We start from the raw sequence: 57,671 nt of genomic DNA, 5'->3' as shown, positions 1-57,671 counted from the left end.
GACATCGTCAATTGGTTTGGCTGTCGCTGTGATGTTTATCTTTAAGTTTGTCGGCGCGAATCTGTTCCGTATTTACCTCAACATTACTGAAGGCAAAGAAGACAAACCAAAATCAGACAAAGAACAAAAACTGGAAGAGGAAGTAGCATAATGAGCGAAGTTAAAGCAAAGAAACCAATGGTTACTGATATTTTCGTTGAAGGTGCTAAGAAAGGCTGGGTTATTGCGACTACCTCTACGGTACCGAATGTTCTGATGGCGTTTGTGATCATCAAGGCATTGCAGATAACGGGTGCGCTGGATTTGATGGGCAGTGTATTTGCTCCAATTATGGCGGTATTTGGTTTACCTGGCGAAGCGGCAGCGGTATTGATCGGTGCGTGGATGTCGATGGGTGGCGCGGTGGGCGTGGTTATCACGCTGTTTGACCAAGGTATTCTGAACGGCAACCATATAGCTATCTTGGCGCCAGCTATCTACTTGATGGGCTCTCAGGTGCAATACATGGGCCGTATTATGGGACCAATTGGTACTGAAGGTCGCTACATCCCGGTGATGATCGCGATTTCGGTATTGAATGCGTTAGGTGCAATGTTCTTGATGAACATTATTTTGTAACGTGACTTTGAACGGTTAGCTGCGAACAGCTTTCAGACGTTACAAAAAAGGAAACCCCGTTTGGCTTTCACCAAACGGGGTCTATTCTTTTCGTAGCCATCCTGCTACTGCGCGTTACTTATCTTTCAATAGGTAACTGGTGCTCCCTGCATCGTTCCTTGACGTGGCTAAATCCTTTAACCTATCCAATTCATCGCCGTCCTAGCGGTGTCCTTGCAAACTCATCATCCTGATAAGCGACTCTATCCTAGAGCATAACTTCCTTGCTGATAACTCATCCTAAGCCATCAAATCTTCATCCTGAAGATACCTAATCCGTTAGGCTTTTTCCTGTTCCTGCCAACTCCCTGTCGACATGTGTATTAAACACTGCAGAGGCTTTGCTCACAATCCACCCTAAGAAATAAATGTACCCACTGATCGAAAGAAATATGCGTGGATTCATACAAAACAAGGGCTTGGGTTTGTATTTTAGGAATTTTCTGCGAAGCTTGATTGTGATCTCTTACGTTCGGTGTGAGAGATCTCTTACAAGTACTCGGGTGCGATTTTCATTTTATCTCGGCGGGTGTTGTCGAACAGATAACAAAGAACACTGAGTAAACACAAAATAATAGGGAAATATGATGGTTACAGCACTTTACGCAGCCTTGCTGACGATCGTAATGATTTGGTTAGCAATAGAGGTGATCAAGCAAAGGCGAATCAATCTTGTTGCTCATGCTGATGGCGGTGTCGAGTCGTTACAGATAGCACGTTCGGCACAAAGTAATGCTATGGATTACATCCCAATCACCGTTATTTTGATGGGATTGTTAGAGATGAATGGCGCCGGTGTGTGGCTGATTCATGTCATTGGTGTGGCGTTTATTCTGGGGCGTGTGATTCATGCGAAAGGGATCTTAGCGAAGAACTTCAAAGGTCGAAAAGTGGGTATGGTGTTAACGCTTATCTGCATGATCTCTTTGATTGTCCTAAACTTAGCTTACCTACCTTTTGATAAAATGTTCTAGGGAGCATTATGGCGTTGCGTCTTCCTCCTGCTTGGGCGATTGTCCTCGCAGGCTTGATACTCAACATCATGGCGATTGTCATGTCGAGCTTGGTGCTCGATAAAATTGAAGCTGAGAAAGCGGAGTACAACGATCGCAAATACGGTAATGTGTACTCAATACAGCTTGCTTGGAATACGATTGAAACCCTAGAGCGCAAGCGTGAAGCGATTTTGATTCACCTTGATAAACTAGAAACGGTGCAGCCGACCACGGTTCTCGACGAAGCACTGCGTGGGCAACTTAGGCGTTGGGTGAGTAGCGAAGTGCCAAGTATCTCTTTGGCTCACTTACCGAAACTGATGATGCTGATAAACAGTGCACAAGAAGCGCAACGAACTCGAATCGATGATTACTATTTGGATAACCTGACCTTGGTTGAGTTAATCCAAAGGCTTGATGAGAAAATGGCTTTCTATAAGAACATCGCCCTGTTTCTTCAAGTATTTGGCTTGGCGCTTATCTTAGCTCGCGACCTCGCTAGAAGACCTTAATCTTTAACCTTAATGCCTCCATTTACTTATCGACTTGTATCGTTAGCGAGACTCATTTGGCAGGTTAGGGTGCTGTTGGCCTTGGTACTTTGGTAACTGTTCTTTTAGCCCCTTAAACGTGCTCAGTGCACTGCCTATCGATAACTTGTTCATCAACCAATTTGGCAAGATGCCCCCTGCGTTCGCATACGCGGTGTAGGTGATGTAGGTATTGCCATTAGTCAGCGGTTGCAGTGTCCAAAGTGCGTCCACATCGTAGATTCGAATGTACCCCGACTCTTTCGCCAAATAGTTCGACGCATCCTTTATCGACAAAACAAACTGCCCACCCTCGATGCTGTATTTTGAGTAGGTCACCATGTCTCGATCTCTGGCAGGCCACGGTGCTTTGAATTGGGTATAGACGATGTTTTCATCTTCAGATATCTGCATCAACACACGGCTTTGCGATACATTATCTATCCAGTTTGGCACGTTCTCACTGTCTTCCAATAACAGTAAAAAACCGGAGTAAGTGGTGGGCGTTTGCATCTGTGCTCGTATTTCGACCAAGCCTTCGCTGTGTGGCCTTTTATCAATCATGATGCCATCTTCACTTTTGACGAACTGCCATGGGTTGGCATAAGTCAGTGTCGATAGGGCGCAGAGGCCGAGTACCAAAATCTTAGGTAATGTCATTATTCTTCCATAAAAAGAAAAGCTTATCTGCTAGGAGTATAGAATAGAAATGGACTTAGTAGGTGTTGCCAATCGCTTTGGGTTGGCCTCTTTGGGGAAAATCCCAATGAAAACGGAAGCGTTCGGTCGCTTCCGTTTTATTCTTGGACAATGGATAAGCGCTGTAGGCTAGAGCTTATAGGCTTCTACGGTTTTGATGGTTGTCCAGTTGCTGTTGGCGTCTTGGATGAACTCTTGTGTATTCTCCAGCCAGCGTTTCTGAACCGATTTGTCTAAGTTCAGATACAACTTTCCATCTTCCACCTTCCAAGCGAGAGGGTCGGTTTCAAACTTCTTACCCATGGCTACTCCAAACGCGCAGTAACCGCCATATTGAGGGGCATAGGCTTCTGGATTGGCTCGAAATTCATCTCTGTTTTCACTGCTCGCAAAGTTATAGATCGCATTCTTATAGGTCGCTGTGAACTCAGATGTGCCTTTTACTGGACCTTCATTGGCAAAGTAAGCGACAGGATCATAGCCTTTAATTGCGAGGTTATTGCTGTCGACACTCATATCAAGGTCTGCTGCCATTAACGAAAAGCTGGTGCCTAGTAACGCGGCCATTAGAGTGATTTTTTGACTGGTCGATTTCATGTGTGACATATCAAGTTCCTTGTCAGTGTTGGTTATCTTGTTTGAAATAATTTAGCCCACTCGTCCGGTCTATAGAGGGACAAAAGAACTAAAAACTAAGCGAATCGTTCGGAGGATGCATGGATCTGCTTTCACAACTAATGGAACACTTCTCGATACGCATTGGCGTTTTCTATTCTGGAAACCTGTGTGGAGTATCGTCATTTAACGCGCAACAAGGTAAAGAGGGCCACCTTCATGTATTGAGCGCGGGGGAGTTGAGCTTGTCTAGCGCTCACACGGAACACAGGCATTTGTCGCAGCCTTGCATTGTTTATTTGCCGAAATGGCGTCACTGGCCGCGATGTCTCGTACTCAGTTTATTGAAGCATTCAAGCGCGAGGTGGGCGAAACTCCGGGTGATTATGTCCAAAAGTGGCGTGTGTCTGTGGCTCAGTCTTTGCTGTTACAAAACAAGCCCATCAATTGGGTGGCGGACGAAGTGGGGTACAACAGTTATTCTGGATTCTCGCGTGCTTTTCAGCATGTCGCGGGAATGTCGCCACGTTTATGGCTAAAGCAAAATGTGTCGTAAAGCGCTGGCCATCCCTACCTGCAATATGGCTATTGGCATCAGGCTGGCCTATGTTTTAGCGGAAATTGAGCGTAGTTTGTTCATTTCTCGAATGACGGTGTAAAAAGGTGGACTTTATTAGCTCGTTGTAACATCCTGCCCGTCCTATTTTATCAGACATCAATGAGACGAAGTGCCTGCTGAGCATTATTCAGCCTCCCGTATCTCATTAAAGTATTAAGGAGTTCAACTTGAACCTATTTGTAAGAGACCTTACCGTTATCGATTCTTCATACATCTGTGAACACAGAGGGGTCGTAGGAGATAGTTGGATTTTAGATGTCACCATGTCTGGTGAACTTAATGAAATGAGCATGGTGCTGGATTTTAGTAAGGTCAAAAAGCAGATCAAACAGTTGGTTGATCAACATGTTGACCACCGCTTACTGCTGCCAATGAAAAACTCTGCAATCGTGCATCAAGCAAGCAAAGCCGGTTACTCTAAGGTAGATGTGTTGCGCGGTGACAAGAGCCTGCACCTGCACTGCCCTGATGAAGCTTACTGTCTGATTGACGCTGAAGCGATCACCATCGAGAGTGTGACCGCTCATGTTTATGATATTCTTCGCGACAACCTTCCAAGTAACGTCACAGGGTTAGAGATTACCCTTCGCCATGAAAACATTAATGGTGCGTTCTACCACTATACTCACGGTTTGAAAAAGCATGATGGTAACTGCCAGCGCATCGCGCATGGTCACCGTTCTCCAGTAGAAATCGTGGTCGATGGTCAGCGTGACGGGCAACGTGAACAAGCATTTGCTCAGCGTTGGGAAGACATTTATTTAGGTTCTAAAGAAGACCAAGTTTCAGTTTCATCACTTAACCTGAGTGAAAACGCGAACAGTGTTAATGATGAAAGTCACTATGGCTTCCGCTACACCGCGCCACAAGGCGAATTTGAGCTAGCGATTGCTAAGAGTGAGACGGAAATTTTACCGACAGATACCACGGTGGAATTACTTGCTGGCTATATCGCGGATCAAGTTGAACCGAGCCTAGCAGAGAACCAATCACTACAAATCGTCGCTTATGAAGGTGTTGGCAAGGGCGCAATGGCGTTCCGATAACACTTCAACGAGTGACACAGTCTCATTACTGACATGATGAAATAAAGGCAAGATAATCCGTTATCTTGCCTTTACTTTTTGTGACTCTTTAAAACTGATTTAGCTGATGATGTTAGGCACAAACACTAACGAAGCAGCACGCGTCGCAGTGGTGTTTTTTCGATTCCAACAACCAACCCGAAGCTCAACAATACGGTGCCAAAAAATACCGTAACGTCTTTTGTCAATTCCGTAATGCCTAAGACTCCACAGACATTGAACAGCACGATAATGATCAGCAAATGGCAAACGTAGATGCCTAACATACGATTCGAGATCGCGCGAACCCACGCATAGTCGCCGATGTTTGGATTAGCCAAAAGCCACATAAATACGCCCATTCCCCATAGTGCCGTACCAAACAAGAAATCATTCATGTTGAATCCGACGTCGAACGTGGTGAGCCACGCCGCCTCAGCAAAGTGAATCAACATGCCTAACGCTAATAACGCCAGCGCTTTAGTGGATGACACCTTCCATTGATTCTGACGAATGAGGAAACCTAAGGTCACCATTAACGTGCTAAAGAACGGGCCGTTACGAGTAAAGAAAGGTGCGCAGAGTTCGGTCAAGTTCGCGTAGCTGCCCGCTAAAACACCATAGACGTAAAGTACAATGGCCGTTGGTAATAGCAGTTTTTCGAGTTTCATTTCGACTATCAAAGCGATGATCAAAACGGCACAAACCAGAGCGGGAATAAACCATAAATGAACCAATCCACCCTCTAAGAAAGAGTTGAGCGGGGTGTTCATTAAAAAGCCCCAATAGTCTTGGCGTTCGCCTAAGTAACCGAACTCTTCCACCTTCGCGAGGTTGAATGGCATGACTAGGCAAATGATGCTCCAAACCACCCAAACCTTGAGGAGTGGTTTCGAGTAGTTGACCACGGTTGTCCAAGGTAAGGCAGTGAGCTTAGGTTGAATCAGATAACCTGAGATAAGGAAGAAAAGAGGCACAGCGAAGCGAGCGGCTTGGTTAAGCACATAGCCAATCCAAGGCACTTCATCGATTTGCCAATAAGTAAGTGCCACTTGGCCATGTAAGCCAATGATCGCCAAGATAGCAATCACTCGACCCAACTCAATACTGGCGATGTGTTGTGAAGGCGTATGTTGAACGGAAGACATATCAGATCTCTAAGAAAATTTTCGTAGAATCTAACAGCCTTTTTATTGAATCAGTTAGCGCTAAATCAAGGGTTGCGACCTTTGTTTTAAGGCTTGTATTGATTATTTGAAGCCTGTCGCAGCTATATTAAATCCATTGCAGTAAGTACAAAAATACCGAGAGTACAAGTGATAAGAGAAACAACAGTAGTAAGCGCGATGATGTTAGCCGCCAGTGTTGAGTTTCCTCCCATCGCACGAGCCATAACGTAGCTTGCCGCTGCTGTTGGTGCTGCGCTCATCAAGAAGATAAGCCCGAGATCGAGCCCTTCAAATCCTAAGTACCCAGCCGCCAGTGTAATCAGTAACGGTGAGGCAATTAACTTGTAGCTAGAGGCGAACCACGTCGATAACTTTTCTTGTTTGAGCGAGCTGATGTCCAGCGACCCACCGGTACACAGCAGTGCCAAAGGTAACGTCATGTTGGCAAAGTACTGACCAGCATCAGTGACCATTTTTGGGATAGGAATCGAAAGCGCATAGAAGACGACCGCTAAGAAAATAGCGATGATCAATGGGTTCTTGGTAATCGACTTAGCGATCACTTTAATCGCTTTCGCACCAGTGTCTTCGCCTTTGGGTGTCAGTGCAATCACGGCTTGAATGTTATACAACACGGTTAGAGATGCGACATAGATAGCCGCCAATGCCACGCCTTGGTTGCCATAGATATTAGCCACATAGGCGAGGCCGATGATCGCGGTATTGGCGCGGAATCCACCTTGGACAATCACACCTTGATCTTTCGAACCTTTAAATACTAATTTGGTTGAGAAAATCGTGAACAAGAAAAAGACAAAGTTAGCGATGACGCCAAACGCAACTAACGCGCTACTGGCTGAAAAGTTGTGATTCGATTGAACAATACTCAGAAATAGCATCGCGGGCAGGGTGACTTGAAATACCACCTTAGATGCGACATCAATGAAATTGTCATTGATTAAGCCGATTCGCTTGAGCATCACACCAAGAAACAGCATTAAACAGATAGGGCCTGTTACCGACGCCGAAAACGAAAACTGTTCCCAAAGTGTGTTCATTCTCTTTCCCTAGTTATTAAACTCAATAATCGGTTAACTCAAATTCCTTTGAATACTGTCGCATTTTTCCACAGTTCTTTGATAAGACAAAATGAATACCTAGGGTTAAGTAAAAAATCTTGAAAAAAAGAACGAACGTGCTAAAAATAATGTATCAGATTTATTATTGGTGAATAATGAGTAAGGGAAAGATAACCAAAGAGTATATTTTGAGCCATGCATTCGCGCTTGCAAGTGAGAATGGGCTTGAGAGTTTGACGATTGGCGAGTTAGCCAAGCAGTGTGGCATGTCTAAGAGTGGCTTGTTTGCACACTTCAACTCTAAAGAAAACCTGCAACTCTCTGTACTCGAGTATTCCAACGCCATATTCACCGAAAGAGTCATCATTCCCGCAAGAGAGCTGGGAGATGGTGATATTGAAGCGAAATTGAAACAGCTGCTCGACAATTGGTTGGGCTGGAACCATTCATTCCAAGGCAGTTGCATGTTTATTGATGCATGGAAAGATGCGGGCAGTGAAAGGTCTGTGATTCAGAAAGCACTGCAGAAAACCATTTCAGTGTGGATTGACTACTTGACGATTCAGGTAGCAAAAGCGGTTGAGAGCAAACAGTTCAGAGCCGATTTAGACCCGAAACAGGCAACCTTCGAGTTATACGGTCTTTATTTGAGTGCGAACTTGTTCTACTCGTTACGAGGCCAACAAGCGAGCCACACCCATTTTTGGAGTGGTGTACAGCGCTTAATCGCTAGCTGGAAAGAGGTTTAGCTCGCAAAGCATCTGAGTTTTGTTTAACTAAGGCTTATAAGAAATTTTAAGAGAAGTGGCGGCAAGCAGCCATAAAAAGCGCTATCGCCATTTTTTACACTAACAAATAGCACGGTCGTTCGATTTTCAGGGCCGAGCTCGATCCGCCAATGATGATGGCGATACAAGGACCGGTCATGAGTGACAAAATCTACTTTAATACATCGAACAAATTCAGCTTCAAGCGCAGCTTAATTGGCGCAACAACCAATCTTCATTACATCCTAGCGCCGAGTCATGCGAAGAAAACAGCACGTAAGTTGCTGCTCACTCCAATGCGTACTGAGCAGAAAAATGCTGATCCCCAAGGGCTTATCAAGAGTGAAATCAAAGGTCGTGATGGCGTTTTAAAAACCTATTCTTTGGGTACGGGGCCTGTTTGGGTGCTGACTCATGGTTGGTCTGGCACCGCGAGTCAGTTTTTCCCTCTGATGGAACATATCGCCGCTAAAGGTTTTACGGCTCTGGCTTATGATCACCCTGCTCATGGTGGCAGTGATGGTGTACATGGTCATATTCCTGCGTTTGTGAACGGCCTTGAAGCGATTCTCGATTCGGTGGGTGAGGTAGCAGGTTTGGTCGGTCACAGTATGGGCACGGCTTCTGCGTTGGAATGTAAGCACGTTAAATTGGAAAACAAGCCATTATTGCTGATTGCACCTGTACTGGATTATCTAGAAAACCTATTTGGCAGCGTTGCGCGTTCTGGCTACTCAATGAAACTGTTCGAGGCGGTAGTTGGAGAAGTCGAAGAGCAGTTTAACTACCCGATTCAGTCTGTTGATCCCTATGGAAAGCTAGCGCTTCGTGAGTCTCAGACGATCATCGTTCATGATGAGCAAGACAAGTTTACTAAGTTTGATGTGTCTCAGCGTGCGGCTAATGAAATGGGTCGCGTTACTTTAATTGCGACTCAAGGACAGGGCCACGGGCGAGTAATGAAGTGCCCACAAGTGTTCGAGAGCTTTGATAACTTAATTGGCTAAGCACAACGAGCGCAAGTCAGTAGGACGCCAGTAAAAAGATCGTAGCTCAAAGCTAAGAAAACAAACATTAAAAAGGCCAACCAGACATTATCTGGTTGGCCTTGCTTTTAGGTGCTTAGTTGGTGTTTAGCTCAATCCTATTTTTAGTTAGCACAGCTTGCTAGGCCGATCTCTTTCCACACGCCCCATTGGCCTGTCGTTGTTGGATCTTCACCGGTTGTCCACCATTTCGCTTCCCAAACCTTACCGCCTTGAGTCACTTGGTCGCCACCAGTGTAAACTGCGCCTGAATCCCAAGCGTTAGTACACGTACCGCCGCCTGTGGTTTTCTTAAGAACTTTCACTGAAGTAGCTGCTACCGATGTCTCTGTGCCATCGCTGACTGTTACAGAGAAGTTCAGCGTTGTATCTTTCGTGTATTCCGCTGCGACAAAGCTCACTGAAGAACCTTGAACCGTTGCATCAATACCAGCAGGTACATCCCATGTGAAGGTCAATGTGTCTTGGTCTGCATCGCTTGAAGCCGAAGCATCAACCACGACTACATCACCCGCATTAACTTCAGCCGGAGCCGTAACCACTGCTACTGGTGCTGTGTTTACTGGGCCTGTATCTTTAGGGCTTACTGTTACAACAACGGTGTCAGTAGAAGTAGCACCTTCGTTGTCCGTTACCGTTAGGCTGAAGGTTAGTGTTTCTTGCTGAGCGACTTCAACAACATCGAAGATCGCAACCGCAGCATTAGCGTTCGCCAGTGTTACTGCTGTACCGCCGACTTGAGACCAAGCGTAGCTCGCGATTGTACCGTCGCTGTCTTTTGAAGCGCTGCCATCTAGAGAAACAGAAGCTGGGCCTTCAACCGATTGGTCTGTACCTGCAGCTGCCGTTGGTTTGCGGTTGACAGGATCAGTTGTACCGCCCGCTAGGCCTTCATGCATTGCATTCAGGATGTCGCCGTTATCTGCATCAATTTCCCAAGAGAATAGACCCGCAAGGCCAAGGCTACGAACGTACGCGCCTTTTGCTTTTACAGAGCGATCATCATCAAATGTGATTAGCTGACCTGAAGTGCGGTTCCAAACGTAAGGCGCTTCTGCCATTTCGTCATAGCCATATTCGAAGCCGTTGATGCCTTGGTTATTCGCGCCAAGCATGTTTGCTTTAATGCCTTTGTAATCAATAACGCCATCTTCCCATACGCCTTGCGCAGAGCTGCCTTTCAGTTTGCCGTTACCAACGCCTGTCATAGGGTCGCTCGGATCGGTGAGTGATGATGGTAATACGCCTTCCCAACCACGACCGTACATCGCTGTACCAACCACAAGCTTGTTCGCTGGAACACCTTGCTCAAGCAACAGTTGGATGCCGTTGTCTGTGGTGTAAGCTGGGCCTGTGTATTGTTCGCCATTTTCATCAAGGCCTGTGCCATCACATTGACCAGGACGCATGAAGTTACCGCAGTTTAGTGCTGTTTGGTGACCTAACACGTTGTTCCAACCGCCGTAGAAGTCGTAAGTCATTGCGAAGATGTAATCCATGTATTGGATAGCATCGCCGTAGTTCACGTCTTCAATCTTATCGTGACCAACACCGATCGCAGAAGTGAGCTCGTAAGTGCGACCGTTTTCCGCTTCTAGCTCATCTAGCATCACGCGAAGTTCTGCCATCAGTGCAATGTAAGCTGGGCCGTCATTTACAGGATCACCAAGGTCTGGAGCAGCACCGCCACCACCAGGGAATTCCCAATCGATATCCACACCGTCGTAGAATTTCCATGTGTTAAGGAATTTCTTAATAGACGCTACAAAGGTGTCACGGTTGGCTTTAGTTGTGAAATCAAAGAACGGGTCAGACAGCGTCCAGCCACCAATCGATGGGATGATCTTCAAATCAGGATTACGCTGTTTGAGCGCCATCATCATTGCGTAGTTACCCTTGATCGGTGAGCTGTATTCGTGTCCCGCTTGAGGGAAGCTTTTCTGGAAAGCCGCCCAAGGGTCATGAATCACCACTTCGTAATCGTTAACACCCTGACAAGCTGTCATGAGTGCGTTGTAGCTGTTACCGCCTACTGATTTAACTGATTCGTTCGGACCACAAATTGGGATGAAGCCATAAAGGATATGGGTTAAGTTGTCAGCGGGTAGGTTATCAACGGTGTAATCACGGCCGTAAATACCCCACTCTACAAAGTAAGTACCGACTACCGTATTTGGATCTGTGTTGTATGACTTGTTGTTCGGATCCACATTCATCGCAAGTGGCGCTAAGTGTGAGCCATCGGTATCAGCGATCGTGATTTGAGCAGGTGCGCTCTTGCTACAACCTGTTTCATCACACGCTTCGATTTCCATCTCAAATAAGCCGCCTTGGCCATATTCGAATGAAGCTGTGGTTTGTCTGCCAGTGATTGGGCCTGTGGAGACTTTAACGCCATCAAAGTAGATGTTGTACGTGTTTCCTGACGTTCCGCTCCATTGGTTGAACTTGACGTCGACCTTTGCTTTATCGTGATATTTCACCATCTGGTTGTAGCCAGAGGTGGTTTCCATCGCGAGTTCAATTTTGGAAAATTGCAGGTTGTTGGAACCGTACATGTCGATGCTAGGTGCTGTTGGAGCAGCTAATGCTGTACCAGATAGCGCTAGAGCAATGCTCGCAGCACAGGTATTTATACGAATCATACTTTTTCTCTCATTCCTTGAAGGTTACGAGAACCAAATGGCCCCATAAAACGGCTCCAGTCAGTTTTGAAGGAGCTTCCCAGTCAGTATTCGAGAGAGTTTTAATTTCATAACTGAAAATAAATCCGTTTTCGATGGACAACTAAAAAATTGTATCTTGTTACAATTCTGTTGCTTAATGAATGAGAGGCTGAGTCCATGTTTTATAAAATAAAACATCCTTCAGTAGGAAAATCTCACAAGTGAAAATTCACGACATGAAGTTATGAAAAGGTGCGACAAACTATAAGAAAATACTGTGGATTGAAGCTGAATCACAAAGTGAAGTATGTTGAGCGAGCGGGGTCGATCGACGGGTAAACTTGAAGACGAATGCTTATGGCAGTATGGATAAGAGGGTTATCTTTTGAATTGCTCAGCTAGGGAAGCACGTCGTTGTTGCATGACACTATGGGTATCACCAATTGCAGTATCTTCGTAGCCTTCTTTAACAAATTGCTGAGACGGTACGCTTGGCTCTAGTCGCTTCAAGCGAGGTGAATCATAGGTGCCGCTGATGGTGTAAACGGTGGTTCCAGATCCTGTGTTGATCGTGACAATCTTACCGTCAAAATCGAATGAGGTAGTGATAAGACGATGATTCATCATCACACCTTTGTCTGAAAGTGTCAGGATATCGGTGTTGTAAGGTGGCGCCGCAATCTCTATCCATGTGCCATAGACGTTGCTTGGACTGACCGATTGCTGGTGGGCTTGGTAAGCAAAATAGCCGGCGGTGAGGGCAACCATAAAGCCAGCTAATAGGAAGCCGTAGAGTAACGAGTTGGCAAATAGATCTCTGCTTTTAGTCGGCTTTTTTGCCATTATCTCTTCATTTTTCGACTGATATTGTTTTAGATTCTATTAATTAAAACCTTAGTTTGCAAAAATTGTTCTAAGAGTTAGAAGCAGGATCGAATGTTCTAATAAATGTGGTTGCGTTAGTGGTTTTTAGCCTTGCTCCTCAGTATTTACGCTATCAATGAAAGCGAACTCCAGAAATGCTTAAGCTATGCGTATTTATTTCTTGTAGGAAAGTCTCGAATTGGTTAAAACAATTATCACCTAAATTTACGCATAGGCTTACTCGGTGAGCTCAATAATTGCAATTTGAAGATAACAAGGAAGTACAATGATTAAAGAAAACACATACTTTGAAGGTGGCGTTAAGTCGTTAGCGTTTAACCAGTCTGGTGCTGATGTGAGTGTTGGTGTAATGGCGGCTGGTGAGTACACGTTCGGTACTGCGGCTCCAGAAAAGATGACCGTTGTTAAAGGTGCTTTGATTGTAAAGCGTGTTGGTGATGATGACTGGACGACATACCAATCTGGTGAGTCTTTTGACGTTGCGGGTGACTCTTCATTCGACCTACAGGTAAAAGAAGCGACAGCTTACCTATGTGAGTATTTGTAATCAGATCTAAATTTGTTCAATCAGGGCATCGTTTGTCTCTGATTGAATAGAAAAAAACCACGCTCTAGGAGCGTGGTTAAATAAGTGATAGTAACCGGCAGTGGATAGTGTCACTTGTTTTTGCAGTCATCAAATGGATGACCAAATCGTTGTTCGTTGCAAAATCTCTTCAATCTTCAATCTTCAATCTTCAATTCAAATCTCAATTCAAAGCTCAAAGACAGACATTGGTAAATCAGTAAGTCTCAAATACGCCGTCGTTGTAATCCTGAATCGTCTGTTCAATCTCTTCCATTGAATTCATGACGAACGGACCATAGTGCACAACAGGTTCATTAATCGGTTCACCAGAAAAAACCAGTACACCTGAATCTTCTAAGCTGTCTAAAGAAAGCCAGTCAGCTTTGGTGAGCAGGGCAAGCTGACCTTGCTTGATCACTTTGGAGCCGATCTTAATACTGCCCCGGTACACATAAGTCATGGCATTGTGATTAACATTAGTCCCTAACGTGACTTTTTGCCCAGAATGAGAGCGCCAATCCGCAACGCTTAACGGCACACCTGTTTTCTGTAATGGACCCTGCGCTCGTAAAGCCTCTGAATCCTTGTCAGTTTGGTTGTGCAGTTCAAACCCTCCGGCAATCACTCTTAACAAACCACTTTGTTCACTTTGATGCTCCGCGATGCTTTCACTTTGGAAATCGTGATACTGAGCTGGCTGCATTTTGTGTGTCGCAGGTTGGTTTATCCAAATCTGAAAACCATGCAGCGCACCTTCTTCCATCATTGGCATTTCGCTGTGAATGACACCACGGCCTGCGGCCATCCATTGAGCGCCACCGCTGCGTAGCTCTCCAACATTCCCCATATGGTCTTTGTGTTGGAAGTGACCTTGGAGCATGTAAGTGAGCGTTTCTATCCCACGGTGAGGATGTGGAGGAAAGCCGCCAACATAGTCTTTGCTTTCATCCGACTTCAGTTCATCAATCATTAAAAATGGAGAGAAACGTGCGTTATTAAAACCTGCGAGTCGTTGGATTTTGACGCCATCACCATCTGAGGTGGCATGTGCTGTAATCACATGATCTACTGCTCTTACATTCGTCATTTTGAAACCCTCATAAACTTGAATAGCTGTAGTTTATGTAATTTGATTTAAAAAGAAGATGGCACAGCGTTGAGTGACTTATTCGAAAATTTTGAACAGGTAACAATATGAAATTATGTCTATACTCAATAGAGAGTATATCGCCAAGGAGGCCGCTATGGCAGTTCAGCAAAAACATGGCGAAAGGCATGGTCGGATAGGTTTTGATAACGACTTTACAACGGAGCAAAGCCAGCGCTTTACAGAGGTTGCAAACAGCGCAGTTAAACGCCGCGTGAAAAAACGTGAGATAGAAGCGCCGTTTATTCAGTCAGCTAAGCAAGCCGCTTTTAAAACCGTGGTGAGGCGACCTAAAGGGAATAACCCAAACCGAACACGTCAAGTCATATGGATTATTATGATCGGGTTAGTGAGTCTTTGGCTTATGTACCTTGCAGGTTAGCAGCGCCGCTCCGTTATAGGAATGGCTAGCGTTGGCGCGTTTTTAATAGCGTAACATTGTTCCCTTCGATCTTCGCTTCAAAGCAATCTTCAAGTTCAGATGAATCCGGTGCTGAGCTAACAAGGCTCGTTGGTAGTTCTTCTATCAGGGTCGATACTGGGTTGTCGTGATAATAAGCATATCGGTTTTTTCCTGAATGCTTGGCAACATACATCGCTTTATCAGCACATCTCGTCAGCTCATGTAATTCTTGGGCATCTTGCGGATACAAAGCAACCCCAACACTTAACGTCAATTCCTTGATTCTCTCGTTTGTTTGGCAGCCGCTTTCGAACAGCCCGCAGATCCTATCTAGAATGCCGTCTAGATCTTTACGAGTTGGCACATCGTAGAGCATCAGAACAAACTCGTCTCCAGCAAAGCGCGCGATGGAATAATCGTATTCATGGCTTTTTCTGTCTCTGGTTCGAATGTTGTTGCTCAAGCGATTGGCAAAATGCTGTAAGACACTGTCTCCCACATCGTGCCCGTAGCTGTCGTTAATGCCTTTAAAGTCATCTATATCCAAAAAGACCAATGCCGTAAGTGATTGCTCACTATCCACTGTCGCAAGCTTTTCTACAGCCCAGCGCTCAAAGCTCCAACGGTTGGCCAATCCGGTAAGTTGGTCTCTGTAGGCGAGATCTTCAATGCCTTCTTTATAAAGGCGTTGGATATAACTGACGGCTTTTGTGTAGTAATAAGCGGATGTGTGACACACCAAGCTCATAGTAAACAGGCTAAGAATAAACCGATGTGTGCTGTTAAATGGCAGAGAAAAGTTATTGGGCATTGCCGTAATCAAGGTGCTGATAAACAAACAAAATGAGGTGCTAAAGATGATTCCAATTCTGAAGTCATTGATAAAAATCACCGCCGCCAGAATAGGGTAGAGCCAAAGAATTCGGTCAGGAATGGCGTGACTGTACAAAAATAGGATGACCCCTTGAACCAGTAAAACACCGCTCAGGATCAATTCGGAATATTCAGGGTTAATGACTTTTCTTACGTAAAATGCATTGGAGATAGCGATCAGTGCAAAACACAATTCGAAAACCGACAGTGTGTAATGTTGGCCTTGGAAGTAAGCCCAAGTGTAGAAAATGAATAACGCAGCGGCAGTCAGTGAAAAGGAGTGGACAATTTTTTGCTTGCGGGTGGATCGTATGTCCGCCATTTCTTCTAGGTGCCTGCCGACGAGCCTTTTCATGTGATCTGTGCCAAAGTTTTTGATAATGGTGTTAATAGTAGATTAAATAACAAGCTATGCAGAGGCTTAGATGTCTATTTAGTGTGACTACTATCAAGGTTTCATATGAAAGGCTGTTCAATCAATTCCAAATAGTGATGTATATCACCGATGGTGCTGGTCATCTCTAGAAGATTAGATTTAAGCATCAAACTTGTAACCGTTGTTTGATGTTTATCTACTTGCTTTCCAGAGAGTTACTCCACATAGTTTGTAAACGACCAAAATTAAGAAAGGCTCATTATGTTAATTACCTTTAGTTGTAAAGCTCATGCTAGTGTCACGATGTTTGGTGAAGTCGGCCTCCAGTTCATCAAGATGCTTGGGCATAGCGGCTCCATCCCAGGTGCTATGGATGCTTCAGAGGTTCCTCAAGCTCTGGATAATCTACGTGCTGCTATTGCAGCAGAGCAGAGCAAGTCCGTAGAGCATGAAAATACTGATGACGACAATGAAGAAGAGGTGGTTGAAGCGCCTGTTAATATCGGTAGTCGAGCGTTCCCACTGGTTGAATTATTAAAAGCTGCCATCAAAGATGAATGTGAAGTAATGTGGGAAGACGGTAGCGGCAAGCGACTGTAGTACGATTCACGCGAAACGTAACAAGCCTATTGAATCTATTTTAATCAGAATGAATGCTGAACCAGTATCGGACACACCATGACCATGGAGTTTTATGGTGATGAACCGATACTGGTGTTTTTTTAGTGAAGTAATCCACTCGTTTCTGTTTATTTACAAGGTTCGTCAGCCCTGAAATGAGTGACTTTTGTTATCGTAATATCAAATCCATAACAGACCGTAAACAAAGTGATGCTGTTCACGCTTTCTTGACTCCCAATTCTGAACTAAGAATTTTTCCTAGTTATTCTAAGACCCTCTCTCATGCGGTCGATTTTTAGACTCCTTATTATTTCACGGTCAACTAACAAACAATGTATGGCCGCAATTATGCCGTGCAGACCTCACAAAAAATAAGAGAGTTCACAATGTTAAAGTTCCTAGATCAGGTTCGAAAACCGACGCTGGATCTTCCGGTCGAAACTAGAAGAAAAATGTGGTTTAAACCATTCCTACAATCTTACCTCGTCGTGTTCATTGGTTATCTAACCATGTATTTGATCCGTAAGAACTTCAATGTCGCGCAAAACGACATGATTTCTACTTATGGATTATCGATGACGGATCTAGGTCTTATCGGTCTGGGTTTCTCTATCACTTACGGTATCGGTAAAACCGTCGTTTCCTATTATGCCGATGGTAAAAACACCAAGCAGTTCCTGCCATTCATGCTTGTCCTTTCTGGTATCGCTATGTTGGGCTTCAGCTTCAGTATGGGCGGTGGCAGTGCTAGCTTATTCTTGATGGTTGCCTTCTATGCGTTGAGTGGTTTCTTCCAAAGTACCGGCGGTCCTTCAAGCTACTCGACCATCACTAAATGGACGCCTCGTAACAAGCGTGGTTCTTATTTAGGCCTTTGGAATATGTCGCACAACGTGGGTGGTGCAGGTGCCGCTGGTGTTGCTCTGTTCGGTGCTAACTACCTTTTTGATGGCAACGTGATCGGTATGTTCGTGTTCCCATCAATCATTGCGATTGTGGTTGGCTTTATTGGTATGCGCTTTGGTAATGACTCTCCAGAAGCCTATGGTCTAGGTACGGTTGAAGAGTTGTTTGATGAAGAAGTCAGCGAAGAAGATACGGCTGCTGAAGAAAATCAAATGACTAAGAAAGAGATCTTTGTTGAATACATCCTGAAAAACAAAGTGATCTGGTTGCTCTGCTTCGCGAATATCTTCTTATACATTGTTCGTATCGGTATCGATCAATGGTCTACCGTTTATGCGTATCAAGAGCTAGGTCTATCAAAAGAAACCGCGATTTCAGGCTTCACTCTGTTTGAGGTTGGTGCACTGGTCGGTACGTTAATGTGGGGTTATCTGTCAGACCTTGCGAACGGACGCCGTGCTTTGGTTGCTTGTGTATCGCTTGGCCTGATTATCGTTTCGCTAGAGTTCTACCAGCATGCAACCAGTGAGTTCATGTACCTAGCATCACTGTTTGTGCTTGGTTTCCTAGTATTTGGTCCTCAGTTGCTGATTGGTGTTGCTGCAGTAGGTTTCGTGCCTAAGAAAGCAATCAGCGTTGCGGATGGCGTGAAAGGTACATTTGCTTACTTAATTGGTGACAGCTTTGCCAAACTTGGCCTAGGTATGATTGCAGACGGCACACCTATTTTTGGCTTAACGGGTTGGAAAGGCACGTTCGCAGCGCTTGATACGTCAGCTGCCATTTGTATCGTGTTACTGCTATTCGTTGCGGTTGCGGAAGAGAAGAAGATTCGCCACGCTAAGAAAATACACTTAGCGTCTCAAAACGCGTAGCGAGTCTCACGTGCTTTATTGGTTTAAAGCACGTGAGATCATACCAATCGTTAGTTCGATTCAGTATCATCTCTATTAATAAACTTAATTTTAGATAGCTCCTGTTGGGGCTATTTTTCTTTCTTACTCTTAATTTTGGTTAATATCATGATTAATGTTGCGCTTGTTGATGACCACGTCATTGTTCGATCTGGCTTTGCTCAATTACTCAGTCTTGAAGCTGATATTACGGTCGTGGGGGAATTCAACTCTGCGGCAGAAGCGCGCCTAGGATTGCCAAGTTGTCACCCTGATGTCGTGATCTTAGATATCTCAATGCAAGACGAAAGTGGCCTGAGCTTATTGGAAGAGATTCCATCTGGCATTGCCAGCATCATGTTGAGCGTTCATGACTCGCCGGCGATGGTTGAGAAGTCATTAGAGTTAGGAGCCAAAGGTTATCTCAGCAAGCGCTGTAGCCCTGATGAGTTAATCCAAGCCGTACACACGAGCGCAAATGGTGGCTGTTATCTCACGCCCGATATCGCCATAAAGCTTGCGACGCCCATGAAGAATAAAGCCTCTTTAAATCAGCTCACCCGCAGAGAAAGCGAAGTGTGTCAGTTATTGGCGACAGGGCTCGATGTAAAATCTATTGCCGTAGAGCTAGGGGTTAGCCATAAAACGGTGCATGTACACCGTGCCAATGCGATGGACAAACTCAATGTTAAGAATAATGTCGAGTTAGCGAAACTGTTTACACAAGACCAGTACTAATGCGTTCTTACCTAGCCACCTCCCTGTGTGGGGTTTTTATGGCTGGCTGTGCATGGTTCTGTTTATGGGTTATTGCCTTCTATTTCATTAATGACCCTGAGTTAGCCATTCTGCTTTTCCCGTTTTCACTTCGACTGGGAATGACGCTGCACACTCGTACCCACTATTGGCCTGCCATCTATATTGCAGAGTGGGGACTTGCGATCGCTTTAGCTCTGCTGCTTGATGAACCCCAATGGCTGACGATACTCATCGCCAGTGGATTGAGTATTCCTGCCACGCTAATTGCCAAGCGTTATTATTCTGGTGACCAGAATCGTCACTTGTTAGTGATGGCGAGCTTAATCATGGTCACAGCATTTATTAACGTTGCCGTGGTGGGTTCTCATGTTTCTGCTGTTTACATGGTGTGGTTGGTGAGTATTACTGGCGGACTGATGCTGGTGCCGATGTGTTATCTGGTCTGGAACTATCTATTCCAAAACAAGTGGGCACCATTGAGCTCTTACTTAATCAATAATGTCGTTGAGTTCAAAATCCGTCATATTGCTTTATATAGCGTGTTGTTGGTCGCCAGTATTTTGATACAAACCAGTTTGCCTGATGAGCTAAGGCGCTTTGCCCCGTTCTGTATGGCGATCCCTATTATCTTGCTCGCCGTTCGTTATGGATGGCAAGGTGCTCTGCTTGCAACAATGTTAAATAGTGTCGCGTTGATTGCAGCCCACAGCGGAACATCCAAACTCGAAATTACCGACTTACTCTTGTCTCTATCTGCTCAAACCATCACAGGTATACTGCTTGGTTTAGCGGTTCAAAAGCAGAAAGATCTCAACTCCAAATTACGCAGTGAGCTTTCCAGAAATCAAAATCTTTCACGTCAGTTAGTTACCGCTGAAGAGTCGGTTCGTCGTGATATTGCGCGTGAACTGCATGATGAAATCGGCCAAAACATCACGGCAATTCGTACTCAGGCAAGCATTATTAAACGTGTCGACGCGGCTGAGATGAGCGTTCGCTGTGCGGGTACCATTGAATCATTATCTTTGAATGTTTATGACACCACCAAACGTCTGCTTACAAAACTAAGACCTAAGATGTTGGACGATCTGGACTTAAAAGATTCCGTGGAACAGCTTATTCGAGAGATGGAGTTCTCGGATCACGGCGTTGATATCCAGTTAAATTGGCAAGGAGATTACTCGTGTTTGAGTGACACGCTTAAGGTCACTATCTTCAGGCTGTGCCAAGAGTCTCTAAATAATGCCTCTAAATACGCCAACGCGAGCGAGATCAGAATTGAACTGATTTTAGGTGACCAGGCTTACCTTCAGATCACAGATAATGGCATTGGTTTTACAGCGCAAGATCTTCTCAAAGGAATGGGTGTTCGTGGTATGCAAGAGCGTGTTCAGGCGCTCGGCGGCAAGATGACAATCAACGCTAATGGCTCGTCTTCGGGTACCAATATCAGCGTTACATTACCTAAAGTGTGAGAACGAATATGTTTGGATTTCTGCGCTCAACAACGTCAGAGAGTGATGCTCTAACTGATGATGAGGTCAATCAGAGTTATCGCTATTGGCGCCTTCACATCATGATAGGAATGTATGTCGGCTATGCGGGTTTTTACTTCACTCGTAAAACCTTTAATTACGCCGCGCCTGCAATGATCACCGATCTAGGTTTGGACAAAGGCGATATCGGCTTAATTGGCACGCTCTTTTATCTTTCTTATGGCTTATCGAAATTTATCTCAGGCACGATATCGGATCGGTCGAACCCTCGTTACTTCATGGGGCTTGGCCTAATCGCGACTGGTCTGATAAACATCGCGTTTGGCTTTTCGAGTTCGTTAGCGGCTTTTATCTCGCTATGGGTACTGAATGCATGGTTCCAAGGTTGGGGCTGGCCATCGTGTTCCAAGTTATTGACGACTTGGTATTCTCGCTCCGAAAGAGGCTTTCGCTGGGCAATCTGGAATACAGCGCACAACGTGGGTGGAGCGCTTATCCCTATTCTTGTGGGTTATCTAACGCTGCAGTTCAGTTGGCGAGCTGGGTTTATCTGGCCGGGTGTGATTGGTGTTTTTATCGGTCTTATTGTCTGCTGGCGCTTACGTGACAAGCCCACCACCATGGGACTTCCGACGGTAGGGAAGTGGCGCAGTGATCACCTGGAATTAGCGCAAGAGAGCCATGGGCAAGGGTTAAGCTATCGAGAGATCCTGAAAACCTATGTGTTCAGCAATAAGTACATTTGGTTGCTCGCCTTTAGTTATGTGTTGGTTTACATCGTAAGAACGGCAGTTAACGACTGGGGCAATTTATACCTCACCGAAGAACACGATTACAGTTTGATCAACGCCAACGCTGCCTTGTCTCTGTTCGAGATAGGAGGTTTTGTTGGTTCACTTGTTGCTGGGTGGGGATCGGATAGGTTGTTTGGTGGCAACCGCGGTCCAATGAACATCTTGTTTGCGATTGGCATCTTCCTTTCGGTTTCGGCTTTATGGCTTATGCCTTTAACCAACTTTGTGTTTCAAGCGGCTGGGCTATTCTGCGTTGGCTTTTTTGTTTTTGGCCCTCAAATGCTTATTGGCATGGCGGCGGCGGAATGTTCACATAAAGACTCTGCCGGGGCGGCGACAGGTTTTGTTGGCTTGTTTGCTTATATGGGAGCAGCACTTTCTGGTTACCCATTAGCGCTCGTTCTAGAAGCTTACGGCTGGAGTGGGTTCTTCATTACCATCTCTACTTGTGCGGCCGTTATTGGCTTGCTGTTACTGCCTTTCCTACAAGCTCAATCACCTCAGAAAAGTGCAGAAGCTCGCTCTGGTTTTTAAGGAACGATAACAAGATAGTCACTAGTGTTTGTATTCAGATGCTTGTATCGCTGCTGTAATCAGTGCGATACAAGCCGCTATCTTATTCTCAGCGCTTTCTACTCGTGATATTCAAATGTGACTATTTTCACGCTTTTCATCGGTCTCACCTGTTTCTAAGAATTTTTCCTATTGCGTCTAAGACCTCATCTCATGTGGGTCCTAGCTGCTCTCTGTAGTCTTTCTAATTATTTACGTTATTAGAAATCAGCTCTCTGAATTATGTTCAAAGGCCTCACTATGGAAAACGCCATGTCACTCAGCCACCTCTCAGAACACTCATTTTTCCCAATGGAAAACACCATCCAAAATTATGCATGGGGGAGCATTTCTTCGATACGTGAACTGTTTGGCTTTAAGAATGAGTCACAAGAGCCGCAAGCGGAAGTTTGGATGGGAGCGCATCCGAAAGGTTGCTCAATGGTCAAGCTGGACCAACATTTAGTGCCTCTATCTGAGCTGATTAACAAGAATAAATCGGCCTACCTATCAACCGATATTGCGCAGGCGTTTGGTGAGCTACCATTCTTATTTAAGATCTTAGCGGCAGAAAAGGCGCTGTCGGTTCAGGTTCACCCAAACAAGCGCCAAGCAGAGGTTGGCTTTGCAAGAGAGGAGCAAGCAGGAATCCCTCTGACTGCAGGACATCGTAATTACAAAGACTCTAACCACAAACCTGAATTGGTTTACGCGATCACTGAATATCAAGCAATGAATGGCTTTCGAGAATTCGATGAAATATTAGGGTTGTTCAGAAAGTTGAATTCGAGCGAGCTGGCTGGTTTAGTTGAAGAGTTTGGCAACCACCTTGATTCTCTAGGTTTAGAGGCGTTTTTCCGTGATTTATTAACTCTGGACGACCAACGTAAACACCGAGCATTAGAGCAACTTCTGGCTTACGCAGCCGCTCACCAAGGTCAATCTGAGTTTGCTTTGGTTACTGAGCTTAGCCACCAGTACCCGAATGATATCGGTTTGTTTTGCGTTCTGCTGCTTAACTTGATCACACTACGGCCGGGTGAAGCGATGTATTTGAATGCAAACACTCCGCACGCATACATCAAGGGGACTGGGCTCGAGATTATGGCCAATTCAGATAATGTGCTGCGAGCTGGCTTAACGCCAAAACACATTGATCTCGCTGAGTTGGTTGCCTGCACAGAGTTTACACCAATCCCGTTCGAACGCTTGTTGTTAGCACCTTCAAAGTTAGGTCAATGTGATCGCTATGATATCCCAGTTAGTGACTTTGATTTCAATATTTTTCATCGCCCTCAGCAAGAAGAAGTCATCACAAGCGGCGCTGAAATCTTAATGGCAATCGATGATGATTTATCGCTAATGAGTCAGAAAGGCGAGCACCTGACACTCACCAAAGGGCAATCGGTATTTATCCCAGCTTATATTGGTCATTATGTACTGAGCAGTAATGGGCGAGTGGCTAGGGCGTTTAATTAGAGATGGTGTTTGTGGTATAGATTGAGCTCCATCCCCACAAAATCATCATCTCCTTCATCAACAACTCGGTAGCTAAGTGACTGATAAAAACTAATGGCGCGAGTGTTACTTCTAAAGCTCGACAGAGTCACTTGGCTTCGTTGCTCTTTCATGGCTCTCTTATGTATGAGAGTCATGACTTTCTTGCCAAGCGAACGACCTTGGTACTGAGGGAAAATGATCAGCAGATGAATATGGTATGCGTTGTCATAAGGCTTAAAACACACAAGTCCAATCCTCTCTTCTCCTCGGTATACCCAATGAAACCAAGAAGGATGGTAATCGTTTAAAAGTCGTTGACGTTGGAAGTCGTCGTCCCACCCGAAAACGTTATCTACGTGTATGAAAAGACCTTGTTTAACACACGTAAACAGTTCTTCGAATTCAGAATTTGAAACGAGCTGGAACTGTATATTCTCTTCTTGTCTTGCCACTTTGCTTGCTTCCTTATCAAACGCCTTTGAATAAGCAAACAGTAACATAATTGAAGAAGCCGAATTAGCTTAGATTTGCGATGTGATGAAACCAAAAAGCCATGCGTGATGCATGGCTTAGAATAAAGTCTTGGACTGATTTTTCTATACGATATTAAGCGCGTGATGGCGCGTGAGCTGTTTGTGTAGCGAGTCTTTGAGCTCCATGCGTTCTACTTTGAGGTTGTGCATGCTGTCGTCATCGATAGGGCTGCCAGAGATTTCTAGCTGACGGATGTCGTAGTCGAGTTGGTGGTATTTCTGCATGTCTGCTTTGAATTTTTCGTCGTCGTGGTTGAGCTGAACAATGTCTAATTTAAGATCTGGGAAATCTAAGATAAAGGCATGGTTTTCATTGAGCATTGGCACTTCCTCTCTAGTCGAATTATTAACAGTATAGAAGTAATTTTTCGAAAGAAATGTGGTTCAAAACACAAAGCCGTAAAGCGATCAAAAAAGGGCGTAAACTCGTAGGATTATCCTCGAACTTGCGCCATTTTGTATGTATATAGCTAACTATTTATAGTTATATGTTTAGAACTATAAGAGTTTAAAGCAGAAAGTTTACTTTGCTTTCTTACCAGAGCGTTGCTGCTCTTTGTGTGCAAGCTTCTCTTTTTTGCGTTGCTCGATAAGGTGAGCAGCTTCGCCGCCTACGTGGGTTTCGCCACGAGCATTCGACAGTTGAACTTGCTTTTCACGTTCACGGAAACGGGCTTTCTGCTCGTCGCTGTGCTTATCAATACACTTAGGGCAGCTTACGCCTTTCTCGAAGTGTTTAGAGGCTTTGTCTTCGTCAGTGATTGGCAGGCGACACGCGTTACACACATCGTAACCGCTCTTTTCTAGCTGGTGGTTTACTGCAACACGACCATCAAATACGTAGCAGTCGCCTTCCCACATGCTCTCTTCTTCTGGTACTTCCTCTAGGTACTTAAGAATGCCGCCTTCAAGGTGGTAAACCTCATCAAAGCCTTGCTCTTTCATGTAGGCTGTTGATTTTTCGCAACGAATACCGCCAGTACAGAACATCGCGACTTTCTTGTGTTTCTTAGGATCAAGGTTGTCTTCAACGTACTGAGGGAACTCACGGAAGGTTTCTGTGTTTGGGTTTACGGCATTTTTGAAGGTGCCGATGTCCACTTCGTAGTCGTTACGAGTATCAACCAGAATCACATCAGGATCAGAGATCAATGCGTTCCACTCGTTTGGTTTCACGTAAGTGCCAACAACATGGCGTGGGTCGATGCCCTCAATGCCCATGGTTACGATCTCTTTCTTAAGCTTAACCTTGGTGCGGTTGAATGGTTGTTCTTCGTTGAACGACTCTTTGTAAACAACATCAGCCAAACGAGAATCTTGTTTGAACCATTGAAGAAGAGCGTCGATAGATTCGCGCTTACCTGCAACGGTGCCGTTGATACCTTCACTCGCAAGTAGCAAAGTACCGCGGATTTGGTTGGCTTCTAACACGTCAGTGAGTGGCTGGCGAATTTCTTGGTAATCATCAAGTGCAACGAATTTATACAGAGCACATACAACATATTGAGACATGGTTTTTCCTTTCTGCGAGCTGGAACGTAAATCCAGAGCGGTTGCCTTTTATGATACATACTGAGTTTGATTTACTCAGGTTTGCCCATATTGGCTTATTAAAATCCGCCGCAGTATAACCAAGCCAAGGAAGGACAAAAACCAACCAAAAGTAGGGCTATTTAGCATTGTTATTAGTATGGCTTTTGGACTAAGAAATGCAATGAAACCGTTTTATCTGGTTCGAATTACAACACGTATTCCCAAACCAAAAAGGCCCTGCTGTAAAAATACATCAGGGCCTTGGTATTGAATCTGTCTGACTTAATCAGCGATTACGCTTGGTTAAGTACTTCCGCTAAGCGTTTCACCGCTTCTGTTAATTCTTCTGGGTTGGCGTTAGTGAAGTTTAAGCGCAGTGCGGCTTTTGCTTCATCGGCCTTTGGATAGAATACTGGGCTTGGCACAACTGCCACGCCATTCGAAAGCAGAGTTTTAGCCAGTTCGAAGGTGTCGCACTCTGGGATTTCTACCCAAATGAACATCCCACCATCAACGGATTTTAATACGCAGTCAGCAGGCAGCTGTTTCTCTAGTTCAGAAAACAGCACTTCATAACGAGACTTGTACAGGGTGCGAATGTTTTCCATATGCACGTTAAAGTCTTCATGTTTCAGAAGGCCAACCAGCAATGCTTGCATTGGTACACTTGAGTGTAAGTCAGCGCCTTGCTTCACTTTGATCAATGGCTCAAGGTAGCTGCGCTTACCTGTTACCGCACCAATACGTAAACCTGGCGATGCAATTTTAGAGAATGAACGAAGAACGATAGAGTTGTCAGGGCAGAACGAAGAAACTAACGGCAGTTCTGTACCTGTGAAACGTAGCTCACGGTATGGTGCATCTTCAATGAATGCCACGTTGTATTTGATACACAGCTCAGCTACTTTTTGACGAGTTTCTGTTGCCCAGCACACACCGGTTGGGTTGTGAAAATCAGGCACCGCGTAGAACATTTTTGGCGCTTGCTGTGCAAAGCATGTTTCCAATTCATCTAGATTCGGCCCAAATTCAGTTTGAGACACGGTCGCAATGTTTGCTTGAACGAGGCCAAACACCTGCATCGCACCTAAGTAGCTTGGCGCTTCCATCACAACCACATCACCTGGGTCGACATACGCACGCGCAATCAAATCCAAACCTTGCTGAGAGCCAGTACAAATCATTGCCGTGTGTGACTCTGGCAATTGGTAGCTTTGCGTTAGGTGCTCAAGCAAAGGGCCATAACCAGCAGTCGACCCATATTGGAAAACTTCAGGCATGTTCGCTAGGTTTTCTAGCGTTGGCTTCATTAAATCGATAGGGAATGTTTTCTCGTCCGGTAAACCACCGGCCAATGAGATGACATTTGGATCACTTGCGGCTGCGAGGATCTCCCGAATGTATGAAGATTGAATCTGTTGTAATGACTGTGCGATTTCCATGTGTTGTGTCTCGTCGTTTATCGTTTTTATTCTATCGCTTGATATTACACGGCAATTGTAAAAACTAGCGTGTCCGTTTATGCTCTTAAACATGTCCATTTATGCTATTTAAACGATGTCACGTCAACACATATCGCGAATCAATGATGTCCTGTTCCATATTCACCAAGACATCAGTCAGCCTTTGTCTGCCAAAGAGTTATCTGAGATAGCGGCCTATTCAGAACAGCACTTTCACCGCACCTTTAAAAGCGTGGTCGGGGAGTCGTTGCATCAATATATCCGTCGAACTCGAATGGAGTATGCAGCCAACCAACTGATGTTTGATACTAGCTCGTCTGTGGTAGAAATTGCCAACAAGTGTGGCTTTAGTTCGGTGTCTTCGTTCAGTCGAGCATTTAAGGCGACTTTTAATATGTCGCCGGGTGAATGGCGTAAACACGACTTACAAGTAGCTGAAAAACCCTATCTGAAAGATCCTGAAGTGGCGGCGGGCTATTTGAATGTGGCGCAGCGAGTGTTACCTGAACCTAAGATTATTGAAGTGCCTGAACGGATGGCGGCCTATGTTCGACATACGGGATATAATCGATCCATTCGCAATGCGTGGTTGATATTGAAAGCGTGGGCGAATTCGGAACAGCGTGATTTCTCGAGCCAATTTGGTTTGCATCACTCAAACCCTGCTTGGGTTGAGATGGATCAGTGCCGCTATGTGGCGTGTATCGCGATTGATGAGCCGATTAAGTATCGTAGCGTAGTTAATCAGATGGTGATTCCGGGCGGCTTACACGCTGTGTTTCGACTAAATGGCCGCTATGGAGAACTGCTACCACAGATCAGTATGGTGTTAGAAAAGTGGCTACCCACATCTGGTTTCAAACAGCGCTCGACTCCCGCGTATGTGCATTATCATCAGAATCATTTTCTCAACACCGATGAAGTGTTCGAACTCGATTTCTACCTTCCCGTGAGCTTTTACTGAGCCTTTACTAGGTTAACCATTGAGTTGGCTCAGTAATTGGTTTTGTTGTGTTTTGTCGAGCGTGATTTTACTCATTTGTTGTGGCTAATTTGCTCGCTCAATGACAGAAAGGCCTCTTATGTTGATGGTGCGATAGGAGAGAAGCTTGTTGATAAACGACTCTAAGTAAATGATGACAACGTACGGATTAAACGATAGCATCCCGCTCTAATTGCAAATAGTTCTTAATATCACCCGCTAGAATATATGACCATTACCCACAAAGATTATCTGAAAATTGCCTTCCCTTTCATCATCTCAACGGTGACACAGCCTCTACTAGGTGCTGTGGATACCGCTGTTATCGGCCAACTTGGTATTGCTGAACTGATTGGCGGCGTGGCGATCGGCACCATCATTATGAACACCATGTATTGGTTGTTTGGTTTTTTCCGTGTCAGTACCACGGGCCAAAGTGCGATGGCACTGGGTAAGGGAAACCGCACTGATTTGGCGGGTAGCTTGATGCGTCCGTTTGTGCTGTCTGGTTTAGTGGGTTTGATCTTTATCTTGATACAACCACTCATCTGGCAAGGCGCAATGTGGGTGATAGAGCCTGAAGCCAATGTAGCCGAGCACGCGCATATCTACTTCAGTATTTTGATTTATGGCGCGCCTTTCGTGTTGCTTAACTACACCATTATTGGTTGGTTAATGGGACAGGCGAAAGCCAAAGACGTTCTTTATACACAAGTGTTTGGTAATGTGTTGAACATTGTCTTGGATGCGGTGTTTGTACTTTATTTCGATTTGGGTGTCGCAGGTGTGGCTTACGCAAGTTTGATTGCACAAGTTACCACCTTTGCGATTGGTGTGACCTTGGTGATGAAGACCAGCAATATTTCGATCTCTGAGTTCTTGCAAGGCTCGAAGATGACCAAGAAAGACCTATCGACAATCATCTCTTCGAATACCGATCTATTGCTTCGCACCATTTGTATCTTGGTGTTCTTCAACATGATGGCGCGTACTGGCTCTAAACTGGGTACCGATGTTCTAGCGGCTAACGCGATCTTGATGCAGGTGACCTTCATTGTCAGCTATATGTTTGATGGTATTGCCAACGCATCGAGTGTGTTTGCAGGTAAGGCGGTAGGACAGAAGAACCCTTCAATGCTTGATCGTGTTTTAAGGCTTAACTTCCAATGGACGGCAGGTTTCATTGCCGCGCTGACGCTTTTAACCCTGATATTCAAAGACATGATTGTTTTCTTGTTTACCGATATTCCAGCGCTGGTTACCTTGTATCAAGAGATGGCCCCGTGGCTGATTGTGTTCCCGCTAGTGGCTGGCTTTGGCTTAACGGTTTACGGCATCTTTACCGGAACGGGAACCACGCGTCCGGTTAGAGACTCAAGCATCGTGGCTTTGTTGGTATTCTTAGCGGTACAGGCATTCACCATCGATATTTGGGGCAATCATGGTTTGTGGCTTGCGTTTACTCTGTTCTATCTTGGGCGTATTGCGTTCCTGTATCCGTTCATCGCACAAGTTAAGCAGAAGTGTTACCCAGTCAAAGATGCAGTACAGGGTGCCATTAACTAAGCTGTCTAATTGCCATCTTTAATACATTATTAATATTTTATGAAAGCGCTTTACTATTTTTATACGATAAATTTGGTGAGCGCTTTTTTGTATGTAATGACTCACTATAAATGGTCAATAAAATTGTAAGTAAAACGCGATACAGTTCAATGTCCGCTTTTCATCGCCTCAGCTAAATGATAATGTTGTTATGTTATAACATCTATCTGTGAGTATCTGCGTGAACGCCCCACTTTTGTCTGTTGACCACCTAACGATCAAAACCTCTTCGAGAACCCTTTTCCAAGATATCCACTTCGATGTTTATCGAGGTGAGCTGTTGGCGATCATGGGACCGTCAGGCATTGGTAAGTCGATGCTTTCACGTGCGATTGCGGGCTTCATGCCAGAAACGGTTGAGGCTGAAGGTCATATCTCTTTATCTGGTGAGGCTGTGTGTGGCTTACCAATGTTGCAACGAACGGCAGCACAAAGGCCAGCGGTTATCTTCCAAGATGCCCTTCAAGCATTAAATCCTCTGGTTTCAATCGAAGGTCAACTTAGTTTGGCATTGACGGGGACTCGCACTAAGCCCAGATCACAAGACAAAATCAAACTCACCGAATTGCTAGTACAACTTGGTTTCCCTAATCCTGAAACTATCTTGCCGTTATACCCGAGCCAAATTTCGGGCGGGCAACGCCAACGTGTGTGTATTGCGATTGGCTTGCTGAGTAACGCCGATATTATCATCGCCGATGAACCAACCAGTGCGTTAGATCCGGTGACAGAGCAAGAGATACTTAAGCTGATTCGACACAATGTTAAACAGCGTCAAATTGGTGGTTTACTCATCACCCATGACCTGCATAGCGCGTTGGCGTGTGACAAGCTGTTAGTCATCGATGATGGTGGTGTGGTGGCTTACGGTGCACCGAAACATGCACTTGAGTCGAGCTCTCACGCTTTCTGCTGTTCATTGAGAGACTTAATCGAATGAGCTCGACCTTATCACTAAACTCAGAAGCCTCGCCATTAATGCCAGTGACTGATTCAGAAACACAAACACCGATAGAGATTAAGTTCGACAATGTGAGTGTTCACTACTACTCCGTACCAAGTTGGTTGGGTGGTAAAGCGTTCAAAGCGCTACAGAACATAGACCTTAATGTTGAAGACAAAAGCCTAGCAATTGTTGGGCGTTCTGGTGCCGGTAAATCAACGTTAATTGAACTGCTATTTGGCCTTAAAGCGCCAACCGTTGGTCAAATAAACTTGTTCGGTTATTCGCTCCCAATTCGCGATAGCAAAGCGCAAGCAACGGTGTGTCGCTTGATTCAATTGGTGCCTCAAGAGCCCCACACTAGCCTCAACCCTTACTATACCGTTCGACAGATCTTAGCCGAACCTCTAAGTAACTTAGATGTTTCGGGTAATCATGAAGCCATCATTGAAGAGGCGCTTTCAGACGTTGGATTGCCTGCCAGTTTGCTCTTACTGAAACCTAATCAGCTTTCTACAGGTCAAGCTCAACGTGTGGCTATTGCTCGGGCTCTTGTCGTTAGACCCGCAGTGCTGGTGGCCGATGAACCTACTGCCAGCCTTGACCCAGTGAATCGCCAAAGGTTGTTGGACTTGGTTAATTCATTAAAAAAGAAGCGCGATATGCGCCTTATTTTGGTTACTCACGATTTAGGTGCCGCAAAAGCCCTTTGTGAAGAAATACTGGTACTCGACCATGGTGAAATGGTGGAGCACGGACCGACCGATCAAGTGATGAGTAAACCTGCTCATCCTGCGACTCAGATGCTGATCGAGTCTCAGCCTCTTTCGAAATCTACTTGTTAAACACAACCTTATTTATTAAAAAAATACAGCTACAGAGAAAAAATAATTATGCGTTTTAATTCAATCAAACTGGCTTGCACGCTTGCGTTGGCTCTGCCTTTGACGGGCTGTTTTGACTCTCAACCAGGGTCTAGCGATGCCGCAGTAAAATCTGAAATTCGAGTTGCGATGATGCAACCACCAAGAACGGGTTTATCGCCACTTTCTGATGACGCTTTTAAGTTATCTCGTTGGAGCACAGCAGAAACTCTGGTTAACCTGAGCCCAACCTCAGAAGCAGAACCTATGCTAGCAACGGATTGGAAACATCTTGATCCTCTGACTTGGCAGTTCACGATTCGCCAAGGCGTTAAATTCCATGACGGTTCGACATTAACGGCAAACTCTGTAGTGAACTCTCTACAAAAAGCGCTTGAAGCAGCACCTAAGCCGCGCATCCTAGATGGAGTAGAGCTAGAAGTGAAAGCGATGGACAACTACCGTGTAGAGATTAAAACCAGCTTTGATGACCCTCTTCTACCAAGCCGTTTATCAAGCCCTCAATTAGCGATCCTAGCAGCAAGTGCTTATCAAGAAGATGGTCGTGTTAGTCCAATTGGCGCAGGTACTGGCCCGTTTGAGCTGACTGAAATCAACGGCACAACCAGCGCGAAACTGAAACGTTTTGACGGCTACTGGGGCGAAAAAGCGCAAGTAGAATCTGTAATTGCAGAATACGTTCCTAATGGTTTTGCTCGTGCTGCAGCACTGAGAACCGGCACGGCTGACGTCGTTGAAGCGGTACCCGTTTCACAAATCGCGACCATTGATCCGAACCTACTTTACGAAGTGGCAATGCCTCGTACTAATACGCTTTACCTGAACAACAAGTCAGGCGTATTTAGCGATATTGAACTGCGTAAGGTAGCGGCAGCTGCAGTAGACCGTGAGCAGATCGTGAATACTGTTTATGAAAACCACGCGGATATCGCGCAAGGCCTATTAGGTCCTGCACTTGCTTGGGCTGAACCAATTCGACCTGAAGGTCAGGCAGTTGACAAAACGCTAAAAGCGAACGGCGAAAGCATTGTTATTGGTACCTTTACCGACCGTGCAGAGCTTCCAGAAGTGGCAGCGCTACTGAAGCAACAACTTGAAGCGGCTGGTTTCAAGGTTGAGCTGGATATTCGTGAATATGCTCAGATCGAGAACGATGCGCTATCTGGTAAGTTTGACGCGTTTATCCTTTCTCGTGCAACGGTTCTAGATTCGGGTGACCCAGTGGCTTACATGATGAGCGACTTTGGTTGTAAGGGTTCATTCAACCTTGGCCAGTTCTGTTCTCAAGAGGTAGATAAAGCACTGAATCACGCTGACCTACAACCGCTAGGTGCGCTGCGTCACCAAGCGATCATCGAAGCTGAACAAAAAATCCTTAACGATTTCGCGGCTATCCCGCTGCTTCACGAACGTGTGATTCAAGGTGAAAGTGAGCGTGTAAGCAATGTCGTTCGTGACCCAAGTGAACGTCGCTTGGTTGACCAAACTACACAGGTCAAAAAAGCGATACAAGTTAACCCGGCAACACAGGCTAACTAAATAAATGTTATCTGCTGAGACTCTGCGTCGAACTCTATTTATCTTGACGCCTTGGCTATCAAGAATCGCCTCACTGATTGTGGTGGTGATTCTTGTTGGTTTGATGCCTGACATTGCAGGCATCGATCCAAGCCAATCTATTCTGCGGGCTAGGGCGGGGCAACAACACCTGCTTACGCCTGAAGCTTTAGCGGCGGTACGCGCTGATCTTCAGCTTGACCGTTCAGCCATTGAGCGCCTGCTCGACTGGGTAGGAAGTGCTTTTTCAGGTGATCTAGGTGAATCATGGATTGATGGTTCCTCGGTTGCATTAAGCATTCAAAAAACAGCATCTACGTCTCTGTTCTTGATGTCTAGCGCACTTGTGATGACTTTCGTACTGTGTGGTGCAGGCTTACTTGCTACCTTACGCAGTTGGAAGAAGGGCAAACTAGGGCAGAGTTACAGCAGTTTAAGCACCGTATTAATATCGTTACCAGAGTATGTGGTGGCCTCGGTATTAATATTGGTGTTCTCTATCTGGTTAGGTTGGCTACCACCGTATGGTTGGCAAGGTTGGCAAGATATCTGGCTACCGAGTTTAGCGCTCGCACTGCCTGCAAGTGGCTTGTTTAGTCGTCTACTCAGAGACAGTTTACAACGCGTTCTCAATGAACCTTGGGTGATCACCTGGCTCAGTGCCAATGTTCACTCCAACCAAATTATTCGCTTTGCGCTGAAAAGAGCGCTGAGCAGCCTGATCCCACAAATCGCGATGATCGTGATTGGTTTGACTGGTGGCGCAGTCGCGGTTGAGCTTATCTTCTCGATCCCTGGTATCGGGCGCATGATTCTTGGTGCAGCCAAGGCGCAAGACTTACCAACGCTGCAAGGCGGCTTATTGGTGTTGCTGCTATTTTCAATTGCCGTGAGCAGCATGAGCTTGTTTGTTCAGCAATTGATTCTTGGCCACAGCCTGAAAAGCGGCAAGCTCATCAGTAGCCACTCTTCGTTTCGTTTTACCCAGAACCGCGCAAAGCGTGTCACTGCTTTTGCGATCTTCTCTTTCCTAATTGCTATCGTTGTATGGGCTGCATTCCGAGACCCATACACTAGCCAATTCGCACGCTTGGCATCACCGAGTTGGCAAGCACCTTTGGGCGCAGATGGCATTGGTCGAGACCTACTGGCGAGAATTGGTTCTGGTATGATTGCGACCTTCCAAGCCGGCATATTGGCAACGTTCTTGAGCTTGGTGACGGGCATCATCATGGGTTTCAACACCCGCTTTAGCCAAGGCCTTATCGAGATCACTAAGGGTATCCCATACATCATTGCAGGCTTGCTTGTTGCAGGCTTAACGGGGATGAATCCGAACAGCGCATTAATCGCGATTGTATTGGTGTCGTGGGCGCCGCTAGCTGCACACTGCTCAAGCTTGATCGTAGAAGCGAAGGCTCAACCTTATACACACCTCGCGCCACTATGGGGCACCAGTAAGCTTAGAATCTTCCGTTTCTACTTGCTTCCGTATGTGTTGCCACCGTTGTTAAGACACGCGATGTTGAGGCTACCGGTTATCACTCTAAGTCTGACCTCGCTGAGCTTCATCGGATTAGGGGCAAAGCCACCAACACCTGAATGGGGTTTGATGATCGCAGAGAACCTTCCATACATTGAGCGCGCGCCATTAGCAGTCATGGGACCAATTGTTGGGCTGATCTTGTTGGGTGCAGCCATTAACTTGATGTTTGATGACTAACGTAAAGATCCGGTCGCTGAGGTTTCTAAATTGACGATCCGATTGGGTATTCGATTTAGCATTTATGTTGTAACCTTAGCCCTGCTTTTTAGAGACGCTTTTTGATCGGCTCGAAAGTTAAACAGGCCCTAGTTAAGTGTAAAGGATTCAACATGTATCTCGTTTTGTATTGCCACAATATTGGTATGACCGACTTTTCTTTCTTTGAGACGGAAGATTTCGATAAGGAAGATGGCTATATCGTGCGAGGCAAATGGCCGAACGAGAAAGCGTTCCGTGATTACTTAACCAAAGAGTTTGGTGACATGAACGAGTTCCAAGTGATCGACTTAATCGCCAAAGGTGCAGAAGCAGAACACTACTCGCCAGAAGAGTTGATACGCCTAGCTCAGTAGCCGTTAGCTCATCAATATCTAGCTCGGTAATACGTTTTAAATCGAATAAAGAAATGGCAGCCTGATTGGGCTGCCATTTTTCGTTTTAGGTTTAAGCTAATTGCTCGATACCTTAAGTGGGGAGGCTCCGCTATTGCGCGACTTCGTCCACCAAGTACAAGATTGATTGATACGGAATGCCACTGTGGTGTGACAAACCGATCTCACAGGTTCGACTGTTACTGAACCCACGAGTACAGTTGCTCGGTACTTGTTCCTTGAGTGGGTGTACCGCCGCCTCATTCAGCTCTGGTGTAGTGAAGCCTTTGTCACCTGCCCAACCACAACATTGAATATGCTCTGGAACAATCACCTCTTCGGTACACGCTTTAGCAAGGTTTAACATCGCGCCTTCTAAGCCCATTCGACGAGAGCTACACGTGACATGCAGCATTACGGTTTCTTTCAGTGGCTCAAGCGTCAGGTGCTCTAGCAAGTATTGATTCACAAACCCTGTCGGCTCTAGCACCTCTAATGGCTTGGTGAACTGCTCAATACTGCGTTTGGCGCACGGACTGGTGTCCATCAGTACCGGGTATTCACCCTGACGACTGGCTTGCCATAACACTTCTTCGAGTTGTTGCGCTTTAGATTGGGCTAAATCGGTCATTCCTTTGCTGTCGTAAGGCATACCACAGCATTGGTCATCTAGCTTCTTCGGAAGAATCACCTCAAATCCCGCTTTGTTGAGCAAAGACATGGTCACTTCAGTTAGAGGACGTTGGTCGCCCGCATCGCTTTGTTGCCCCATGGTTCGACTTGCACAGGAAGGGAGGTAAACCACCTTCTTATGATTGCTTGAAGATTCTGCCGTCACGGGTGATGAGGCAAGCGAGTGACTATTGGATTGCGGCATCTCTGGCATCCAAACTGGTGTCGCGCCTTTGGTTATTGAGCGCAAGCCATTGGTGAGCTTACCAACTGTATTTGCGCCTAGAACCTTATTCGCAACTTGATTAGTTTTGAGGCCAGCCTTGGTCAGCTTGGTGGTGGTCGAGAAGTGCTCCGCTGTCCACTTAGCAATTGGTGTGAACTTCTCATATTTGGCGATACGAAGCTTCTTCACTAAATCGCCAGTGTTGATGCCCACGGGGCAACGCTCCGCACATAGGCCTGTTGCCGCGCAAGTATCAATGCCTTGGTATTCAAAAGTCTTCTCTAGCTCGCTGGCTTCTATCTCTTCGCCTGCTGCTCGGCGGCGTTGTAGCTCGCGATATAAAACAATACGTTGGCGAGGTGACAAGGTCAGTGTGCGAGACGGGCAAACAGGCTCACAGAATCCACACTCAATACAGCGGTCAACAAGGTCGTCGGCAGCAGGCATTGGTTTTAGGTCGGTGATGTGGGAATTTGGATTGTCGTTGATGATAACGCCGGGGTTGAGCAGCCTTTCTGGGTCAAACAGCGCTTTGATCTGTTGCATCAAGGCATAGCCATCTTTGCCCCATTCCAATTCCACATAAGGTGCCATGTTTCGGCCCGTGCCGTGTTCCGCTTTCAGTGAACCTTGATACTTCACTGCAACTAGCTCGGCAACGTCATCCATGAAACCGCCGTAGCGATCGATTTCTGTTTGACTGTCGAAGCCTTGAGTAAATACAAAGTGCAGGTTGCCTTCGAGGGCGTGACCAAAAATGATCGCTTCGCTGTAGTCGTATTTGTCGAACAGCTCTTGTAGCTCTCGAATACCGTTAGCGAGGTTTTCGACAGGGAAAGCCACGTCTTCGATGATAACGGTTGTGCCAACTTCACGAACGGCCCCAACTGCTGGGAACATGCCTTTTCGAATGCCCCACAGGGTTGCAACAGTCTTTGGATCGGACGTAAAAGGGACCGATTCAACAATCGTGTAATCAGCCAATGCATCCAAAATTGATTTACATTGTAAATCTAAGTCCTGCTGGGAGCTGGCGTGTGATTCCACCAAAATAGCCGCCGCTTCTAAATCTAGGTTTGGCATAAACGCAGGCATACCCGGTTTATCCGCGACAGAACGTAGCGCCCTGCCGTCCATCAACTCAACGGCTGCAACCGGAGTTTTGGATAATGTAGTTACGGCTTTACTTGCTTGTTCTATGTCAGCAAACACCAACAGAGTCGAGGCTTTGTTTGGATGTTCGATAACCGTGTTATAGGTAATCTCAGCAATGAAACCTAGTGTGCCTTCTGAGCCAATCATCAGGTGTTTTATGATCTCAATTGGGTCGTGGTAATCGACCAATGCATTGAGCGCGTAGCCGGTGGTGTTTTTAAGACGGTACTTGTGGCGGATTCTGTCTGCCAGTTCTTGATTTGAGCTAGTCTGTCTGTGTAAATCAATAATGCCTTCAAACAACGTTTTGTGTGATTGCTTGAAAGCTTCAACGCTGGCGTTATCTGCCGTATCAAGCAGGGAACCATCACTCAATACGATTTTCATGCTCTCGACGGTGCGATAGGAGTTTTGCGCAGTACCACAACACATACCGCTGGCGTTGTTCGCGGCAATACCGCCAATTTTACAGGTGTTGATAGAGGCTGGGTCTGGGCCGATTTTACGTTGGAAAGGGGCGAGGTATTTGTTGGCATCTGCGCCAATTACACCGGGCTGAAGAATGATTTGATTGCCGTTGTCGACAATTTCATGGCCACGCCAGTCGTCGGTCAGTGTGATGAGTACCGAGTCTGAAACCGCTTGCCCTGAAAGGCTGGTGCCCGCGGCGCGAAAGGTAAAATGAATACCGAGTTCGCGACAGCTTTGAATGGTGAATATCACTTCGTCTAAGTTCTTGAGCCTTAGAACCATTTTCGGCACCAAGCGATAGAAACTCGCATCGGTGCCGTAAGCCAATCGCTTTGCCTCTTGCGTGACAATGCGTTCTGTTTCTATTTTTTGAGCCAGTATCGCTTCAAGCTGCTGATAAGCTTGTGCGTCTATTACTCGCTCATGGGATGTGTTTGTCTCCATCTTTGCTTCCTTGTGCTTCTTATTTGGCACTGATTTGTTTTTATATTATTTTCCAGTGCTTAAACGGTGTCACAACGGTAGTGGAATTGCTGTGACACCGATTGAACTTCAGCCTAAGTAGACCAAAGCATGAGTCTGAATCGTGGAGATTTAATCTAACCCCACCAAAGATTCACGAGTTAAGTCTTTGATTGTCCTCGCGCCAGTTAGAGTCATCGCAACGCGCATCTCTTTGTCGTACAGGTCGAGTAGGTTCTCAACGCCTGCTTGTCCTTGAGCCGCTAACGCGTAGACGAATGAGCGGCCAAGTAAGGTGCAATCTGCGCCCATCGCCATCATGCGCACTACATCTAAGCCAGTACGAATGCCAGAGTCGACCAGAATCTTAGTGTCGCCTTTTACTGCATCTGCAATTGCAGGTAATGCTTTAGCGCTTGATAGAACACCATCAAGCTGACGACCGCCGTGGTTTGAAACGACGATACCGTCTGCGCCAAATCTCACGGCGTCTTTTGCATCTTCTTCATCAAGAATGCCTTTGATGACCATAGGGCCGTCCCAGAAATCACGGATCCACTCTAGATCTTTCCATGAAATTGATGGGTCAAAGTTGTCGCCCAACCAACCGATGTAGTCTTCCAGTTTGGTAGGAGAACCACGATAAGTTGAGATATTGCCTAGGTCATGTGGCTTACCTAACAAGCCAACATCAACTGCCCAGCTAGGATGACGCATAGATTGGAATACGCGGCGTACTGCTGCATTTGGACCACTCATTCCTGAGTGCATGTCACGGTAGCGAGCGCCGGGTACGGGCATATCCACGGTGAAGACCAGTGTTGTGACGCCAGCGGCTTTAGCGCGTTCAAGAACGTTCTTCATGAAGCCACGGTCTTTTAACACGTAAAGTTGGAACCACATTGGGCGTTCAATCTTAGGTGCAACTTCTTCAATCGGACATACCGACACGGTCGACATGGTAAAAGGGATGCCTTTGTTGTCGGCGGCTTTTGCTGCTTGTACTTCACCGCGTCTTGCGTACATACCCGTTAAACCAACAGGCGCCAGTGCGATTGGCATCGCTAGCTTCTCGCCAAATAGTTCGGTTTCCAAATTTAGGTCCGACATGTCGTTGAGTACGCGTTGTTTTAGCGCAATCTCAGCTAGGTCAGCCGTGTTGCGACGTAGGGTATGTTCTCCGTAAGAGCCACCATCAATGTAGTGGAAAAGAAACGGTGGTAATTTCGCTTTTGCTGCGGCGCGGTAATCAGTCGATGCGGATATGATCATAATTTCAGTCCTAAATTCTTGGGATGTTGCTCTTCTTTGAGAGCTTGGTTTGGGCTGCTTTAATTCGGGAAAATGGCGTTAATACCCATGGGTGTTGATGTGCTCTAGTATCCATCCCGGAACTCATCAACTGTCTTATTAGACGGTGTCGCTGTCGGGGAATTGAGTATTAACGCCAAGTGCTTTTGAACGACTTATGGTTTACATAAGTGCGTCGGTCATTTTGAATCCGTAGATAACCACTAGGCCGATGATGCCTGTCATCACCAAGTAGTAGAACGTTGGAATGATTGTCTTACGTAGGGTTGCACCTTCGCGTCCTAGCAAGCCAACAGTTGCTGATGCCGCTACCACGTTGTGAATCGCAATCATGTTACCTGCTGCTGCACCAACGGCTTGTAGAGCAACAACCACCGCACTAGAGATAGTCAGAGTCTGCGCTACTTCGAATTGGAACTGGCTGAACATCATGTTTGAAACTGTGTTCGAACCTGCAATGAAGGCACCTAACGCACCAACCGTTGCACTCAATGCTGGGAATGCGCTACCAACGAGGTCAGCTGCGAAGTTTGCCGTGGTTACGGGCATACTTGCTAAATCTGCGCCGTTCACACCAGAGTTAATGAAGATACGAACCATTGGGATGGTGAACACCAACACAAAGCCTGCGCCAATCAGAGTCTTGCTCGATTCACCGAAGGCTTTAGCCAGTGGCGTTGCGCTGCGAGATTGCATGAGAACAGCAACCAGCGCGACGAAGACCAAGATACCGCCCGGTAGATACAGAGGCTGAATCGCAGTGCTCACACCGGTTTCACCAAGGATGTTGCTGAACGATAGGCTAACGCTCTTCAGTAGGCCTTTGAATTCAGGGCTCACGCGGCTCGCAACCAAGGTCACCGCTAGCAGCACGTATGGTGCCCATGCCATCGCCATGCTCATCTTCTTATGGCCTTGATTGTTGTCGTCAAGGTCGATTTTCAGAGAACCTAGCCATTCTGCTGGCCACTTCTCTTCGCTTTCGAAATCCCATTTTGATTTTGGAACGAGGAAGCCACGTTTTGCTGCAGTAACCACAATTGCTAGGCCGACTAGACCACCAATTAGAGATGGGAACTCAGCGCCTAGGAAAACACCTGTTAGTGCGTAAGGAATAGTGAAAGCAGCACCTGCGAACAGTGCGAACGGCAGGATATCTAAACCTTCAGTCCAGCTTTTGTTCTTACCGAAGAAGCGAGTCAGCATCATCGCCATCAATACAGGAATCATCACACCAACGCAGGCGTGGATGATCGCAACACTTGATGTGATCTGTTGTAGGTAAGCATCCCATGTTGAACCATTGGCAATCAGGCTTTCACCGATGTTGTGCGTATCCAAACCTTTGTTTACGCCAACAATGATAGGTGTACCAACCGCGCCAAACGATACCGGCGTAGATTGAATCATCATGCCCATCAGTACCGCAGCTAATGCTGGGAAGCCGATTGCAACGAGTAAGGGAGCGGCGATTGCAGCGGGTGTGCCGAAGCCAGATGCGCCCTCAATGAATGAACCAAAACACCAAGCAATGATGATCGCTTGTACACGACGGTCTGCTGATATGTCAGTAAATCCGTTGCGGATGGTGGTGATAGCTCCGGTGTGTTTCAAAGTGTTTAATAAGAAGATGGCGCCAAACACAATCCAGAGAACCGACACGGTAATGCCGAAGCCTTGGAATACTGAAGCCAGCACGCGAGTGCTAGACATATCCCATGCGAATAGGGCGATAGCAACGGTTAATGCAAATGCCACGGGCATCGCTTTTTTTGCAGGCCAGTTAAGGCCAACCAGCAGAATCGCTGCAACAACTATTGGCGAAAAGGCCAATAATGCTAGTAGAGTTTCACTCATGGGTACTTCCTCGTACTTGTTTTCAAACGTTCATGTTTGAAGTGAATAACACGTCATTAGTTTTGTAGGTGTAATCTGAATCTCGAGGATTCAATTGTTGTAATTAGAGTCGCTTTATTTGTAACCGATGTGATTGCAAAAGCTGTTTTTGTAATTGTTTTGTTAATTTGGCGTGAATTTACCCCTTTATTTTTTATTGATATAGGGAAATAATGAAAATAATTAATTCCAAAATTGGCATAATCAAATGCGAGCAGACGATTTGATCCTGTTTTCACAGGTAGTAGAGCTGGGTAGTTTTAGTAAGGTGGCAGAACAAAATAACCTTACAAATTCGGTAGTTAGTAAGAGAATTGCGCGTTTGGAAGAAGAGATTGGCGTGCAATTATTATATCGAACCACGCGTAAATTGACCTTGACTGAGGCGGGCAAGGCAATGTTACACGGGGCCAAAAATGTGAAGCAGGCAGCTCAAGAGGCTATGGACGCAGTTTCAGGCTTTGGTGAAAATGTCAGTGGTCATATCAAAATGTCAGTGCCTACTATCTCCGGAGATTTGATTCTCGCAGACGCTGTGGCCGAGTTTTGTAATATGCACCCAGGTTTAACGGTCGATATGTCTCTTAACAATCGATTTGTTGATTTGGTTGAAGATGGTCTCGACTTGGTCATTCGAACCGGTTACTTGGAAGACTCCAGCCTTATTGCCCGTCATATATTGGATTCACAATGGGTGGTGTGTGCCTCGCCATCTTATATCGCTAAGAACGGTAAGCCGATGCAGCCCAAGGATTTGGTTGAGCACAATTGCTTGCAATACGCTTATCAAACGACAGGCGCTAGTGAGTGGCAGTTCTTACACAGTAAGGATGGCTGTACCGACAACGACAAATACATCGTGCGCGTCTCTGGCTCTTTCTCTACCGATAACGCGACGGCATTACGAAAAGCCGCTTTGGGCGGTCATGGTGTGGCGTACGTGCCACGTTGTCTGGTGTATCACGATATTCGTAACGGCCAGCTGGTGGATATCTTCCCTGATTTAGTCGGTAAAAAGCTGGGTATTTATGCGGTGTACCCGTTCACTCGTCAGCCACCGAACAAGATTAAGTTATTGATTGAACACATCAGAACGCGTTATCTGACGATTTCACATTATTTTTAATAAGGAGCACGATGAGCTATTTAAAAGAGTATCAATATCCAGTCACCAACAAACAGATCGTCAGCGATGACTATTTTGGTCAGATAGTCGAAGACCCATATCGCTGGTTAGAAGACGACAGAAGTGACGAAACCGCGCAGTGGGTGGCGAGCCAGAATGAAGTGACGTTTGATTACCTCGCTCAAATCCCGTATCGCGCAGAACTGCGAGAGCGATTAGCGAAAGCGCAAGACTACAAAAAGAGCTCACAGCCGTTTGTGCGAGGTGATTACACCTATTTCTATAAGAATGATGGACTGCAGAATCACAGTATTCTTTATCGTCAGAAAGAAGGTCAGTCGATTGAAGTATTCCTAGATCCGAATACCTTCTCGGAAGACGGCACCACATCTCTAGGCTCGGTGTCGTTTTCTAAAGACTACAGCTTAGTGGCGTACAGCATTTCTGAAGGTGGTAGCGACTGGCGCAAGATCTTCGTGATTGATACCGAGACTAAACAGCAGCTTGAAGCCGAAATCACTGACGCCAAATTTACTGGTATTTCTTGGTTGGGTAATCGCGGCTTTTATTACTCTAGTTACGACAAGCCAGACGGCAGTGAACTCTCTGCTCGTACTGAGCAACACAAGCTGTACTTCCATGAGTTGGGTACAGAGCAAGCTAGCGACAAAGTTATCTTTGGTGAGAACAACGCTGAGCAGCACCGCTATGTATCAGGCTATACCACCGAAGACGACCGTTACTTGATCATTCTAGGGCGAGAGTCGACATCGGGTAATAGACTGTTCTATATCGATTTAAACTCACCAGAACAACAGCTGAACACGCTGATTGATCATGTGGATAGCGACATTTATCTCATCGATAACCAAGATGAGACCTTCATTCTATATACGAATCTTGATGCGCCTAATGGCAAGGTGGTGAGCTTTGGTACTCGCGATGGGAAATGGCTCGAAATCATCCCTGAAAAGCCACAGCCATTGGATATCAGCACGGGTGGTGGCCACTTGTTTGCTCACTACATGGTGGATGTGGTGTCTAAGATTGAGCAGTTGGATTACCAAGGTAACCTAGTTCGTGAAATTCATTTGCCTGGGCTGGGAACGGCCAGTGGCTTAGGTGGAAAAAACGAGCAAACTCAGCTTTATTACACCTTTACCAACTATGTAACGCCGCCAACGATTTTCTCTTTCGATGTCGAATCAGGCAATTCTGAAATCTACCAACGCTCTGAGTCTCCGTTTGAGTCGGATCAATTTGAGTCTAAACAAGTCTTCTATACCTCGAAGGATGGCACCAAGGTTCCGATGCTTATCTCTTATAAGAAGGGATTAGTGTTAGATGGCAATAATCCAACCATGTTGTACGCCTATGGTGGCTTTAACGTTAGCCTAACGCCTTCTTTCTCGGGCACGGTTGGCAGTTGGCTAGAACTGGGTGGCGTATATGCGGTGCCGAACCTGCGTGGCGGTGGTGAGTATGGTAAGGCGTGGCACAAAGCGGGAACTCAGCAGAAAAAGCAGAATGTCTTTGACGACTTCATTGCTGCTGCCGAGTTCTTAATTGAAGAAAACTACACCAGTAGCGATAAGTTGGCGATTCGCGGCGGTTCTAACGGAGGCTTGCTGGTAGGAGCTTGTATGACACAAAAGCCTGAGCTGTTCCAAGTGGCTCTGCCTGCTGTTGGGGTGTTGGACATGTTGCGTTACCACACATTCACGTCTGGCGAAGGGTGGGCGTACGACTATGGCACATCCGCGCAGAACAGAGAGATGTTCGAATATCTGCTTGGCTATTCTCCGGTTCATAATGTGGTGCGTGGCACGGATTATCCAGCAACATTGGTGACGACCGCTGATCACGATGACCGCGTAGTGCCTGCTCACTCTTATAAGTTCATCTCAGAGCTGCAAGATAAGCATGAAGGTAGTGCGCCCGTGATGATTCGTATTGATGTTAATGCGGGCCATGGCGCCGGAATGCCGCTCAGCAAAGCGATCGATCTCACCGCCGATATCTACGCATTTACTCTGTTCAATATGGGGGTTGCGTCTCTAGATTCACTTTAACGAATGCTTGATTCTAGATAACTGGGTATTTTACTCAGACCAAGAAGCCTCAAAATCTACCTTAGATTTTGAGGTTTTTCATATATATGAAAACCAATCAAATTCACACCTCGTTCTCTTTGCTTTTCGGCACCCTTTTACGTGATAGCCGCCACCATTACTGATGAAATGAAAGCGATTTCAAGCTGATATTTTACGAATTTTTCACTATAACCTGTTGATCTAAAATCAGTAGTTTTCGTCATGGATTTTCTAAAAGTTTCATGGCATTTAAGCTGATTTATCAGTGTGAACAGCGACCAACTTTTCAACTCTTTCATTGCTTAATATTTCCCTGTTCGATGAAAACTCAAAAAAATAATAGGGAAATACAATGCAAAAATTTAAGCTTTTGCCAATAACGGTCGCAGTGGCGGCATCGCTTGCTTCACTCTCTTCTTTTGCTGCTGATACTAATATCGAAGCATTAGAAAAACGAATCCAAGAGTTAGAATCTAAGGTTCACTTCTCCGCCTTGTTTACTGCTAACGACCAAACCGCTTACGGGGCGATTAAGGCGCTACACGATCACGGTTATAAAGTGCCAGAAGATGTGTCAGTGATTGGGTTTGATGACTTACCAACGTCGAAGTATTTCACACCCGCGTTAACAACATTAAGGCAGCCAATTGAAGAGATTGGTGAAGTGTGTGCTCAGTCGATCTTGAACTTGTTATCTGGCGAGCGACATGAAGCAAGGTTGCCTCCGATTGATTTAATTGTGAGAGAGTCGACCAAATCTTTGTATCGTTAATTTCAAGACAAGCATCAAGGTGGTGCGCCTGTGATGATTCGTACTGATGTCAATGCGAACCATGGTGCAGGAATACCGCTGAGTAAAGCTATCGATCTCACCGCTTATATTTGCGCGTTCATATTGTTCAATACGGGGCAGGTAAGCTAAAACACTTTTGCCCCAAAGTTTGCTACAACAATGGAAAAAGGACTGACGAGTCAGCCATCTTTAATGGCTCGTTTTGGGGCTGTTTTCCGAGGAGAGCTTTGTATGAATCACACACCTCAGGGTTTTAGAAACTTAACCAAGACTTATTCGCATGGAATGGGGTCACTGAATTTCGACTTATTAAATTTCCATTTAAGATTTTCGGTTCATATGGAACAGCTTCATCACGTAGCTTTAGCGCTAACTTAACAGCATTCTGTGCCATGAGTTCAATCGGTAAGTCTATGGTCGTTAATTCTGGGGTTGAAAACTCACCAAAAGGATCATTATCTATACCAATAACAGATACTTGACTTGGAACGTGAACCCCTTCTTCTGACAAAGCTTTAATCGCTCCTAAAGCCATATTATCGTTAAATGCGAGAATCGCCGTAAACTTCACATTTAACTTCAAGAGGTTGGTACACAGATCATATCCACTTCTTATATGGTAATCACCGGATAACACTAAAGATGGATTATAAGGCAATCTAGATGATTCTAAAGCTCGCTTATAACCTTCGATACGAGCTTTTCCTGTTGGGTTGTCTATTGGACCAGTTATGCATGCGATGCTCTTATGACCGCATGAAATCAAATGTTCCATTGCGGTCACGATAAGACTAGATTGATCAATGGATACTGAATGGTAATTCCCTGCCATAGAGGCACGGTTTAACACAACAAAAGGCACGGACAGTTGTGATTCTAACGTTTGTATATGCTCATCAGATAGGGTTCGGCTATAAAGCAAAATGGCATCAAATTGCCCTTCTAGTTGTCTAATTACTTCATATTCATGTTGAGGGTCATTCTTACCATCGATTACTGTTAGTGTTTTGCCTTCTGATTGAAGTTGAATTGAGATTTGCTGTAATAGTACACCCCACCTAGTACTGTCATAGTTAGACAGTACCAATGCCACTGTATCAGTTTTATTTGTCGCTAAAGCTTGAGCGGTCCGGTTTGGACGGTAACCCAACTGTTCCATCGCGGCGAAGACACTATCTTTTGTCGATTGTTTAACCTGACCTGTGCCGTTGATCACACGCGAGACTGTTGCTTTGGAGACTCCAGCAAGTTTGCTGACATCAACAATGGTACTCATTCTATTCCTTTCATCACTTACCCACGTTACGTTTGGATATTATTATAAGTTATTGTTTATATGGACCAATTATCAAAAAATAAAGTTATCTTACTGTCTACTAGAACATAGTAACCCCTAAATTCGAACCCGATTTCTTACCTAATGTGATGCCCGTCATCAATTGTAGCATTGAGTAACGATATTTTATGACATTTCTCACACAAGTGAAACCGGTTTCTGTAACCGGTTTCTGTAACCGGTTACATTTTTCTCGTACTCTACAACGCTTACTAGATTAAGTGATAAATTAATAAGAAAAGGAACTAAATCATGATCAACATTTTATTGTGCTGTGCTGCTGGTATGTCTACTAGCATGGTCGTAAACAAAATGAAGCAATCTGCGGCAGCGAAAGGGATTGAAGCGCATATTGAAGCTGTGGGATTAGATGAATTCGAGTCGAACCTTCCAAACTTCGATTGCGTTTTACTAGGTCCACAAATTAAATACAAACTCAATGATTTCAAAGAGATTGCTGATGCTGCTAACAAACCAATTTCTGTAATGAATCAAATGGATTACGGCATGATGAAAGGCGAAAAAATCCTTAACGATGCAATCACAATGCTAAATCAATAAGAGGGATATCACGATGAAAGCATTATTCGATTTTCTAGAAAACACCTTAACACCGATAGCAGGCCGACTGGCAACTCAAAAGCACGTGTGTGCAATTCGTGACGGCTTCATTGGCGCAATGCCCTTCATGATCGTGGGTTCTTTCTTGCTTGTGTTTGCTTTTCCTCCTTTTTCGGAAGATACCGCGTTTGCCTTAGGTCAATGGTGGATTTCAATGTCATCCACCTATTTTGATGAAATCATGACCCCTTTTAATATGAGTATGGGGATTATGTCATGTTATATCTCTGCTTGTATCGCGTATAACCTAGCAAATAGCTACAAGTTAGATGCCCTACCAACGGCAATGCTTTCATTGATGTCATTTCTTTTGATAGCAGCACCGATGAAAGATGGTGCTCTGTCTGCAACGTACCTTGGTGGCACTGGTATCTTTACTGCAATCATTGTTGCGATCTTTGTTACTGAACTGACTCGTTTCTTAAAAGTTCATAATATTGGCATTAAAATGCCGGAGCAGGTGCCTGATAAAATTCGTCAGTCATTTAACCTGCTGATCCCAACAATGATCGTGATAGTTACGATTTATCCACTAAACCTTCTAATTCAAAACAATTTCGATATGCTAATTCCAGGTGCAATTATGGCTCTATTCCAGCCATTGGTATCAGCATCTGACACATTGCCGGCGATTTTACTTGCTGTACTTGTTGCACATACTCTATGGTTTGCTGGTATTCATGGTTCAGCAATCGTTTCTGGCATCATGGCACCCTTCTGGCTTTACAACCTAGGTGTAAACCAAGAAGCTCTTGCTGCAGGAATGGAACTGCCTCAAGTGTTTATTGAACCATTCTGGTCGTTCTTTATTGTATTAGGCGGCTCTGGTGCAACATTCTCATTAGTTCTACTTTACCTGAGAAGTAAATCTGCTCACCTTAAAACAATCGGTCGTCTTGGTGTAGTTCCTGCAATGTTCAACATCAATGAACCTGTAATCTTTGGTTCACCAATCGTTATGAACCCTATTATGTTCATTCCATTTGTCGGCGCTCCAATGATCAACGCTATCATCGCTTACTTCGCGACGAGTATGGACTGGATTGGCAAAATGGTTTCACTGGTTCCTTGGACGGCACCAGCACCAATAGGTGCAGCTTGGGGAGCTGGATGGCAGCTAAACAATGCTGTATTGGTGTTCATTCTAATTGGTGTAAATCTGGTTGTTTACTACCCATTCTTCAAAATTTACGAAAAACAGTTGCTTGCAGAAGAGCAGCCTCAAGACACAAATTCTACTCAAGATAACAAATCTAGTGAACAAAGCTTCGCGTAACATTCATCCAACTCAATAGAGTGGGTACTACCACTCTATTCATCAAAAATATTGAGGATATCCACATGGAACTAGAATCAACCGTAATGGAATTGATCATCAATGCTGGCGAGTCAAAAAGCCTAGCAATGCAAGCGCTACAGAATGCAAAGAAAGGTGAATGGGCAGAAGTTGACTCATTACTAACACAATCTACTGAGGCATCAAAGCGTGCTCACAAGGTTCAAACTGAGCTCATTGGAATGGATGAAGGTGAAGGAAAAGTGCCAGTGAACCTAATCATGGTTCACGCTCAAGACCACATTATGACTGCAATGCTTGCTCGTGAGTTGATTGAAGAGCTAATCAACCTACACCGTAAAATTCAATAAAATAACAACAGATTAAAATAAAGAGATAAACATGAAACCTAAGAATCTAACTCCTTTCCCTACCGATTTCTTTTGGGGCGCGTCAACCTCAGCTTACCAAGTTGAAGGCGCTTGGAACGAAGACGGTAAAGGACCATCAGTTATCGATATGGCTCCAATTGTCGAGGGTACAACAGATTTTAAAGTTACCAGTGACCACTACCACCACTACAAAGAAGACGTAACACTATTTGCAGAGCTAGGCTTGAAAGCATACCGCTTCTCTGTGGCTTGGACGCGTATCTTCCCTAATGGTGACGGTGAAATTAACCAGAAAGGCGTGGAGTTTTACAGCAACTTAATCGACGAACTGATCAAGCACAATATTGAGCCTATCCTAACGATTTATCACTTTGATTTACCATACGCTTTACAACAAAAAGGCGGGTGGTCAAATCGTGACACTGTTGATGCGTTTGCACTGTACTCTAAAACACTATTCGAGCTGTACGGTGACCGTGTTAAGTACTGGCTAACAATTAATGAACAAAATATGATGATCTTGCACGGTGATGCCATTGGTACCAAGAGTGTTAGCGGTGAGAACCCGGTGAAAGATCTATACCAACAAAACCACCACATGTTGCTAGCACAAGCCAAAGCAATGGTACTTTGTCACGATATGCTTCCTCAAGCTAAAATTGGTCCTGCGCCAAATATTTCAACGATTTACCCTGCATCTTCAAAACCAGAAGATGTTCTTGCAGCGAACACGTTCTCGGCAATTCGTAACTGGCTATACCTAGATATGGCAGTTTATGGTCGCTACAACCCAACAGCGATGCGATTCTTAAAAGAACGTGATGCAACACCAGAGATTGCAGACGGCGATATGGACATTATGGCTCAAGCTAAGCCTGACTTTATCGCCTTTAACTACTACAACTCGCAAACCGTTGCTGAAAGTACTGGTGATGAGAGCGACATCAACTCAACTGGCGACCAACAAATCACGATTGGTGAAGTCGGTGCTTACCGTGGTACTGAGAACCCGAACCTAGTGAAAAACGAGTTTGGTTGGGAGATTGACCCTGTTGGTTTCCGTACCACAATGCGTGAAATTTACGAGCGTTATGCTCTACCTCTTATTGTGACTGAGAACGGTCTAGGTGCTTTTGATACCGTCGAAGCTGACGGTTCAATTGATGATAGCTACCGCATCGAATATCTACAGCAACATATTGACCAAGTTCAGCTTGCTATCACTGATGGTGTTGAGGTCTTCGGTTACAGTCCTTGGTCTGCAATTGACCTAGTCAGTACTCACCAAGGTTGTGCTAAACGTTATGGTTTTATTCATGTTGACCGTGAAGAGTTTGACCTAAAAGAGATGAAACGTTCTAAAAAGGCAAGCTTCCATTGGTACAACGCTCTTATCTCTAAACACACTGCATAACCAGTCTGAATGCTTGGAGCCTACGCTCCAAGCATTCAATTAAACTAGGAAAAGACTATGAAATTCTCCAACAGTTTTCTGTTTGGCGCAGCCACTGCCGCTTATCAAATAGAAGGCGCAATCGATAAAGACGGTAAGGGCCCGAGTAACTGGGATGAATTCGTTAAAATCTCAGGCAAAACCTTTGAAAATACAACGGGTGAATTAGCTGTAGATCACTACCACCGTTATAAAGAAGACATTAGACTCATGGCAGAAATGGGGCTAGAGTCATACCGTTTTTCTATCGCTTGGCCTCGAATTATTCCTAACGGTACTGGTGAGGTGAATCAAAAAGGCATCGATTTCTACAACAACATTATTGATGAATGCTTACATTACGGCATTGTACCATTTGTGACTTTATACCATTGGGATTTACCATTGGAGCTAGAGAAACAAGGCGGCTGGACGAATAAAGCAACCATTGATGCGTTTGTTAACTATGCCAAAGTTTGTTTTGAAGCATTTGGGGACCGTGTTAAACACTTCATAACCTTCAATGAAACCGTTGTTTTCTGTGGTCATGGTTACCTTGCTGGCGCCCATCCACCAGGTATTAAGGATGAGCCTAAGCTCTACTTTCAAGCCACTCATAATGTATTTTCAGCACATGCGAAAGCAGTACTCGCATACAAAGAGCTAAATCAATATGGTGATATCGGCTTAAGCCACGTATTCTCTCCTGCTTTTTCAGTGGACGATAGCATCGACAACAAATGGGCAGAGCGTCACGCAAATCAATTCGGCATCAACTGGTACTATGACCCTATCTTGAAAGGTCACTACCCTGACTATGTTTTGAAGATTCTTGAAGAGCGTGGCTGGATGCCTGAAATACTTGAGGAAGAAAGACTCGCATTAACCCAAGCTGCTCCACTCAACGATTTTATTGGTTTGAACTACTATCAACCCGTACGAGTAGAAAGAATTCTAGGCCAAGCAGAACACGTTGAGCATTCACGAGAAAATGCCACAGGTGCTCCTGGCAACCCAAGCTTTGATGGTGAATACCGCAGCGTATCAATGAAAGATAAGCGTTACACCAAGTGGGGTTGGGAGATTTCACCGGAAGGCTTTGTTGATGGTTTGAGACTACTCAAAGACTATTATGGTGATGTCACTATGTACATCACTGAAAATGGCCTCGGTGATGAAGACCCAATCATTGAGGGAGAGATATGCGACATTCCTCGAATTAACTTCATTAATGACCATTTAGTGGCTGTAAAAAAAGCCATTGATGAAGGTGTGAACATTCAAGGTTATTATGCATGGTCTGCAATTGACTTACTCAGTTGGCTGAATGGCTATAAAAAGCAATATGGCTTCATTTATGTAGACCATCAAAACAACCTAGACAGAAAGAAAAAAGCTTCTTTCCATTGGTATAAGGACATTATAGCGAGTCGAGGGGAAAGCCTTAAATACCCCGCTTAAAATCAAGCGAGCTATTGCAAAAAATGTCAATAGCTCGTTTTTGACCAAAAAGTAAAATCATTAATATTATGACTTCGAGCGCTTTCATAAAAGCAAAGAATAAAAAAAGACTGAACGTGAGAAAGTGTTGGCCGGTGAACTCTATAACCCGGTAGATGATGAGTTAAGTAAAAAGACGTCGTAGGTGCAGAAAAATAGAACGTCAACTTAACAACACAATGATAGGTGCTCCAGAGTAGAGGAATTCAATTGATGAACTTAGTCATCTTTGTGGCTTTTTAGCTAACTTATTGATTGCTAGGTTAACAATGTTACTAAAACACTTTTGTCCAAAAACGAGTTGAACTAAGCCGCTCTTCGACTACGACGACTACCAGCGAACTCTGTTTAAAGTCCGTTAATTTTAGCAAACCTTCATAATCACTGGTTCGAATCACTGGTTCGAATCACTGGTTCGAATCACTGGCGCGAATCACTGAGTTGATTTTTCATATACGCCAGAAACGAAAAATGTCGCATCCATGCGACATTTTTCTTTTGGCGGCCAAACCAGTTTTGCTATATCCATTCTAGATTTCAATCCATTCTACTCTTCATACTTGAAGCCGCAGCGTTGTTAACTGCCTAAGTTCACCCTAATCACATAGAACTCCTATGCTCATAGGGCTGAACTTATTTGTTGCCTAGCTGCAACTCCAATTATTTTGAGTAGCGATACATATTCAGAATGTAATTATAAGACGCTGTTAATGTTGATTAGTTCCCTTTATGCGGCATTTTTTTTCGATTTATCTTCTAAGTCGAATGACGCAGCGATTAATTTCTTGGTGTAGTTGTTTTTCGGCGCATTGAAAATCTCTTCTGCAGACCCTTCTTCCATTACTTCGCCCTTCTGCATCACCAGTACGCGATCCGACAGTACTTTCACTACCGAGAGATCGTGGCTGATGAACAGGAAGCCGATATTGTGCTTGGCTTGAATGTCTTTCAGCAGGTCAATCACGGTCAGTTGTACTGAGCGATCGAGTGCTGAAGTCGGTTCATCCAGCAAAATGAAAGAGGGCTCTAGAATCAGTGCGCGAGCAATCGCGATACGTTGTCTTTGCCCGCCAGAGAACTCATGTGGATAACGGTTTATTGAATTCGGCTCTAAGCGAACTTCAATCAATGCTTTGCGCGCTCTTTCTAAACGTTCTTGCTTGGATAGATGAGGTTGATGCACCGTTAAGCCTTCGGTGATAATTTCTCCAACTGTCATGCGTGGTGACAAAGAACCATAAGGGTCTTGGAACACCATCTGTACATCTTTCTTGAGCTTATGACGTTCTCTGTCGGTTAATAAACTGACATCTTGGCCTTTATAAACAATGCGTCCGGCACTTGGTAGTAAACCGATTAACGCTCGTCCCAGTGTTGACTTGCCTGAGCCAGATTCACCCACAATGCCTAACGTTTCACCTTGTTTAAGGGTCAATGAGATGCCTTTTACAGCTTCGAAGTACTGACTCTTACTTTTGATAAAGTGCGATTTAACCAAGAATTGGACCCGTATGTCTTCAGCGTTTAACAATTCTTGGGCTGATTCATGGACAGGAATCTTAGCGCCTTTCGGAATCGAGTTAATCAGCATTCTTGTGTAATCATGTTTAGGACTATCGAACAAAGATTGAGTCATCCCTTCTTCTACGAGCTCACCTTTACACATCACTAGCACGCGGTCTGCAAAGTGTTTCACCACACCTAAGTCATGGGTGATGAACAAAATTGCCATTCCCATCTTGCCTTGGATCTCTTTGATAAGAGCAAGCACTTCAGCTTGAACCGTTACATCTAATGCAGTTGTAGGCTCGTCAGCAATCAGGATATCCGGTTCATTAATCAGCGCCATTGCGATCATGATGCGTTGCAGCTGACCACCCGAAAATTCGTGAGGGTACTTGGTGTACGACTTTTCTGGCATTGGCAAGTGCACAAGATTAAACAGCTCAATCACTCGCTGTTTGGCTTGAGACTTTGACACTTTACGATGCCACATAATAGCTTCTGCCACTTGTGTGCCCACGCGCAGGTATGGGTTGAGAGAGGTCATCGGTTCCTGAAAGATCATGCCGATTCTGTCGCCACGAATCGACTGCATTTCTCGTTCAGTCTTGCCAAGTATTGATTGCCCCTCAAATTCTATTTCAGATTGAGCATCAATGATGGCGTTATCAGGGAGCAAACGCATCAGTGCGTTAGAAGAGACTGATTTACCTGAACCTGATTCACCAACAATGGCCAAGGTTTCGCTAGAATTAAGGGTAAAGTTAACCTTTTTTACCGCATCAATGATTCCATCATTGGTTGTGAAGCTAACGGAGAGGTTATTGACTTTAAGAATGGCCCGGTCCGACATGATATATCCTTATCAATTTAAGACATTAGGTGAAGATTTCACTTCTGACGTGGTTTTAAGTTGCCCAAAATGGTGATGAGCACGTTGAATTTGTTCTAGTTCGAGCATCCAATACGAACTGCGCTGAGCGCTGCAAAAAGCGATCAGGTGATTGAGCAAACCTTCGCTCTGCTTTTCCAATAATCCAAAGGTACGTTGAATCAGCTCAGTGTTCTCCAGAGAGATAAATTGCATCAGAGCGTAAGATTGATTCAAGGTATCGAAGGCTTGTTGGTGCTGACCTAATCGGTTGAGTATCTCTGATTGAGCGACGCTCGCGTCTCTTAACCCGGCAAGCAAGCAGGCAAATTGGCAAGGCTTGATATCGCTTTGGTATGCTGCATCTTGGATGTGATGAGGAAGTGAGGTTAGAACATCACCATAAAGGCGTTGTGCTTCTGGCCAGTGACCTTGTTCCATTAACTGTTCAGCTTTTAGGTAGTGCATCCAGCATCGTTCAATTTCCATATCCACATCCTCAATTTATAATATCAGAAAATGTTAATGATATTTATTATCAATTGCAAATTAAAATCATTCACATGTTAAGTTGGTGAATTAAATGACGAGCTATTCCTAAAAATGGCTTAAATTGTGTGTTATTTGTTCAGTTGAACAGCTGTGTAGCGTAAGTCACTAAATTTGTAGGAAATTACATCTACACTGATTTTATCTACACCCAAGTAATGAAGGACTAAGGAGGCGGCGATGGCGATGCAAAGACTCAATACAGAACAGCTGTATCAGGTAGCGGATTTAGATAAGCTACCATGTAAGTCGACCAAAGAACTGGCTCCAATTGACGAAATCGTCGGGCAGGAACGGGCACAAAAAGCCGTTGAGTTCGCGATGTCAATCAAGGAAAAGGGTTACAACATTTATGCGATAGGGCGAAATGGTCTGGGTAAACGCACCATGATCTTGCGCTATCTGAACCGTCACCCTCAAGAAGTGCAGGAGCTTTTTGATTGGTGTTATATCGCGAACTTTGAAGATATTCGTACACCTAAGGTACTGAAATTGCCGCGTGGCGTTGGCAGCAGCTTAAAGCAAGATATTGAAAAATTGATGCGTAAACTGCTGAAAGGTATGCCTCTAGCGTTTGATAACGAGATGTACTTTAGCCGTGCTGACAGGCTTAAAAACCAATTAGCAGCTAAGCAACAAGCCGCGTTAGAAAGCATTAGCCAAGAAGCGAAAGACAAGGGCATTAACCTGACGATCACCACTCAGGGTGATTACCAGTTTGTGGCAATGAATGGCGATGATCTTCATACCGAAGAGAGCTTTGATCTGCTTTCGCCGGAAGAGCAAGATCAATTCGATAAAACCATTGATGGATTGGAAGTCGGCCTACGAACCATCTCTCGTGAACTGACGGAACTTGAAGAGACGTACACTGAGAAAATTCAAAAGCTGAATGATGATACGGCGCGAGATGTGATCACGCACTTCATCAAGCAATTGAAGAAGGATTACAGCCAATATCCAGACATCAAAAAGTACCTAACGGCACTGCGTAAAGACATTGTCGACAACGCTGACATCTTCTTAGAAGAGAGCACGGAGCAAGCAGAAGTTGCAACGGCCTCTTTGGATAAGAAAATGCCGCGTCGCTACAAGGTTAATGTGATTGTGAGCCAAAAGGAGGAGACTCTGCCGATCGTGGTGGAAGAGAATCCAAATTATCACTCTCTGTTTGGCTATGTAGAAACGGCGACGTTCAAGGGTACTGTCTTTACTGACTTCTCATTGATTCGCGCAGGTAGCTTACACAGAGCCAACGGTGGCGTATTACTGATGGATGCGGTGAAGGTACTTGAGCAGCCGTACGTTTGGGAAGGCTTGAAACGAGCACTGCGTTCACGTCAATTGAGCTTCACTTCATTAGAAAAAGAGGTGACCTTAACGGGGGCGGTATCGCTTGATCCAGAACCGATTCCATTGGATGTTAAGATCATCCTGTTTGGCGATTACCGAACTTACCAACTGCTGCAACACTACGATGCAGAGTTTGGTGAACTGTTCCGTGTAACGGCCGATTTTGAAGATGAGATGAAGCGTACTCCCGATTCTGAAATGCATTACGCGCGCTTTATTTCGAGCATCGTGCACGACAACAACATGCTGCATTGTGACCGTAAAGCGATCGCTCGCATCATTGAGCACAGCTCTCGTCAGGCGGGGGACCAAGGTAAATTGTCTCTGCACTCTGCTCACATTGCTAATCTGCTTCGTGAATCAAACTACGTGGCGAGAGGCTCAAAATCGAACCTGATTCGTGCAACGCACGTTGACCAAGCGTTATCTAACCAACAGATGCGTGTCGGACGACTGCAAGACAGCGTGATGGAAACCTTCACTAACGGCACAACGCTAATCCATGTTGATGGTCAAGCGGTTGGGCAAGTGAATGCTCTGTCTGTACTCAGCACGACGGATCATATGTTTGGTGCGCCGAACCGAATCACGGCAACCACCGCTTACGGTGATGGTGAAGTGATTGATATTGAAAGAAACGTAGACCTAGGTGGCAGTATTCACTCAAAAGGCGTGATGATCTTGTCGGCTTACCTTTCTTCCGTATTTGGTAAGACAGCCAAAGTCCCGCTCACCACTAACATCACCTTCGAGCAATCGTATGGTGGCGTCGATGGTGACAGTGCGAGTATGGCCGAGTTCTGTGCGGTTGTATCAGCGTTCTCTAAGCAACCAAACCGTCAAGATATCGCAATTACAGGCTCGATGAACCAGTTTGGTGAGTCTCAGCCAATTGGTGGTGTGAACGAGAAAATTGAAGGTTTCTTTGATGTGTGTGAAATCAAAGGGCGTTCAAACGAACAAGGGGTGATCATCCCGCGTTCAAATGTTCACAACCTGATGCTGCGTAGCGATATTGTGAAAGCGGTTGAAAAGGGCGAGTTTAATATCTGGGCGATTGACCATGTAACAGAAGCGATTGAACTGTTCACAGGCAAAGCCGCAGGTGAGGCGAGTGATGAGGGTAGTTATCCAATTGATACTATATTTGGTATCGCCCAAGCTAAACTGAACGCACTGCGCAAATAGTTTGAATATCTAGATACACAGTTTAATAGCTAAGCTAAATAGATAGATAAACAAACAGATAAACAGCTAAAACGCAAAAGCCATCGATTCTAGAGTCGATGGCTTTTTTGTGGTTCATCGCGGATTAGCG

At 45.2% G+C, this 57,671-nt stretch carries 50 protein-coding genes and 1 pseudogene (1 of these 51 running past the window's edge); 33 read left to right on the top strand and 18 right to left on the bottom strand.

The annotated features are described in order from the left end of the window. The 4 genes from AB4249_RS10435 to AB4249_RS10420 all read left to right on the top strand — a co-directional run. Positions 1–151, top strand: the final stretch of a protein-coding gene (locus AB4249_RS10435; RefSeq protein ID WP_048610036.1) for a nucleoside recognition domain-containing protein. The gene continues 587 nt to the left of window position 1, outside the view; only the last 151 of its 738 coding nucleotides appear in the window; its start codon lies off the left edge, out of view; its stop codon occupies positions 149–151. Beyond that, entirely contained in the window at positions 151–618 is a 468-nt protein-coding gene (locus tag AB4249_RS10430; protein ID WP_102393339.1) for a YjiG family protein, read from the top strand. The genes AB4249_RS10435 and AB4249_RS10430 overlap by 1 nt, the downstream gene beginning before the upstream one ends. A 626-nt stretch (positions 619–1,244) precedes the next feature. Next, on the top strand, positions 1,245–1,631 hold the full coding sequence (locus AB4249_RS10425) for an MAPEG family protein (protein WP_017061526.1): 387 nt from the start codon (positions 1,245–1,247) through the stop codon (positions 1,629–1,631). An 8-nt stretch (positions 1,632–1,639) separates the two neighbouring features. Continuing rightward, positions 1,640–2,164 carry a hypothetical protein gene (locus tag AB4249_RS10420; RefSeq protein WP_017067247.1) on the top strand — a complete coding sequence of 175 codons (525 nt, stop codon included), beginning with the start codon at positions 1,640–1,642 and terminating at the stop codon, positions 2,162–2,164. A 42-nt stretch (positions 2,165–2,206) separates the two neighbouring features. Here the strand turns inward: AB4249_RS10420 and AB4249_RS10415 are convergent, their stop codons facing one another. Further along, positions 2,207–2,842 carry an START domain-containing protein gene (locus tag AB4249_RS10415; protein WP_017061528.1) on the bottom strand — a complete coding sequence of 212 codons (636 nt, stop codon included), beginning with the start codon at positions 2,840–2,842 and terminating at the stop codon, positions 2,207–2,209. A gap of 49 nt (positions 2,843–2,891) precedes the next feature. On the opposite strand from AB4249_RS10415, the gene AB4249_RS10410 reads away from it, so the two are divergent. Continuing rightward, entirely contained in the window at positions 2,892–3,014 is a 123-nt protein-coding gene (locus AB4249_RS10410; RefSeq protein WP_017061529.1) for a hypothetical protein, read from the top strand. On the opposite strand, the gene AB4249_RS10405 is transcribed toward AB4249_RS10410, so the two are convergent. Continuing rightward, positions 3,011–3,487, bottom strand: a complete 477-nt coding sequence (locus tag AB4249_RS10405) for a YHS domain-containing (seleno)protein (protein ID WP_017067245.1) — start codon at positions 3,485–3,487, stop codon at positions 3,011–3,013. The genes AB4249_RS10410 and AB4249_RS10405 overlap by 4 nt on opposite strands. Positions 3,488–3,597: 110 nt before the next feature. Here AB4249_RS10405 and AB4249_RS10400 point away from each other — a divergent pair. Continuing rightward, a pseudogene (locus AB4249_RS10400) lies at positions 3,598–4,052 on the top strand (helix-turn-helix domain-containing protein). Between the two features lie 230 nt (positions 4,053–4,282). Next, positions 4,283–5,161 (top strand): 6-carboxytetrahydropterin synthase, encoded by an 879-nt coding sequence (locus tag AB4249_RS10395; protein ID WP_108110853.1) that lies wholly within the window; start codon positions 4,283–4,285, stop codon positions 5,159–5,161. A 125-nt stretch (positions 5,162–5,286) separates the two neighbouring features. Here AB4249_RS10395 and AB4249_RS10390 read toward each other — a convergent pair whose 3' ends face one another. Together AB4249_RS10390 and AB4249_RS10385 are read right to left on the bottom strand one after the other, a co-directional pair. After that, positions 5,287–6,327 (bottom strand): acyltransferase, encoded by a 1,041-nt coding sequence (locus AB4249_RS10390; protein WP_372103012.1) that lies wholly within the window; start codon positions 6,325–6,327, stop codon positions 5,287–5,289. Positions 6,328–6,449: 122 nt separating this feature from the next. Next, positions 6,450–7,406, bottom strand: coding sequence for an AEC family transporter (locus AB4249_RS10385; RefSeq protein ID WP_102321390.1), 957 nt, complete (start codon positions 7,404–7,406; stop codon positions 6,450–6,452). Between the two features lie 176 nt (positions 7,407–7,582). On the opposite strand from AB4249_RS10385, the gene AB4249_RS10380 reads away from it, so the two are divergent. After that, complete coding sequence (locus AB4249_RS10380; protein ID WP_137002073.1) at positions 7,583–8,176, top strand: TetR/AcrR family transcriptional regulator; 594 nt, start codon at positions 7,583–7,585, stop codon at positions 8,174–8,176. Positions 8,177–8,352: 176 nt separating this feature from the next. Beyond that, positions 8,353–9,201 (top strand): alpha/beta hydrolase, encoded by an 849-nt coding sequence (locus AB4249_RS10375; protein WP_017065066.1) that lies wholly within the window; start codon positions 8,353–8,355, stop codon positions 9,199–9,201. Positions 9,202–9,344: 143 nt separating this feature from the next. On the opposite strand, the gene AB4249_RS10370 is transcribed toward AB4249_RS10375, so the two are convergent. Beyond that, positions 9,345–11,885 carry a glycosyl hydrolase family 18 protein gene (locus tag AB4249_RS10370; protein ID WP_372103010.1) on the bottom strand — a complete coding sequence of 847 codons (2,541 nt, stop codon included), beginning with the start codon at positions 11,883–11,885 and terminating at the stop codon, positions 9,345–9,347. A gap of 399 nt (positions 11,886–12,284) precedes the next feature. Then, on the bottom strand, positions 12,285–12,749 hold the full coding sequence (locus tag AB4249_RS10365) for a DUF2850 domain-containing protein (protein ID WP_102480479.1): 465 nt from the start codon (positions 12,747–12,749) through the stop codon (positions 12,285–12,287). 307 nt (positions 12,750–13,056) lie between these two features. On the opposite strand from AB4249_RS10365, the gene AB4249_RS10360 reads away from it, so the two are divergent. Further along, positions 13,057–13,338, top strand: a complete 282-nt coding sequence (locus AB4249_RS10360) for a pyrimidine/purine nucleoside phosphorylase (RefSeq protein WP_017057600.1) — start codon at positions 13,057–13,059, stop codon at positions 13,336–13,338. 235 nt (positions 13,339–13,573) lie between these two features. Here AB4249_RS10360 and AB4249_RS10355 read toward each other — a convergent pair whose 3' ends face one another. Continuing rightward, a complete protein-coding gene (locus tag AB4249_RS10355; protein WP_372103008.1) occupies positions 13,574–14,446 on the bottom strand; it encodes a pirin family protein in 873 nt (290 codons plus the stop codon). Between the two features lie 157 nt (positions 14,447–14,603). On the opposite strand from AB4249_RS10355, the gene AB4249_RS10350 reads away from it, so the two are divergent. Next, positions 14,604–14,888 carry a hypothetical protein gene (locus AB4249_RS10350; RefSeq protein WP_017061541.1) on the top strand — a complete coding sequence of 95 codons (285 nt, stop codon included), beginning with the start codon at positions 14,604–14,606 and terminating at the stop codon, positions 14,886–14,888. A 25-nt stretch (positions 14,889–14,913) separates the two neighbouring features. Here AB4249_RS10350 and AB4249_RS10345 read toward each other — a convergent pair whose 3' ends face one another. Continuing rightward, positions 14,914–16,104, bottom strand: coding sequence for a GGDEF domain-containing protein (locus AB4249_RS10345; RefSeq protein ID WP_372103200.1), 1,191 nt, complete (start codon positions 16,102–16,104; stop codon positions 14,914–14,916). A 315-nt stretch (positions 16,105–16,419) separates the two neighbouring features. On the opposite strand from AB4249_RS10345, the gene AB4249_RS10340 reads away from it, so the two are divergent. From AB4249_RS10340 to manA, 6 genes are all read left to right on the top strand, one after another. After that, a complete protein-coding gene (locus tag AB4249_RS10340; protein WP_017061543.1) occupies positions 16,420–16,758 on the top strand; it encodes a DUF1840 domain-containing protein in 339 nt (112 codons plus the stop codon). A 407-nt stretch (positions 16,759–17,165) separates the two neighbouring features. Then, positions 17,166–18,560 (top strand): hexose-6-phosphate:phosphate antiporter, encoded by a 1,395-nt coding sequence (gene uhpT / locus AB4249_RS10335; RefSeq protein WP_017061544.1) that lies wholly within the window; start codon positions 17,166–17,168, stop codon positions 18,558–18,560. Positions 18,561–18,707: 147 nt separating this feature from the next. Then, positions 18,708–19,316, top strand: a complete 609-nt coding sequence (gene uhpA, locus AB4249_RS10330) for a transcriptional regulator UhpA (RefSeq protein WP_017061545.1) — start codon at positions 18,708–18,710, stop codon at positions 19,314–19,316. Next, the gene (gene uhpB / locus AB4249_RS10325) at positions 19,316–20,812 is read left to right on the top strand and encodes a signal transduction histidine-protein kinase/phosphatase UhpB (RefSeq protein WP_102332287.1); all 1,497 of its coding nucleotides are present in this window, start codon (positions 19,316–19,318) and stop codon (positions 20,810–20,812) included. The genes uhpA and uhpB overlap by 1 nt, the downstream gene beginning before the upstream one ends. Positions 20,813–20,820: 8 nt before the next feature. Continuing rightward, the gene (locus tag AB4249_RS10320; RefSeq protein WP_065583566.1) at positions 20,821–22,161 is read left to right on the top strand and encodes an MFS transporter; all 1,341 of its coding nucleotides are present in this window, start codon (positions 20,821–20,823) and stop codon (positions 22,159–22,161) included. Between the two features lie 291 nt (positions 22,162–22,452). Beyond that, a complete protein-coding gene (manA, locus tag AB4249_RS10315; RefSeq protein WP_372103197.1) occupies positions 22,453–23,658 on the top strand; it encodes a mannose-6-phosphate isomerase, class I in 1,206 nt (401 codons plus the stop codon). Here the strand turns inward: manA and AB4249_RS10310 are convergent. The 4 genes from AB4249_RS10310 to AB4249_RS10295 form a co-directional block, all read right to left on the bottom strand. Further along, positions 23,655–24,179, bottom strand: a complete 525-nt coding sequence (locus AB4249_RS10310; RefSeq protein WP_136977839.1) for an N-acetyltransferase — start codon at positions 24,177–24,179, stop codon at positions 23,655–23,657. The two genes, manA and AB4249_RS10310, sit on opposite strands and share 4 nt — an antisense overlap. A 96-nt stretch (positions 24,180–24,275) precedes the next feature. Continuing rightward, the gene (locus AB4249_RS10305) at positions 24,276–24,533 is read right to left on the bottom strand and encodes a YdcH family protein (RefSeq protein ID WP_372103005.1); all 258 of its coding nucleotides are present in this window, start codon (positions 24,531–24,533) and stop codon (positions 24,276–24,278) included. 201 nt (positions 24,534–24,734) lie between these two features. Continuing rightward, complete coding sequence (locus AB4249_RS10300) at positions 24,735–25,724, bottom strand: rhodanese-related sulfurtransferase (RefSeq protein ID WP_017067892.1); 990 nt, start codon at positions 25,722–25,724, stop codon at positions 24,735–24,737. 314 nt (positions 25,725–26,038) lie between these two features. Further along, positions 26,039–27,187, bottom strand: coding sequence for a PLP-dependent aminotransferase family protein (locus AB4249_RS10295; protein ID WP_372103003.1), 1,149 nt, complete (start codon positions 27,185–27,187; stop codon positions 26,039–26,041). Positions 27,188–27,302: 115 nt separating this feature from the next. Between AB4249_RS10295 and AB4249_RS10290 the strand changes: the two genes are divergently transcribed. The 7 genes from AB4249_RS10290 to AB4249_RS10260 all read left to right on the top strand — a co-directional run bounded on the left by AB4249_RS10290 (position 27,303) and on the right by AB4249_RS10260 (position 35,297). After that, a complete protein-coding gene (locus AB4249_RS10290) occupies positions 27,303–28,172 on the top strand; it encodes a GyrI-like domain-containing protein (protein WP_372103001.1) in 870 nt (289 codons plus the stop codon). Between the two features lie 246 nt (positions 28,173–28,418). Then, positions 28,419–29,756, top strand: a complete 1,338-nt coding sequence (locus AB4249_RS10285; RefSeq protein WP_372102999.1) for an MATE family efflux transporter — start codon at positions 28,419–28,421, stop codon at positions 29,754–29,756. Between the two features lie 220 nt (positions 29,757–29,976). Further along, positions 29,977–30,735 carry an ATP-binding cassette domain-containing protein gene (locus AB4249_RS10280; protein ID WP_372102997.1) on the top strand — a complete coding sequence of 253 codons (759 nt, stop codon included), beginning with the start codon at positions 29,977–29,979 and terminating at the stop codon, positions 30,733–30,735. Next, positions 30,732–31,583 carry an ABC transporter ATP-binding protein gene (locus AB4249_RS10275; protein WP_017065049.1) on the top strand — a complete coding sequence of 284 codons (852 nt, stop codon included), beginning with the start codon at positions 30,732–30,734 and terminating at the stop codon, positions 31,581–31,583. The genes AB4249_RS10280 and AB4249_RS10275 overlap by 4 nt, the downstream gene beginning before the upstream one ends. Before the next feature lie 48 nt (positions 31,584–31,631). Further along, positions 31,632–33,161, top strand: coding sequence for an ABC transporter substrate-binding protein (locus AB4249_RS10270; RefSeq protein WP_372102995.1), 1,530 nt, complete (start codon positions 31,632–31,634; stop codon positions 33,159–33,161). Positions 33,162–33,165: 4 nt separating this feature from the next. Continuing rightward, positions 33,166–34,902 carry an ABC transporter permease subunit gene (locus AB4249_RS10265; RefSeq protein ID WP_102398456.1) on the top strand — a complete coding sequence of 579 codons (1,737 nt, stop codon included), beginning with the start codon at positions 33,166–33,168 and terminating at the stop codon, positions 34,900–34,902. A gap of 152 nt (positions 34,903–35,054) precedes the next feature. Beyond that, the gene (locus tag AB4249_RS10260) at positions 35,055–35,297 is read left to right on the top strand and encodes a hypothetical protein (protein ID WP_017077021.1); all 243 of its coding nucleotides are present in this window, start codon (positions 35,055–35,057) and stop codon (positions 35,295–35,297) included. 130 nt (positions 35,298–35,427) lie between these two features. Here AB4249_RS10260 and AB4249_RS10255 read toward each other — a convergent pair whose 3' ends face one another. The 3 genes from AB4249_RS10255 to AB4249_RS10245 form a co-directional block, all read right to left on the bottom strand. After that, complete coding sequence (locus AB4249_RS10255; protein WP_372102993.1) at positions 35,428–38,283, bottom strand: FAD-binding and (Fe-S)-binding domain-containing protein; 2,856 nt, start codon at positions 38,281–38,283, stop codon at positions 35,428–35,430. Between the two features lie 150 nt (positions 38,284–38,433). After that, positions 38,434–39,573, bottom strand: coding sequence for an FMN-dependent L-lactate dehydrogenase LldD (lldD, locus tag AB4249_RS10250; RefSeq protein ID WP_229647885.1), 1,140 nt, complete (start codon positions 39,571–39,573; stop codon positions 38,434–38,436). 201 nt (positions 39,574–39,774) lie between these two features. Then, positions 39,775–41,469 (bottom strand): L-lactate permease, encoded by a 1,695-nt coding sequence (locus AB4249_RS10245; protein ID WP_372102990.1) that lies wholly within the window; start codon positions 41,467–41,469, stop codon positions 39,775–39,777. Positions 41,470–41,716: 247 nt separating this feature from the next. On the opposite strand from AB4249_RS10245, the gene AB4249_RS10240 reads away from it, so the two are divergent. The 3 genes from AB4249_RS10240 to AB4249_RS10230 all read left to right on the top strand — a co-directional run bounded on the left by AB4249_RS10240 (position 41,717) and on the right by AB4249_RS10230 (position 45,499). Continuing rightward, positions 41,717–42,634: a LysR family transcriptional regulator gene (locus AB4249_RS10240; protein WP_009846145.1), complete on the top strand. Its 918-nt coding sequence runs from the start codon at positions 41,717–41,719 to the stop codon at positions 42,632–42,634. Between the two features lie 11 nt (positions 42,635–42,645). Continuing rightward, positions 42,646–44,706, top strand: coding sequence for a prolyl oligopeptidase family protein (locus AB4249_RS10235; RefSeq protein ID WP_372100699.1), 2,061 nt, complete (start codon positions 42,646–42,648; stop codon positions 44,704–44,706). 373 nt (positions 44,707–45,079) lie between these two features. After that, entirely contained in the window at positions 45,080–45,499 is a 420-nt protein-coding gene (locus tag AB4249_RS10230; protein ID WP_372102988.1) for a substrate-binding domain-containing protein, read from the top strand. A gap of 274 nt (positions 45,500–45,773) precedes the next feature. Here AB4249_RS10230 and AB4249_RS10225 read toward each other — a convergent pair whose 3' ends face one another. Next, positions 45,774–46,796, bottom strand: coding sequence for a LacI family DNA-binding transcriptional regulator (locus AB4249_RS10225; protein ID WP_102332276.1), 1,023 nt, complete (start codon positions 46,794–46,796; stop codon positions 45,774–45,776). A 312-nt stretch (positions 46,797–47,108) separates the two neighbouring features. On the opposite strand from AB4249_RS10225, the gene AB4249_RS10220 reads away from it, so the two are divergent. The 5 genes from AB4249_RS10220 to AB4249_RS10200 all read left to right on the top strand — a co-directional run bounded on the left by AB4249_RS10220 (position 47,109) and on the right by AB4249_RS10200 (position 52,038). Continuing rightward, positions 47,109–47,417 carry a PTS sugar transporter subunit IIB gene (locus AB4249_RS10220; RefSeq protein WP_102332275.1) on the top strand — a complete coding sequence of 103 codons (309 nt, stop codon included), beginning with the start codon at positions 47,109–47,111 and terminating at the stop codon, positions 47,415–47,417. Positions 47,418–47,430: 13 nt separating this feature from the next. Then, on the top strand, positions 47,431–48,753 hold the full coding sequence (locus AB4249_RS10215) for a PTS sugar transporter subunit IIC (protein WP_102332274.1): 1,323 nt from the start codon (positions 47,431–47,433) through the stop codon (positions 48,751–48,753). Between the two features lie 65 nt (positions 48,754–48,818). Further along, the gene (locus tag AB4249_RS10210; protein WP_102332273.1) at positions 48,819–49,124 is read left to right on the top strand and encodes a PTS lactose/cellobiose transporter subunit IIA; all 306 of its coding nucleotides are present in this window, start codon (positions 48,819–48,821) and stop codon (positions 49,122–49,124) included. 31 nt (positions 49,125–49,155) lie between these two features. Next, positions 49,156–50,559, top strand: coding sequence for a glycoside hydrolase family 1 protein (locus AB4249_RS10205; protein WP_102428152.1), 1,404 nt, complete (start codon positions 49,156–49,158; stop codon positions 50,557–50,559). A 57-nt stretch (positions 50,560–50,616) separates the two neighbouring features. Next, complete coding sequence (locus AB4249_RS10200; RefSeq protein ID WP_102332271.1) at positions 50,617–52,038, top strand: glycoside hydrolase family 1 protein; 1,422 nt, start codon at positions 50,617–50,619, stop codon at positions 52,036–52,038. 766 nt (positions 52,039–52,804) lie between these two features. On the opposite strand, the gene AB4249_RS10195 is transcribed toward AB4249_RS10200, so the two are convergent. Both AB4249_RS10195 and AB4249_RS10190 read right to left on the bottom strand, forming a co-directional pair. Continuing rightward, positions 52,805–54,433 (bottom strand): ABC transporter ATP-binding protein, encoded by a 1,629-nt coding sequence (locus AB4249_RS10195; RefSeq protein WP_372102986.1) that lies wholly within the window; start codon positions 54,431–54,433, stop codon positions 52,805–52,807. 12 nt (positions 54,434–54,445) lie between these two features. Further along, a complete protein-coding gene (locus AB4249_RS10190) occupies positions 54,446–54,940 on the bottom strand; it encodes a hypothetical protein (protein WP_102320288.1) in 495 nt (164 codons plus the stop codon). Between the two features lie 240 nt (positions 54,941–55,180). On the opposite strand from AB4249_RS10190, the gene AB4249_RS10185 reads away from it, so the two are divergent. After that, positions 55,181–57,541 carry a Lon protease family protein gene (locus AB4249_RS10185; RefSeq protein ID WP_017061577.1) on the top strand — a complete coding sequence of 787 codons (2,361 nt, stop codon included), beginning with the start codon at positions 55,181–55,183 and terminating at the stop codon, positions 57,539–57,541. Positions 57,542–57,671: the final 130 nt, after the last annotated feature.

The sequence above is a fragment of the Vibrio sp. 10N.261.55.F4 genome (assembly GCF_041470465.1).
Classification (GTDB): domain Bacteria; phylum Pseudomonadota; class Gammaproteobacteria; order Enterobacterales; family Vibrionaceae; genus Vibrio; species Vibrio crassostreae_C.
Note: the sequence above shows the minus strand (reverse complement) of the source record. Positions and strands in the feature narration are given on the sequence as shown.

Bases quoted from the DNA above. Each gene is read 5' to 3' on its own strand.
- AB4249_RS10430 (WP_102393339.1), top strand. From the start codon at position 151: ATGAGCGAAGTTAAAGCAAAGAAACCAATGGTTACTGATATTTTCGTT.
- AB4249_RS10425 (WP_017061526.1), top strand. From the start codon at position 1,245: ATGGTTACAGCACTTTACGCAGCCTTGCTGACGATCGTAATGATTTGG.
- AB4249_RS10420 (WP_017067247.1), top strand. From the start codon at position 1,640: ATGGCGTTGCGTCTTCCTCCTGCTTGGGCGATTGTCCTCGCAGGCTTG.
- AB4249_RS10415 (WP_017061528.1), bottom strand. From the start codon at position 2,842: ATGACATTACCTAAGATTTTGGTACTCGGCCTCTGCGCCCTATCGACA.
- AB4249_RS10410 (WP_017061529.1), top strand. From the start codon at position 2,892: ATGGACTTAGTAGGTGTTGCCAATCGCTTTGGGTTGGCCTCTTTGGGG.
- AB4249_RS10405 (WP_017067245.1), bottom strand. From the start codon at position 3,487: ATGTCACACATGAAATCGACCAGTCAAAAAATCACTCTAATGGCCGCG.
- AB4249_RS10390 (WP_372103012.1), bottom strand. From the start codon at position 6,327: ATGTCTTCCGTTCAACATACGCCTTCACAACACATCGCCAGTATTGAG.
- AB4249_RS10385 (WP_102321390.1), bottom strand. From the start codon at position 7,406: ATGAACACACTTTGGGAACAGTTTTCGTTTTCGGCGTCGGTAACAGGC.
- AB4249_RS10380 (WP_137002073.1), top strand. From the start codon at position 7,583: ATGAGTAAGGGAAAGATAACCAAAGAGTATATTTTGAGCCATGCATTC.
- AB4249_RS10375 (WP_017065066.1), top strand. From the start codon at position 8,353: ATGAGTGACAAAATCTACTTTAATACATCGAACAAATTCAGCTTCAAG.
- AB4249_RS10370 (WP_372103010.1), bottom strand. From the start codon at position 11,885: ATGATTCGTATAAATACCTGTGCTGCGAGCATTGCTCTAGCGCTATCT.
- AB4249_RS10365 (WP_102480479.1), bottom strand. From the start codon at position 12,749: ATGGCAAAAAAGCCGACTAAAAGCAGAGATCTATTTGCCAACTCGTTA.
- AB4249_RS10360 (WP_017057600.1), top strand. From the start codon at position 13,057: ATGATTAAAGAAAACACATACTTTGAAGGTGGCGTTAAGTCGTTAGCG.
- AB4249_RS10355 (WP_372103008.1), bottom strand. From the start codon at position 14,446: ATGACGAATGTAAGAGCAGTAGATCATGTGATTACAGCACATGCCACC.
- AB4249_RS10350 (WP_017061541.1), top strand. From the start codon at position 14,604: ATGGCAGTTCAGCAAAAACATGGCGAAAGGCATGGTCGGATAGGTTTT.
- AB4249_RS10345 (WP_372103200.1), bottom strand. From the start codon at position 16,104: ATGGCGGACATACGATCCACCCGCAAGCAAAAAATTGTCCACTCCTTT.
- AB4249_RS10340 (WP_017061543.1), top strand. From the start codon at position 16,420: ATGTTAATTACCTTTAGTTGTAAAGCTCATGCTAGTGTCACGATGTTT.
- uhpT (WP_017061544.1), top strand. From the start codon at position 17,166: ATGTTAAAGTTCCTAGATCAGGTTCGAAAACCGACGCTGGATCTTCCG.
- uhpA (WP_017061545.1), top strand. From the start codon at position 18,708: ATGATTAATGTTGCGCTTGTTGATGACCACGTCATTGTTCGATCTGGC.
- uhpB (WP_102332287.1), top strand. From the start codon at position 19,316: ATGCGTTCTTACCTAGCCACCTCCCTGTGTGGGGTTTTTATGGCTGGC.
- AB4249_RS10320 (WP_065583566.1), top strand. From the start codon at position 20,821: ATGTTTGGATTTCTGCGCTCAACAACGTCAGAGAGTGATGCTCTAACT.
- manA (WP_372103197.1), top strand. From the start codon at position 22,453: ATGTCACTCAGCCACCTCTCAGAACACTCATTTTTCCCAATGGAAAAC.
- AB4249_RS10310 (WP_136977839.1), bottom strand. From the start codon at position 24,179: ATGTTACTGTTTGCTTATTCAAAGGCGTTTGATAAGGAAGCAAGCAAA.
- AB4249_RS10305 (WP_372103005.1), bottom strand. From the start codon at position 24,533: ATGCTCAATGAAAACCATGCCTTTATCTTAGATTTCCCAGATCTTAAA.
- AB4249_RS10300 (WP_017067892.1), bottom strand. From the start codon at position 25,724: ATGTCTCAATATGTTGTATGTGCTCTGTATAAATTCGTTGCACTTGAT.
- AB4249_RS10295 (WP_372103003.1), bottom strand. From the start codon at position 27,187: ATGGAAATCGCACAGTCATTACAACAGATTCAATCTTCATACATTCGG.
- AB4249_RS10290 (WP_372103001.1), top strand. From the start codon at position 27,303: ATGTCACGTCAACACATATCGCGAATCAATGATGTCCTGTTCCATATT.
- AB4249_RS10285 (WP_372102999.1), top strand. From the start codon at position 28,419: ATGACCATTACCCACAAAGATTATCTGAAAATTGCCTTCCCTTTCATC.
- AB4249_RS10275 (WP_017065049.1), top strand. From the start codon at position 30,732: ATGAGCTCGACCTTATCACTAAACTCAGAAGCCTCGCCATTAATGCCA.
- AB4249_RS10270 (WP_372102995.1), top strand. From the start codon at position 31,632: ATGCGTTTTAATTCAATCAAACTGGCTTGCACGCTTGCGTTGGCTCTG.
- AB4249_RS10265 (WP_102398456.1), top strand. From the start codon at position 33,166: ATGTTATCTGCTGAGACTCTGCGTCGAACTCTATTTATCTTGACGCCT.
- AB4249_RS10260 (WP_017077021.1), top strand. From the start codon at position 35,055: ATGTATCTCGTTTTGTATTGCCACAATATTGGTATGACCGACTTTTCT.
- AB4249_RS10255 (WP_372102993.1), bottom strand. From the start codon at position 38,283: ATGGAGACAAACACATCCCATGAGCGAGTAATAGACGCACAAGCTTAT.
- lldD (WP_229647885.1), bottom strand. From the start codon at position 39,573: ATGATCATATCCGCATCGACTGATTACCGCGCCGCAGCAAAAGCGAAA.
- AB4249_RS10245 (WP_372102990.1), bottom strand. From the start codon at position 41,469: ATGAGTGAAACTCTACTAGCATTATTGGCCTTTTCGCCAATAGTTGTT.
- AB4249_RS10240 (WP_009846145.1), top strand. From the start codon at position 41,717: ATGCGAGCAGACGATTTGATCCTGTTTTCACAGGTAGTAGAGCTGGGT.
- AB4249_RS10235 (WP_372100699.1), top strand. From the start codon at position 42,646: ATGAGCTATTTAAAAGAGTATCAATATCCAGTCACCAACAAACAGATC.
- AB4249_RS10230 (WP_372102988.1), top strand. From the start codon at position 45,080: ATGCAAAAATTTAAGCTTTTGCCAATAACGGTCGCAGTGGCGGCATCG.
- AB4249_RS10225 (WP_102332276.1), bottom strand. From the start codon at position 46,796: ATGAGTACCATTGTTGATGTCAGCAAACTTGCTGGAGTCTCCAAAGCA.
- AB4249_RS10220 (WP_102332275.1), top strand. From the start codon at position 47,109: ATGATCAACATTTTATTGTGCTGTGCTGCTGGTATGTCTACTAGCATG.
- AB4249_RS10215 (WP_102332274.1), top strand. From the start codon at position 47,431: ATGAAAGCATTATTCGATTTTCTAGAAAACACCTTAACACCGATAGCA.
- AB4249_RS10210 (WP_102332273.1), top strand. From the start codon at position 48,819: ATGGAACTAGAATCAACCGTAATGGAATTGATCATCAATGCTGGCGAG.
- AB4249_RS10205 (WP_102428152.1), top strand. From the start codon at position 49,156: ATGAAACCTAAGAATCTAACTCCTTTCCCTACCGATTTCTTTTGGGGC.
- AB4249_RS10200 (WP_102332271.1), top strand. From the start codon at position 50,617: ATGAAATTCTCCAACAGTTTTCTGTTTGGCGCAGCCACTGCCGCTTAT.
- AB4249_RS10195 (WP_372102986.1), bottom strand. From the start codon at position 54,433: ATGTCGGACCGGGCCATTCTTAAAGTCAATAACCTCTCCGTTAGCTTC.
- AB4249_RS10190 (WP_102320288.1), bottom strand. From the start codon at position 54,940: ATGGAAATTGAACGATGCTGGATGCACTACCTAAAAGCTGAACAGTTA.
- AB4249_RS10185 (WP_017061577.1), top strand. From the start codon at position 55,181: ATGGCGATGCAAAGACTCAATACAGAACAGCTGTATCAGGTAGCGGAT.